The organism is Cupriavidus numazuensis (assembly GCF_905397435.1).
GTDB lineage: Bacteria > Pseudomonadota > Gammaproteobacteria > Burkholderiales > Burkholderiaceae > Cupriavidus > Cupriavidus numazuensis.
On the sequence record NZ_CAJPVI010000033.1, the window covers coordinates 56,358 to 103,464 of the forward strand.

At 60.6% G+C, this 47,107-nt stretch carries 45 protein-coding genes; 24 read left to right on the plus strand and 21 right to left on the minus strand.

The window, feature by feature from the left end:
• Positions 1-348 precede the first annotated feature (348 nt).
• On the plus strand, positions 349-777 hold the full coding sequence (locus tag KHO41_RS24415; protein ID WP_211955830.1) for a hypothetical protein: 429 nt from the start codon (positions 349-351) through the stop codon (positions 775-777).
• 503 nt (positions 778-1,280) lie between these two features.
• Positions 1,281-2,270: an IS630 family transposase gene (locus KHO41_RS24420; protein WP_376989743.1), complete on the plus strand. Its 990-nt coding sequence runs from the start codon at positions 1,281-1,283 to the stop codon at positions 2,268-2,270.
• Positions 2,271-2,946: 676 nt separating this feature from the next.
• On the opposite strand, the gene KHO41_RS24425 is transcribed toward KHO41_RS24420, so the two are convergent.
• Complete coding sequence (locus KHO41_RS24425; RefSeq protein ID WP_211955831.1) at positions 2,947-3,447, minus strand: hypothetical protein; 501 nt, start codon at positions 3,445-3,447, stop codon at positions 2,947-2,949.
• Between the two features lie 685 nt (positions 3,448-4,132).
• Between KHO41_RS24425 and KHO41_RS24430 the strand changes: the two genes are divergently transcribed.
• From KHO41_RS24430 to KHO41_RS24460, 7 genes are all read left to right on the plus strand, one after another.
• Positions 4,133-4,297: a hypothetical protein gene (locus KHO41_RS24430; protein ID WP_211955832.1), complete on the plus strand. Its 165-nt coding sequence runs from the start codon at positions 4,133-4,135 to the stop codon at positions 4,295-4,297.
• 456 nt (positions 4,298-4,753) lie between these two features.
• Positions 4,754-5,965 carry a ParA family protein gene (locus KHO41_RS24435; RefSeq protein WP_211955833.1) on the plus strand — a complete coding sequence of 404 codons (1,212 nt, stop codon included), beginning with the start codon at positions 4,754-4,756 and terminating at the stop codon, positions 5,963-5,965.
• Complete coding sequence (locus KHO41_RS24440) at positions 5,962-7,008, plus strand: ParB/RepB/Spo0J family partition protein (protein ID WP_244874008.1); 1,047 nt, start codon at positions 5,962-5,964, stop codon at positions 7,006-7,008. The genes KHO41_RS24435 and KHO41_RS24440 overlap by 4 nt, the downstream gene beginning before the upstream one ends.
• Before the next feature lie 239 nt (positions 7,009-7,247).
• Positions 7,248-8,435 carry a hypothetical protein gene (locus KHO41_RS24445; RefSeq protein WP_211955834.1) on the plus strand — a complete coding sequence of 396 codons (1,188 nt, stop codon included), beginning with the start codon at positions 7,248-7,250 and terminating at the stop codon, positions 8,433-8,435.
• A 1,390-nt stretch (positions 8,436-9,825) separates the two neighbouring features.
• Positions 9,826-10,251, plus strand: coding sequence for a DUF6088 family protein (locus KHO41_RS24450; RefSeq protein WP_211955835.1), 426 nt, complete (start codon positions 9,826-9,828; stop codon positions 10,249-10,251).
• Between the two features lie 24 nt (positions 10,252-10,275).
• Positions 10,276-10,566, plus strand: coding sequence for a nucleotidyltransferase family protein (locus KHO41_RS24455; RefSeq protein WP_211955836.1), 291 nt, complete (start codon positions 10,276-10,278; stop codon positions 10,564-10,566).
• Positions 10,563-10,910 carry a HepT-like ribonuclease domain-containing protein gene (locus KHO41_RS24460; RefSeq protein ID WP_211955837.1) on the plus strand — a complete coding sequence of 116 codons (348 nt, stop codon included), beginning with the start codon at positions 10,563-10,565 and terminating at the stop codon, positions 10,908-10,910. Before KHO41_RS24455 ends, KHO41_RS24460 begins: the two co-directional genes overlap by 4 nt.
• 718 nt (positions 10,911-11,628) lie before the next feature.
• Here KHO41_RS24460 and KHO41_RS24465 read toward each other — a convergent pair.
• The 17 genes from KHO41_RS24465 to KHO41_RS24545 form a co-directional block, all read right to left on the minus strand.
• A complete protein-coding gene (locus KHO41_RS24465) occupies positions 11,629-11,781 on the minus strand; it encodes a hypothetical protein (RefSeq protein WP_211955838.1) in 153 nt (50 codons plus the stop codon).
• A 91-nt stretch (positions 11,782-11,872) separates the two neighbouring features.
• Positions 11,873-13,051 carry a helix-turn-helix domain-containing protein gene (locus tag KHO41_RS24470; RefSeq protein WP_211955839.1) on the minus strand — a complete coding sequence of 393 codons (1,179 nt, stop codon included), beginning with the start codon at positions 13,049-13,051 and terminating at the stop codon, positions 11,873-11,875.
• 476 nt (positions 13,052-13,527) lie between these two features.
• The gene (locus KHO41_RS24475) at positions 13,528-13,863 is read right to left on the minus strand and encodes a DEAD/DEAH box helicase family protein (protein WP_211955840.1); all 336 of its coding nucleotides are present in this window, start codon (positions 13,861-13,863) and stop codon (positions 13,528-13,530) included.
• An 82-nt stretch (positions 13,864-13,945) separates the two neighbouring features.
• Positions 13,946-15,679: an ATP-dependent helicase gene (locus KHO41_RS24480; protein ID WP_211955841.1), complete on the minus strand. Its 1,734-nt coding sequence runs from the start codon at positions 15,677-15,679 to the stop codon at positions 13,946-13,948.
• A gap of 247 nt (positions 15,680-15,926) precedes the next feature.
• Positions 15,927-16,784: an ATPase gene (locus KHO41_RS24485; protein WP_211955842.1), complete on the minus strand. Its 858-nt coding sequence runs from the start codon at positions 16,782-16,784 to the stop codon at positions 15,927-15,929.
• A gap of 56 nt (positions 16,785-16,840) precedes the next feature.
• Complete coding sequence (locus KHO41_RS24490; RefSeq protein ID WP_211955843.1) at positions 16,841-17,458, minus strand: DUF4400 domain-containing protein; 618 nt, start codon at positions 17,456-17,458, stop codon at positions 16,841-16,843.
• A 1-nt stretch (position 17,459) separates the two neighbouring features.
• Entirely contained in the window at positions 17,460-17,756 is a 297-nt protein-coding gene (locus KHO41_RS24495; RefSeq protein ID WP_211955844.1) for a hypothetical protein, read from the minus strand.
• Positions 17,731-18,237: a hypothetical protein gene (locus tag KHO41_RS24500; protein ID WP_211955845.1), complete on the minus strand. Its 507-nt coding sequence runs from the start codon at positions 18,235-18,237 to the stop codon at positions 17,731-17,733. Before KHO41_RS24500 ends, KHO41_RS24495 begins: the two co-directional genes overlap by 26 nt.
• Positions 18,238-18,243: 6 nt before the next feature.
• Complete coding sequence (traD, locus tag KHO41_RS24505; RefSeq protein WP_211955846.1) at positions 18,244-20,100, minus strand: conjugative transfer system coupling protein TraD; 1,857 nt, start codon at positions 20,098-20,100, stop codon at positions 18,244-18,246.
• Positions 20,097-21,344, minus strand: coding sequence for a TraI domain-containing protein (locus KHO41_RS24510; protein ID WP_211955847.1), 1,248 nt, complete (start codon positions 21,342-21,344; stop codon positions 20,097-20,099). Before KHO41_RS24510 ends, traD begins: the two co-directional genes overlap by 4 nt.
• A complete protein-coding gene (locus KHO41_RS24515) occupies positions 21,341-22,396 on the minus strand; it encodes a type IV secretion system protein (RefSeq protein ID WP_211955848.1) in 1,056 nt (351 codons plus the stop codon). The genes KHO41_RS24510 and KHO41_RS24515 overlap by 4 nt, the downstream gene beginning before the upstream one ends.
• Positions 22,393-23,130: a conjugal transfer protein TrbJ gene (locus KHO41_RS24520; protein ID WP_211955849.1), complete on the minus strand. Its 738-nt coding sequence runs from the start codon at positions 23,128-23,130 to the stop codon at positions 22,393-22,395. Before KHO41_RS24520 ends, KHO41_RS24515 begins: the two co-directional genes overlap by 4 nt.
• Before the next feature lie 10 nt (positions 23,131-23,140).
• Entirely contained in the window at positions 23,141-25,600 is a 2,460-nt protein-coding gene (locus KHO41_RS24525) for a VirB4 family type IV secretion system protein (RefSeq protein ID WP_211955850.1), read from the minus strand.
• Entirely contained in the window at positions 25,594-25,923 is a 330-nt protein-coding gene (locus KHO41_RS24530) for a conjugal transfer protein (RefSeq protein WP_211955851.1), read from the minus strand. Before KHO41_RS24530 ends, KHO41_RS24525 begins: the two co-directional genes overlap by 7 nt.
• Before the next feature lies 1 nt (position 25,924).
• Positions 25,925-26,281, minus strand: coding sequence for a TrbC/VirB2 family protein (locus tag KHO41_RS24535; RefSeq protein ID WP_211955852.1), 357 nt, complete (start codon positions 26,279-26,281; stop codon positions 25,925-25,927).
• Positions 26,282-26,296: 15 nt separating this feature from the next.
• Positions 26,297-27,349, minus strand: coding sequence for a CpaF family protein (locus tag KHO41_RS24540; protein ID WP_211955853.1), 1,053 nt, complete (start codon positions 27,347-27,349; stop codon positions 26,297-26,299).
• 141 nt (positions 27,350-27,490) lie between these two features.
• Complete coding sequence (locus tag KHO41_RS24545; protein ID WP_211955854.1) at positions 27,491-27,724, minus strand: hypothetical protein; 234 nt, start codon at positions 27,722-27,724, stop codon at positions 27,491-27,493.
• A 45-nt stretch (positions 27,725-27,769) separates the two neighbouring features.
• Between KHO41_RS24545 and KHO41_RS24550 the strand changes: the two genes are divergently transcribed.
• The 15 genes from KHO41_RS24550 to pilV are packed head-to-tail and all read left to right on the plus strand — an operon-like array spanning position 27,770 to position 42,459.
• Positions 27,770-28,477, plus strand: a complete 708-nt coding sequence (locus KHO41_RS24550; RefSeq protein WP_211955855.1) for a VirB8/TrbF family protein — start codon at positions 27,770-27,772, stop codon at positions 28,475-28,477.
• Between the two features lie 16 nt (positions 28,478-28,493).
• Positions 28,494-29,396 carry a TrbG/VirB9 family P-type conjugative transfer protein gene (locus KHO41_RS24555; RefSeq protein WP_211955856.1) on the plus strand — a complete coding sequence of 301 codons (903 nt, stop codon included), beginning with the start codon at positions 28,494-28,496 and terminating at the stop codon, positions 29,394-29,396.
• Complete coding sequence (locus tag KHO41_RS24560) at positions 29,396-30,628, plus strand: TrbI/VirB10 family protein (RefSeq protein WP_211955857.1); 1,233 nt, start codon at positions 29,396-29,398, stop codon at positions 30,626-30,628. Before KHO41_RS24555 ends, KHO41_RS24560 begins: the two co-directional genes overlap by 1 nt.
• The gene (locus KHO41_RS24565; protein WP_211955858.1) at positions 30,621-31,424 is read left to right on the plus strand and encodes a transglycosylase SLT domain-containing protein; all 804 of its coding nucleotides are present in this window, start codon (positions 30,621-30,623) and stop codon (positions 31,422-31,424) included. The genes KHO41_RS24560 and KHO41_RS24565 overlap by 8 nt, the downstream gene beginning before the upstream one ends.
• The gene (locus KHO41_RS24570) at positions 31,421-32,698 is read left to right on the plus strand and encodes a pilus assembly protein PilL (RefSeq protein ID WP_211955859.1); all 1,278 of its coding nucleotides are present in this window, start codon (positions 31,421-31,423) and stop codon (positions 32,696-32,698) included. The genes KHO41_RS24565 and KHO41_RS24570 overlap by 4 nt, the downstream gene beginning before the upstream one ends.
• Before the next feature lie 23 nt (positions 32,699-32,721).
• Positions 32,722-33,132: a lytic transglycosylase domain-containing protein gene (locus tag KHO41_RS24575; protein WP_211955876.1), complete on the plus strand. Its 411-nt coding sequence runs from the start codon at positions 32,722-32,724 to the stop codon at positions 33,130-33,132.
• Positions 33,133-33,160: 28 nt separating this feature from the next.
• Positions 33,161-33,694 (plus strand): toxin co-regulated pilus biosynthesis Q family protein, encoded by a 534-nt coding sequence (locus KHO41_RS24580; protein WP_211955860.1) that lies wholly within the window; start codon positions 33,161-33,163, stop codon positions 33,692-33,694.
• The gene (locus KHO41_RS24585) at positions 33,691-35,370 is read left to right on the plus strand and encodes a type II secretion system protein GspD (RefSeq protein WP_211955861.1); all 1,680 of its coding nucleotides are present in this window, start codon (positions 33,691-33,693) and stop codon (positions 35,368-35,370) included. Before KHO41_RS24580 ends, KHO41_RS24585 begins: the two co-directional genes overlap by 4 nt.
• 16 nt (positions 35,371-35,386) lie before the next feature.
• Positions 35,387-36,070, plus strand: a complete 684-nt coding sequence (gene pilP / locus KHO41_RS24590) for a type IV pilus biogenesis protein PilP (RefSeq protein WP_211955862.1) — start codon at positions 35,387-35,389, stop codon at positions 36,068-36,070.
• Between the two features lie 3 nt (positions 36,071-36,073).
• A complete protein-coding gene (gene pilO2, locus KHO41_RS24595; protein ID WP_211955863.1) occupies positions 36,074-37,318 on the plus strand; it encodes a type 4b pilus protein PilO2 in 1,245 nt (414 codons plus the stop codon).
• On the plus strand, positions 37,315-39,117 hold the full coding sequence (locus tag KHO41_RS24600; protein WP_211955864.1) for a GspE/PulE family protein: 1,803 nt from the start codon (positions 37,315-37,317) through the stop codon (positions 39,115-39,117). The genes pilO2 and KHO41_RS24600 overlap by 4 nt, the downstream gene beginning before the upstream one ends.
• A complete protein-coding gene (locus KHO41_RS24605; protein WP_211955865.1) occupies positions 39,114-40,154 on the plus strand; it encodes a type II secretion system F family protein in 1,041 nt (346 codons plus the stop codon). Before KHO41_RS24600 ends, KHO41_RS24605 begins: the two co-directional genes overlap by 4 nt.
• A 33-nt stretch (positions 40,155-40,187) precedes the next feature.
• A complete protein-coding gene (locus tag KHO41_RS24610; protein WP_211955866.1) occupies positions 40,188-40,688 on the plus strand; it encodes a prepilin type IV pili in 501 nt (166 codons plus the stop codon).
• A gap of 36 nt (positions 40,689-40,724) precedes the next feature.
• The gene (locus tag KHO41_RS24615) at positions 40,725-41,204 is read left to right on the plus strand and encodes a hypothetical protein (protein ID WP_211955867.1); all 480 of its coding nucleotides are present in this window, start codon (positions 40,725-40,727) and stop codon (positions 41,202-41,204) included.
• Between the two features lie 7 nt (positions 41,205-41,211).
• Positions 41,212-42,459 (plus strand): shufflon system plasmid conjugative transfer pilus tip adhesin PilV, encoded by a 1,248-nt coding sequence (gene pilV / locus KHO41_RS24620; RefSeq protein WP_211955868.1) that lies wholly within the window; start codon positions 41,212-41,214, stop codon positions 42,457-42,459.
• A gap of 603 nt (positions 42,460-43,062) precedes the next feature.
• Here the strand turns inward: pilV and KHO41_RS24625 are convergent.
• The 3 genes from KHO41_RS24625 to KHO41_RS24635 form a co-directional block, all read right to left on the minus strand.
• Positions 43,063-44,085, minus strand: coding sequence for a CAP domain-containing protein (locus KHO41_RS24625; protein ID WP_211955869.1), 1,023 nt, complete (start codon positions 44,083-44,085; stop codon positions 43,063-43,065).
• Positions 44,086-44,347: 262 nt separating this feature from the next.
• On the minus strand, positions 44,348-45,163 hold the full coding sequence (locus tag KHO41_RS24630) for a CAP domain-containing protein (RefSeq protein WP_244874009.1): 816 nt from the start codon (positions 45,161-45,163) through the stop codon (positions 44,348-44,350).
• 543 nt (positions 45,164-45,706) lie between these two features.
• Complete coding sequence (locus tag KHO41_RS24635) at positions 45,707-46,930, minus strand: FlhC family transcriptional regulator (RefSeq protein WP_244874010.1); 1,224 nt, start codon at positions 46,928-46,930, stop codon at positions 45,707-45,709.
• Positions 46,931-47,107: the final 177 nt, after the last annotated feature.

Genomic DNA, 47,107 nt, shown 5'->3' on the forward strand with positions numbered 1-47,107 from the left:
ATAGCCATTCCGTCAAGTTCAAGGTAATGCCTTGACTAGCCACGGTAATCATCTCGGCGTTCTCACGGCATGCGCTTACGTCATAACATGCTGGGTTCAACGCAGCCTGCTGGCCAGTCCAACTCGCCCCAAAACGAACGGCCGGCACGATAACCGCCTGGTCCACGGGGCATTACGGATCTGCGCCATCGGAGCTTATTGCACCTCGACCCGCCACTCGCGGTGGTGCGACGATTACCATGTCGCTCGCGGGGCCAGCGCCGTTGGCACTATGACGGCCCACCGACGCGGCAGACGCGACTTGCTCGCACCTGGCCATCGTGACAGCCTTGATATACGTTAGAGTCCATGCACAAGAACGATTTGCTCCATTGCACCGCAAAGATATGCAGAATACTTGGCCTGCTCTGGATGACCGGCGCTCTCGCTTTTGGCCTGATTTCCATGCTGTGGGACCATCGTGAGTTGACACATGCGGAGCAGGTCCGACTCTATGAACGAGAAGTCGGGCATGGCATTGCTCAGGATATGCAAAAGCGGAGCACAACGTCGCGCGACGCCAAGCAGGCTGGCCGCGGAACGCCGAGGTGGGTCTACGTCGGCGAATACGAAAAGACCATGCACCAGGCCGAGATCCTGAAACGCTACTTCGGCGCATCACCGCCGACAAAGCTGAGGTTTGACTGGATCGCCGCACTGCGCCATCTGCTTGACGGTGCACTTGGACTGATAGTTGCTTGGACTGTGGCATGGCTGCTCGATGATTTCCGTGCGTAACATGATCAGCCTGCACTGATGATAAGACCGACGTATGTGGATCCCTTCGGTTAAGCTCGGGGCCTTTCTGGATGCAAAGTTGATATGACTCCGGACGAGCCACCGCTTGCGACGCCGCATCCACGGCGCGGACATTTTCCATGAGGGCGAGGCCCCAGAAAAATTTATCATCACCCCGATCACGTCGGCCATGGTTGGCAGCCAGAGCAGCGGGGCGCCGCAAATTTGCTCCAGCGCAGCAAGTCGAGGTTGTGGGCCTGACCTGGCCTGACCATGGGTCTGCCGCGTGACAATAGCCGCCGCCCGAAGCCGCCGCCGGTCGCTAGTGTAGCGTTCTGTTCATGGTGGCACTTAGGTGAGATTATTGTTCTACTGCGACACAGCGTGGAGAGAGCGAGTGCGAGTTGCCCCCGAGATCATGTTGAGCGACGAGGAGCGAACCAAGTTGACGCGGCTGGTTCAGTCGAAGCTCACGAGCGTGAGGCTGGCGCAGCGCGCGCATTGTGCTGCTGGCCGCCAACGGCATGCAGAACAAGGACATCGCCGAGCAGTTGAGAATCGGACGCGTGCAGGTCTCGCGTTGGCGTGAGCGGTATGTGCAATCGGGGCTGGCCGGGATCGAACGCGACTTGCCGCACGGTGCGCCGCCACTGAAGGTAGATACGGCGCGGCTGGTGGAGCTGCCCCCTCACAGCAAGCCCCTGGCGGCCACGCTGGAGCACGCGCAAGATGGCCGCCGAGTTGAGCGTGAGCGCCAGCACGTCATGCGCCGTTGGCACGCCCATGGATTGAAGCCGCACATCGTGCGCGGCTTCAAGGTGTCGCGCGATCCGAAGTTTGTCGAGAAGCTTGAAGATATCGTTGGCCTGTACATGTCACCGCCCGAGCACGCGCTGGTGCTGTGCTGTGATGAGACGAGCCAGGTGCAGGCGCTGGATCGCACACAGCCCGGGCTGCCGCTGAAGAAAGGATGCGCGGCCACCATGACGCACGACTACAACCGCAATGGCACGACCACGCTATTTGCCGCGCTCAACGTGCTCGATGGCCAGGTCATTGCCCAGTGCCAGCAGCGCCACCGCCATAGCGAGTGGCTGAAGTTCCTGCGCAAGATCGACCGCGAAACGCCCAAGGACAAGACGCTGCATCTGATCGCCGACAACTACGCGACGCACAAGCATCCTGCGGTGCAGGATTGGTTGGCCAAACATCCGCGCTTCAACATGCACTTCACGCCTACCTCGGCATCTTGGCTGAACATGATCGAGCGATTCTTTCGCGACATCACAACCGAGCGACTTCGCCGCGGCGTATTCACCAGCGTGCCGGAACTGGTCGACGCGATCAACGAATACATCGCTCACCACAGCACCACCCCCAAGCCGTTCATCTGGACCAAGAGCGCTCGCGACATCCTACAGAAGGTCATTCGCGCCAACCGCCGCTTAAGTTCCAAACAGAATGGAACACTACACTTCTATGATGAGAATTGAGTCAAGGTTTTTCGCTAAAAATGGGTGGCCTCGGCTCGCAAGATAGTTCTTGCGGAGATTGGATCAAGGCGCGAAGGGAGTAGGACAGGCTTTACGTGTTGTCGGCAGTCCTCTGGGTCCAAGGCTTCCTCTCCGGCATGAATGTTGGGAAGAAGGCGGATCAGGTCGTCAGCTTACCGGCAGGCAGCGTTATCGAGACGCTTCTCGACAGAGAGTGCGACAAGTCGCCTACACAGCCGTTGTTCATCCAATCATTGGTGGTGTACGGGAAACTTCGGATAGAGCAAGGTAAGAACGCCGGCCGGCAGAAGTAGCGGACCTGTCCCTACGATGGTGTCGAGGGGCGAAAAGGGGGTCCGTCCGCCTCGGCGGACCCCCTTTCCACAACGGACTAGATACTAAGCATCGCGCATGCACCCCGCATCACCGCAATGCCCTTTCCCTCTACGGGAAGCCCGTACGCTGCGACCCTGACTTCGCAACTTCATTCAGTTCCGACCATCTCATCACTGCGCAGGCTTGGTTGCCCGTCTACCCGGCCGGTCTTGAACACGGAGCGAATTTTGTCTGAGTCCCTACTTATCCAAAAGAGTAGATTTACTCAGACATCGGCAAGGCGTTTAGGCAGCCTCCCCTCTGTGTCGGCCGTGTGGCCGACCCTTATGCCGGCCACAGGTCAGGGACTGAATCGGAACGACAGCCCAGCCTTCCGTCCGTCCTTTGCCGTCTGCATCTCGCACGTCAGTTTCTTGCCGACCTTACTTTGGCGTATTTGGCACTGCCCGCTGGCCTCCAGAAAACTGACACCCTCTCCTCTACCCGCGTCAAGCCCGAACGTCTCCACATTGAAGCTTGAGAGTTCCGGGGAAACGACAACCTCAGGTCGGGTGGAAAACAATAGGGTCTGGCCACCACCGATCTCTACGCGCATTGCATTCCAGCCGTTTGGATATACCGTGCGGCGCAAATTCGCACCCCGCAGGGTCAGGTCCCGGCCGCTTACGACCAGCTTCTCGCAGACACCGGTTACCTGGAGCTCAGTGATTGTCGGCGTCTCGACCGTCGCGGTGTTTGTCTTCAGGGCCGGGCGTTCATAAGCCGGTGAGAGGGTGCTGCTGGCCGCAGCGGTCGTGGTCGTCGAACGCGGAGCTTCCGTGGAATAGCCCAGCGCGTACATGCAAGCCTTGAACGCGGAGCCCCTTGCCCCAGTGTTTGCGTCGTAAGTCACGGTTTGGGGGTGGTTGGACATACCCGCCGGTCGTCGTGCAATTGGTCGTCCCGTAGCTTCCAGAATTGATGCTCTGACAGGTCGTCAACATGGGCGTGGTGATCGCCTGTCCGATGGGCGTGCTGACATTCGAGACGGGGAACTGGCGGTAGGCGTCCGCGGTGCATTGCGCTTTGTCGTGCTCGAACTCGTTCTGCGTTGCGCCTTCTTTATACCAGGTCGTCGTACACCCCGCGACAAGGAGGGAGACCATCAAGATCAGTCGGCGCATATTGTTCTCCCCACTGATCTTCCAGTTTCTGCGCTCAAGTGTGGAACTGATTTCGCAGTGGGCTAGCAGACTGACTGCTAGCCAACCACGCGCCAGGGTTATGCAAATTCATAAAAAAAATAATTTACATTGATCTTGCCCCTGGATTTTCGACCTGATCAGATTCAGCTCCGGCAGAAATCGTTACTTCTCAAGCACTTACAGCTGCGTGTCCGTACGCGTGTATGGGACCGAACAGTGCTTGCTCGTCGGACGAGTCCGATAACCGCCCCGCACAGGGCATTTTTATTTGGGACTTAGAGGGTATGGGCCCCCGTACGCGTGGTCTCGCATCTCGACCACCCTCACCCAGGAGCGCGGACCATGACCACGGAGATTGACCAGGTAGCTCGGAACCGATTCGAAGATGCCCTGTTTATTCAGGCAGGGGCCAGCAACCCAAGCGGCGTAGCTCGGGCTTTGGTGCGAGCCATCAATGCCTGCCAGCCGAAAACGTCCAAGCCAGAAAAGACGCTGCTGTGCGGCTGATCACCCATCAACTCGCCTTCCTCTGCGGCGTGAGGGAGATGGACTCTGATCCCCCTCTACGGAAGACTGACCGAGGAGTGTGAGACAAAGAGTGCGGCGATCAAGTCTGCCGTATCCGAGACGACAGCGGGAGCGAACTGAACTCTCCCACACGGGCGCCGACTCGCCAGACACCCCTAACTCAGGGCCAGCGCCCCCCGGTTTACGTCCCCATCTCACGCGCGCGCCCCGCCGAAATTTAGGCGACGGCGTAGCACCGCGATTCACCGACACCCCATTTGAGTGCAGAAGAGGCGCTCGATGCCTTTCAGCGTGTGCGCAACGCTGCCTCTCACTCTTAAGAGTTTACTTGAAGTATACGCCGTTAACGAATATGCTCCGTCCGAAGCACATCACCCGTGCTTTTGATGTCTTCATCTCAATTGTGGGTGATGACCCAACAACCAGGGGAAATCAATGTCCGAAAGCGACGTCCTCATTTCGAAATCGCTCGCGAGCGGCGACACTCCGACATCGATCGCCGATCTCCTGGCGATCAAGAACCGCGCCCAGCGCGCTTTCAGCCAAAAGCGCGAGCTGATGCTGGAGCCCTACCCGCGGAAGAAAGCACCGACGTTCACGTCGAACGACATTATCTCACTATGCAACCTATCACGGGACCAGTTCAAATACCTGACCAGGAAGGGTGAACTCCCGGCTGGCCAGCAGCAAGAAAACAAGCGCGCCAAGGAATACTCCTTGGCGGACGCCATCGCTTGGGTTCGCGCCACTTCCAAGCGCCCCACCCGTCCAGAACAGGTTAGGGGCCGCATCATTGCCGTGGCAAATTTCAAGGGCGGCGTCGCCAAGACATCGACCGCCGTGGCGCTGGGGCAGGCGCTTTCGCTGATCGGCCGTCGCGTGCTGGTGATTGACTGTGACCCGCAAGGCTCCGCCACGCAGCTCTGCGGGTACGCGCCCGATGCTGAGATCGAAGAGCAGCACACCATCCTCCCGCTGATCTACCGCGACTTCGCCACGCTGGATTACGCCATCAAGGAGACGTATTGGCAGAATCTGGATCTGGTTCCGGCGTCGACCATGCTGTTCGATGCGGAATTCGAGATCCCCAAACAGATCGCCGAGAACCTGGAGAAGCGCGTTCATTTCAAGTGGTGGGACATTCTGCGCGCCGGTCTCGAGCCGGTCACGGCGAACTACGATGTGGTCATCATCGACACCCCGCCATCGTTGAGCTACATCACGCTGAACGCGCTGGTGTCCGCCGACGCGATCCTGATGCCCTGCCCTCCGGAAGGTCTGGATTTCGCCAGCTCGACCCAGTTCTGGGATCTGGCTGCGGAGACGCTTTCGGGGGTGCCCGGGTTCGAAGAATCGAAGCAGTACGACTTCGTCAACATCCTGCTCACGAAAGCACGGAACACGGATCTATCCCGGAAAGTCCGGGAATGGCTCACCGACGCCTACGGGGAGCGACTGCTCCCCTTCGTCATTCCGGAGTCTTCCGTTCAGGCCACCGTGGCGGCCGGGCTCTGCACCGTCTACGACACGACAAAAGCGGACTGGAACAGCACGACGTACGCACGTATTCGTGAGCCGCTGGATCAGCTGGCCGAGTTCGTCAACACGCATCTCGAACGCGCTTGGAAACGGGGGTCCGCACAATGAGCAGGTTCAAAAATCGGCTATTTGAAAAAATGACCGTGCCGGAGAACGATGCTGCAGCAGTCGCTAGCAATCCGCCTCCGACCGCTTCTGCTCCCGAAGAAAGGCGAACCTCCCCTGGCCGCGTGCTGGACGCACAGAACAGGATCTTGGAAGCCGAGAACCTGCGCGTCGAAGCGGAAACCAAGCTTCAAGGTGCGCTTGCCCGGATCCAAAGCCTAGAGGCTGGCGGCGCTGGGGGTACTGCGATTGAGCTCCCTACGGGCAAGCTCCACGAGGTCCCCGGGCGTCGGCGGTACATGCCGCCTGATAAGTACGCAGAACTCCGGGAGAACCTGCGACACAACCCGATGGTGAACCCTGTCGTCGTGCTGCCCCGTCCTGACGGTGAATGGGATATCTGGTCTGGCCACCACCGCTGGGACATTCATATCGAGTTGGGTCGGCCCACGATCAAGTGTTTGGTGGCCGCGGTCGAGTCAGAGACAGAAGCCACGGATGGCGCCTTCTTTGCCAACCTGATGCAGTCCGACCTGACGGATTTTGAAAAGTACGTCGGGATCAAGCGCTTCCACGCCGGTCATCCGGAGTTCACCCAAACGGAAGTCGCGGAGCGAAGCGGCCTCTCCAAGCAGCAGGTCAGCAAGCTCTATGCGTTCGACCGGCTGCCGGCCGAAGCGCTAGCCATGATCGAGGCGGATAAGTCGATCATCGGTAGCGATACGGTGGCGGAACTGGCGAAGCTTGCTGAGACCGGCAAGACCGCACGAGTCGTCGAAGCGGTCAAGTTGTTAGCCGAGAAGAGGCTGGATCAGTCCCAGGCGCTGAAGCATGCTCGCGCAGTGGAAGCGCCTAAGAAAGCTGCGGCAAAGCCTGAGGCGTTCAAGGTCAGGGCGGGCAAGAGCACCTGGTGCGATGTACGTCGCGTGAAGAACGTGATGCGCATCGAGTTCAGGACCGAAGAGCAAGCCAGCGCGGCCCAAGAGGCCATTCGCATGCACCTGGAGAAGATGGCGCAGGACAGTACTCAAAACGCCGATCACTAAGTGCTTGATTTTAAATGTGTCCCGATTCGAGACTCGGAGAGCCGAGATGATGTAACGACACCCTACAAAGACAAAAGCCTTCGGCTGGAACCGAAGGCTTTTGAATAAACAGGGCTTGGCTGGAACCTCGCCCGTCACACTCCCGGCTGGAACCGGAACGAGTAGGCAACTCGGAGTGTAGCGGAACGGAAAAGACAGTCAAGCGTTCGAGTCCATTTTTGAAAATGGAAAGCTTGATCATGTCTATCGCGCAACACTCAGTTGCTGGCGAGGCCGGCATTCGCCTCGACGCCGTCTCGACTGCTACTTTCTCCGATCCGACGAGCACTCCCCCGCTCTCATCGGACAACACCAACCTGCCCTGGATCATCCTCCGCGCCGTGCATCGTGCCTCGCGCGTCGACGGCCTTCCCACTCGTGCGCGCGCCGTGCTGGCCGCCCTCGCCCGTACGGTGGATGCCAAGCGTCCCTACGCAGAGATCTTTGCGCGCCGTACCCTGCTCTCAGAACGGGCAATGCAGTCCGAGCGTACGTTCTATCGCAGCCTGACCGATCTGGAGACCGCTGGGTTGATCGACCGACGTCCGCAGCGTCGTTACGTCGACCACGGTCTCTTTGGCCGTGCCTATCTGCATCTCACCGAGCGTGCAGCGGTGTTGTTGGGGCTGGTGGAGGACTCGGCAAAGGAGACGGCCCAAGCCCAAGCCCAGCCTTTGACCCAACCGACTGCCACCGTGGCAGACGGTGCTAATACTAAGGATCTATCCCCTTCTGTTTTTCAAAAGAGACAACCGGGCGGGTTCTCTGCTGCCAAACAACCCAACCAACTCCCCGCCGATCTCCAGCGCCTGCGTACGCTTGGCTTTGGAGATTTTCTGATTTTCCGTTTGATGCGAGAAGCACGGGAACGCAACCAGCGCCTGTCGGACGTCGTGGAGGTCTGCTGGACATCCCTGCGCAAGGCCGCTCATCCGATCAACTACCTGCGGGCGCTGCTGGGCAGCACGACCGATTTCAGCCACCAGCTGCGAGCACGGCTGGTCGAGCAACAGGCTGCGCAGGCCGCCGCGGAGGAACGCGCTAGCGCGGTCGGAATCGTGCGTGGCCTGGATGGTCAGCGGTTCGTAGACGCCTTGGGTGAGACCCAGTACGCCATAGCGGAGGGCGGCCAAACACTGACGGTCCACCACGCCCAGGAGAGCGCTGCGCGACAAGCGGCTGGGGATTGGGCAACGGGCTTTGTGCGGGCATTGCAAGCAGGTCAGATCGTCCCGGTTACCGAAACGGAGGTAAAACCATCCCTACCTACCCCTCGCAGCCATCGAGAGGTTCCTGTAAGCTCGCCGACCCCTCAGGCTCGCGTGCTCACCAAGCAGGCCGCAACGCACCTGACAATGCTCCGCGAACTCTTCCGCCGAGGCGCGTGACACTCACACTCGAATTAGAAATGAACCGACCCAGCACCGATCGGAGGCGACACCATGGCTGACGATCGCGACAGTGTCCTCGACACCGTCCGATTGCAATTCGATCGCACCCTGCATAGCGACTATCGTTCGATGGATGACCTGACGACTCGGGCCCCGGGTCTGATGAGCAGTACGGGCTTCAAACAACGCTAGACCTCATCGCTGAAGCACAAGCCACCCGTCGTCCGGCGGGGGGCAACGTCGTCCAGTGGCGGCGGCAAGGACCTTGTCCAAAGCACGGTCTACCGCACTTCCCCGGCTTCCTCTTGATAACTTCCCCACAACTCTCCAGACCGGGTCGTTCACGCTGCTTCTGGCGATGGTCGATCACGTGCGTCCTCGCGTCCAAGTCCCGGCTGCCCGCGAACGCCTGGCACAGTTCACCACCCACGCCCATTCCTTCGCGGAGAGAACCGACGATGATCGAGTCCGTTCAGACTCCCTCGACCCCGGGCCCGCAGCCCAACAATACACCAGGGGGTCGCGTTGTGGCGGACCTCTCGTTCAGTCAACTCGGTGGTGCATCATGGTCGAGTTGGCGCACACAAATCGATCTCAAAGTCAGTGTAGAAACCGGCCAAATCCTCGCGCAATACCAGACCCTCCTATAACGCCCCTCTTATAAAGCAAGGGTCAGTAACATCCGTCGAACGTCGAGGGTCCAAGCGGAGCTACAGTTTCCTTGGCTCTCGCCGATACAGTCGACGGGTAAGCGTATCCGAAGGTAATGCGTGACAAGCCTGTCTCGCGACAGACTCATTTCGTTCCAATCTAAGAAAAAGGCACAGCAATGAGGAAAGCAGCTCTCGCACCAATTATTTTTCTCGCCATGACGGCAGTTTCTGTCTCGCACGCGGCTGGTCAATCGAACTTTCGCAACACTCCTGAATACAAAGACGCGTATGCCTGCGGCGTAGAAGCTTAGAAGAGTGGCACCTCGGCCGATTTTGTCGCTTCCTATTGCGTTGGAAATTCGCACGATCCGTCCAAGGCCGAGACCATCTGCTCTAGTAGCGTTTGCAATGTAGACGCCGTAGCCAAAGGTGCAAGAGCACCACCGCGAGCACTGAGACAAGTCGCTCTACACTTAGGCCCTAGGGTTAACCCCAGGGCCTTTTTCATACCCGTCACACACGGAGTTACAAACGATGAACCACTCGAAATGGTTATCACTGCGTTCTTGACGATTTCGACGGTCCACGTTTAGCGCTACGCGCTTGTATGCTACCTCGACGCAGGATTGCCATCGTCTCGCGTGCTATACTGCGAAATGAGCGTCCCTTGATGTGTTTTTATCAATTAAATCAATCGGTTAGCTATCTGTGCCGCAACACACAAGGAGTCTCTCATGACTGTGCGAGAGAAAGTGAAGAGTGCGCTCCGCAAGCGTCGGTCCAAAGTCTTTTTGCGATCGGAGTTTGCTGATCTTGGCAGCCCTGCGCAGGTGGGCCGAGTCCTGAACGTCCTGGTCAAGGAGGGCGCAATGGTGAAGCTCGGAGTCGGCGTATACGCCAAGGCCAAGCCCAGCGTTCTCAGCGGAAAGCCAACCCCAGCGGAGTCTATGGCCGTTTTGGTTCCTAAAGCTTTAGTGAAGATGGGCGTCAAAGTCTATCCGAGCCGCCTGACCGCGGAATACAACGCAGGAAGAACAACTCAGATCCCAGCCGACACTATCGTTAATACAGGCAATCGACGTATTTCGCGCCGCCTCGGGTTCGGAAATAAAACCATCGAATATGAGAATAATTACACGTTACCAAAGCGGTGTAACTGATACTGCTACACGCAGGACGATGACATGAAACCCTCTGAAGCCCTCGCATCTAATCGCGCCGCGATCAGACATGTGGTTGAGTCCCACCGAGCCTGCAACGCCCGTGTGTTTGGCTCCGTCCTCCGCGGTCTGGACACTGACGACAGCGACCTCGATATTCTCATCGACACGACAGCAGAAACAACGCTAATGGACGTGGCTGCGATACAGGTGGAGCTACAGCGCCTGCTTGGCGTGTCCGTCGACGTGCTGACACCCCGCGCATTACCGGATGCGTTTCGCAGCCGTGTACTTATGGAAGCCGTGCCGGTATGAACAAAGCCCTGCGTGTCCGAGACTACCTCGGACACATTCTGAAGGCCATCGAACGTATAGAGCGATATACCGAAGACATGGACCTGGCGGTATTCTTGAACAACGAACTGGTTCAAGATGCCGTGATCCGGAATATCGAGATCATCGGGGAGGCATCTAACAACGTCCTCAAAGGGGATCCTGAATTCGCTGCGCGGCACTACGAAATCCCTTGGCTGGTCATATACACGATGCGCAATCGTGTCTCGCACGGCTATGACAAGGTCGACTTCGAGATCGTATGGAACATGATTCGGCGTGATCTGCCCGACCTTCGCCGGCGCATCGCCGGCCTGAGGCACTGATCGCAAAGTTTTAGTCTGACACCCGCGCTCCCCTCGAAAAAGGCTGCCTTCCGGCAGCCTTTTTGCATGTGCGCCCAGCATGGGCGCGATCTTGGAGGTGAAAGTCCTCCCGTGAGTTGACCACAGCGAACGAAGCAAAGCGCAACTGCGTGAGGGTGACCGAACGTGGGGAGGAAGCGTGGAGCGAAACCGCGAGCCGAGGGACACGAACCGCATCTGAGGCGAAGCCGGCCAGGGCGAGCAGGCATGTGACTGCAAAGCTCTCGTGGTCAAGGGTCAGGCGGCGTAAATGCGGCGGTTGTGCGGGGAAGGATCGCGTTCTTCCCTGGGGAGATCCCGCCTTGTGCCTGAAAGGGCGACGGCGAAGAGCCGGAGCGGGAAGTCAGCAGAGGCCGTAGTAGCCAGAGGACAGGCCGGTGAGGCTGGAGCTATTGGCGAAGGGCCGAACGAGAAGGACAGTTACGAGACATGTCGCTTGGCGAGGCAATGCATCAGAAGCCCGGTGGATCGGGGCGCACGGAGGCGAGGCACGGTGAAGCCGGGTCAGAATCCGTGCGAAGCGTCGCTGGCGCGACGTGAGCAGACGGACTGGGGGGGCCGGCGATTTGCTGGAGCAGGCGTTGGCCAGAGAGAACCTGACCCGAGCGTGGAAACGCGTGAAGGCCAACAAGGGTAGTGCTGGCGTCGATGGACGCACGGTGCTGGATACGGGCGAGTATCACTTCACTAGAGTGCCTGGTGTGAGATAGCGGTGAGGATCACGAACATTGCTCACGTCGATTTCGGCCCAGCCCATGGTGTAAGGCTCTTTAGCAACGCCGATCAGCGCCTCGACCGTGGGCCGCACGGCTTCTGCGGCGAAAGATTGCACCGAGTACTGGACTCTCTCAGAATCTTGTTAATTTATTAACGCCCAACCCGTTCCGCCGGGCGACCGGAGATCCCGAAACTCCGCCAGTCTCCTAGCCGACGGCCCCGGAGCTCAGTGAGTCTGGGCACGCGCCTTTTATACCCACCAACGCACGAAGATTTGAAAGGCTTGCAGCTGCGGCCAAGGTAAGGCGCCTTCCGAGCGCGGGGGCTGCGGGGTCGTGCGCGGAGCTGTGGGTTGCCATGGGGACAAACTCTCCTCGATCAAGACGAGTCGCGAATTCAGCAAGTGATGGGCCTACAAGTCGCAAAGTCGTCGCTGAACCATCTCGACGAACAAGTACAGATTTGGCATCGCTTTCAACCTCAAATTCGTTCCCTTTTCGATCGACAAACCGCTGTCGCGCACGTTCAGCCATCACGCGATCAACGAATTCACGCTGTCGAACGAGATCTTGCGCGGCGGCTGCCTCGGTTACTTTGGCGTTGCGAATCGCGGTGAAATCTGTGCGGGCGCGCAGCAACGCGAGCAGATAAGCTTTGGGCGAGTCGGCCTCCGAGAGGCTTTGCCATGCCACCTCGACGACATGCGAGAGGAAATGTCCTTGTTCCTTTGCCTTTCGCATCAGCCAGAAAATCAATTTTTTATCGATTCCCAGGGAGCGGAGGCGTTGCAAGTCATGAGGCAGCCGATCCTGCTGTCCTTTATGAAAAGGGTATGGGAGACGATCTACTGTAAACGGGCCTCTCATTTTGAGAGACGGTTGAGTCTCAAAAACACTCTCGTTAGTTGCTGTCTTGATGGGCGTTGCGTCGACCCCCTCCCCATCTTGAGATTCACTTTCAGATACCGAAGTAAGTCCGAGTAACTGGGTCGCGCGCTCTGTGAGATAGATGTATGCGCCTGCAAAGCGACCATAGCGCTTGCGGACTTGCGTATCGACCGTAATAAGTCCGCGGTCGAGCAATTCGCGCTGTGCCCGATACCAAGTCGCGGAAGACATACCGGTTTCGGTACAAAGCGTTTCACGATGCTTAAAGATGCGACCGTGAGGATCGTCGTTATTAGCGGTACGGGCTAGGGCGGCGAGGGCGTCCCGGGCGCTCCGGCCAAGCCCACCGATGCGGCTTGCGCGCTCGACAGCTTCAATGGTCTTGCGCTTGAGTCGTTTCGGCGCAGGTGCGGTTAGTGCCTCGATCAGGGCGGTGGGTTGGTTCATCTCGCAACGAGTGTCATCCTCGCCAGCAACGGAGCGTTGCGCGAAAGTCATATTGACCTTTCCATTCAATAGAAATGGTTGAAGTCGCTTGACTCAGATACGCGTTCCGCTAAACTCCGTCTAACGAATCCCCCGTCTAGTGGAGTTCGGTTTGTAGCGGACGCGTATCTGATCTGCTCTAGTTAGTTACAAAAGCCCACGGTTGCCGCCGCGGGCTTTTGTTTTTGGGGCTTCTAACCGGTTTTCATGTGGTGAAACTCCTGATTCGTAATACGAATCCCTTATAAGTCAGCGGCTTAGTTTTTAAACTGCCCTCCTTGCAAGGGACTCAAGATGCTCGCGAATGGCTGTTTGTACCGCTTGAGCCTCTTCTTCACTCCGGAATTCAATACGCATAACCTTTTTCGCAATCCGAACGTCACACCAAGTTGCCTTGCCGATCTTTACCTTAAAGCCCGCAGGTGGCTTCGTTGGAAGCCAGGTCGTAGAAATGCTGCTGTTGCGGGCGAGAGCCGTCTCCGGGATTTCTATGGGCAATACACCATGCTCGCTGAGTTCCCCTTCACTGACATTTGAGAATGCCGGTCCGAACCGACGGTCTCGTCTGAGCAGACACATAGGGACCCAAATTGCGCCGACGAATGCGCGGACCATTCCGCTGCGAATTGGTCGAGCAGCGAGATCGAAGGCACAAGCACCAACGTCAGCTCTGCATCGAGATCCTCAGCAATCCAGCGCGTGGTCAGCGTCTTTCCTGTTCCACAAGCCATGATGAGTTGCCCGCGCTCGTGGGACTGGAAGCCGGCCAGGACGTCGTCGATGGCTTCGCGCTGATGGGGGCGAGCTAGATGCTTCTTTGCCATTGAAACTTTGTGCGTGAAGTTGAGTTTTGACGGCAAACGACGCCGGATATTGAGTCCCGCTATTTCCGGAATCCAAGGACTTCTAAGCAAGTCCAGCCTCCACGACGAACCTCGAAGTCGGGTTCTTTTTCGCCGTAGAGATGCTGAGGCTGTCCTTAGCGCGGGTCATGCCGACGTAGCAGAGTCGCCTCTCTTCCGCTTCAGTGCTACCGTCATCTGGCAGCACAGTTTCCTCAACCCGAACCATACAGACGTGGTCGTACTCGCGACCCTTGCTCGCATGAAGAGTCGTCAATACCAGCGCATCATGCGAAGGCTCGTTGTTCTTCCTTCGAAGAAACTCAAGGCGATTTGTAAATGACCCATTCAAGCGGCTCAGCACATCGTACGTTGTGGTGATGGCTCGCTTTGCCTTGTCCGACTGAGCCCACTTCAGCATCCATTCTCGAACGCCATCCAGGACTAGCGCGTAGAACTCGCGACTGTAGAGCGATCGCCATTCCGCGAGCCGCTTGAGGAGGTCACGGTACTTGTCAGCAGAGACCTCGGAAAGGCCCAGCGCGACCAAGTCCTTCCTCTTGGCGATATCCGGATTCTTGGGCCCACCGGCTGCATGCAACAGTTCCAGCTCTGAGGACGCGATACCGGAATATCCCAGCAACGAATCCAAGCCCGTTTCCCTCGACATCTGAATCAACTCGATCAAGGTGCAAAGCAAGGCCGATTCCGGTTGGTCAAGGATGGAACGGCCCGCGGCGCGAAAGTACTTGACGCCCTGAGCGCGGGCCACTGCCTCGTAAGGGTCAAGAATTCGATTCGTGCGAGCCAAGACCGCTGCAGTCATCCCCTGACGAAGTTTGGGCGCGAGCGTCTCGATTGCCGCTATGGCTTCTTTGTACTCGTCATCATATCGATTAAACGCTACGGCGCCGCCCGGTCCCCGATGTGCTAGAAGCTGCTTGGGAATCCTGTCCTTGTTATTTGCGATAACTTTGTCCGAAACGGCAAGGATTTCGGCCCGCGATCGATAGTTCTTCCCCAAAACAATGGTCTGAGCGGCGAACTCGTTCACGAACGCTTGCATTCCTCGTGCTCCCATCGCGGCCCTGAATGCGTAGATGCTCTGGTCGTCGTCGCCTACCGCGCAGCAGATACAGGAGGTTTGCCTCACCGTCTCTGCGACGTACAGATACTGAAGCTCATCGCAGTCCTGGTACTCATCAAGCAGCAAATAGTCCACCTGATATGGCGTTATGGATCGATCTTGTAGACCCACTACTGCCAGTCGAATCATGTCCTGGAAATCCAGCATCCCGCTTCGCGCGAGTGCGCCCTGGTATCCATCAAAAATCTGTCGCTCAACCGTGCCGCCCGGCGGCGCGTCCAGATCCGTCTTCAGGCGTTCGATGAGCGAGACCGCATCTTCCACTTTCATCTCGATCGCTGCGTCGTGGAGGACTTGAGTGACCATGGCCAAGCGGCTGCCGTCCGTTGCGATGTCCGGTTTCTTTCCAAGCTTTTGTCCGAGTTGCTTGTAGGCAAGGGAGTGGAAGGTCCCTGCCAATAGTCGATTCTTGGCGCCCGCTCCGGCCAGCGCGATGATCCGATCCCGTAGCTCGATCGCCGCATCCCGACTGAACGTGACAGCGCCCACCGTGACGCCCGGCTCGGAAAGGAGAACGGCAGCCTTCGCGGCGATGGTTGCAGTCTTGCCCGCACCTGGCACAGCCACCGCCAGACAGTTTCGACGCGAGTCGACTACCTCGCGCTGGGCGGGGTTGAGGCCATTCAGCACATCGTCAAGGGAAGGCAGCATACAAATTGGATCGTGCCGTGTAGTGGCACATAGTCCCCGTTGGTGGCAGTTGGTGTTAGCAAGTGCCACATGGAGCTAGTGGCACATGGTGTTAGCTGGTGTTAGCAAGTGGCAGGGGGTGGCACTTGCTCCCCCGATCTGGCACTGGTGTCACCTCTGTGAGGGCCAGGAGGTGTGAGCAAGTGTCACAAGGTGACAGCATGTGCTACTTGCTGCCACCACGCCCCACGTGTTGGTCGACATCGACCTATACGCCGCGCACCGTGGTCATGAGCTTCAGGTGCGTCGTATAGCAGCGCAGGGCCAGCGGCTGGAACTTGCGCAGGAAGCGTGCGACTTCCTCGTTCACGTCGGTCTGGTCGCGAATGCCGTTCCAGACCATGAAGTCGAATTGATCCATGGTCTTGTCGAAGTTGACCAACACCTGGAGGGCACGAACGGCGAACCGGGAGTAGGCCTGCACATCCAGGTCCAGCGACGGACGTGTCACGGTCGGCTCGAACACGATGTCGTTTTTCGCCACCATTTCCTGCTGCCGCTGCTCACGGTAGGCGGTGGCCACCCGCAACTGCTCGTCGACATAGTCTTCGAGCTTGCTCAACTCACGTTCCAGAAAGCCTTCGATGGTGGACAGTTCGCTGCGGCTGAACGTGGCCTCGCCGAAGCGTTGCAGATTCAGGCTCATCCGGTTCATGTACGGCCACGACTGCTGGAAGAGAGGCCGCAGGCGCGTGTGGTTCAGTTTGACGTTGACCATCACAACCGCCGCGCCGGCGACTTCGCGGTCAAGCAACTGCATTCCCAGTTCGCGGCGGCGCTTCATGATCGTGGCGCGCTGCTCCGGCGGCAGCTCGCGGAAGCGCTTGCGACTCTGCTCGACTTCCGCCTTCTTCATTTCCGCCTGGTCCGACGAGATCAGCCCTTCCTTGCGCAGCGCGTCGGCAGACGCCTCCATCTGGACCAGTTCGGTCTCCACATCGTCAAGGGGGTCCTGGCCCATCGAGCCCGGCAACCCTCCGGGCACATCAGGTGCGGCGACGACACCGGAGGCGGTCTCGATCACGGGCGCCGGGTCGGCCTGGGTCTGTTCAACAATCGCGGTCATGTGGAATACTCCAAAATGAGGCCTGAGGCCAAATGCTCAGTAAATGTCGCGGCCGACTATCGGCCGACATGGAATGACGCGGCGAGCCGCCAGCTGAGAAGGCCGACGAAGCAAACGCCGGCTGTCCACCAGTACGCAAGCAGTGGTACCGGCAGGAGCAGGGCGGAAGCCCCGACGCCGAAGCTCACCAACAAGCCGTGCGCAGCAACGTGGAAGGAAACGGGATTGGCAAAGCCAGCGGCCGATGCCTTGATCCGCCGCGAGACCGATCCGTCGTTGAGCAGCGCGGCCAGTAGCACCACAGCGCCAAAGAGCCAGTAATGACCCACGGCGGCGCGGTACAGCATCCGGTACATCATTAGCCAGAAATGCGCCATCCACCGCCGGCCCATGTCGGAAGCACCGGCGTCCGAGATGGCCGCGCGCTCGGCAGACCCGGCGAACGACGCTTTGATAACGCCCGGCTGCACGAACCAGCGCGCGAAGTGTTCGTTGGCGGCCTGGGTGGCGGCATCCGCTTTTTTGTCACCGAGGAGACGGATCACAGATGTCTGTTCAGCCTCGCCTACCTCGAACGCGGCGTCGTCCGCAATGAGCGGGGCCAGCGCGCAGATCATGAGCGGCGCGGCCAGCAGCCAGAGCCTGACATGAGCCCCAAATCGACTGTTGGCCATGTCAGATCCTCCGTAGGACAGCGAGCACCGGCAAGCTGGCGAAGGCGACGAGCGCGCCCCAGAAGACGGCCGGCTTGACCACAGAAATCTTCACCAGCGCGAAGCACGCTGCGGCCGCGCCGGTCGTGAAGGCTGTTGGCAGCTCGCTGGCCCTCGCCGGTGGGGCGGTGAGCCATTCTTGCATGCCCAGCGCGAGCGCTGGCTCGACGCCGCATAGCCGTGCGGACAGTCGCGCCGGCACCTGGCGCATCAACAGGCAGAGCCGCTGAGCGTCAGCGTGCAAAGTTTGCAGCGACATCGTAGGCCTCGAAGTAACGGGTAAAGCAGTGACCAGTCAGCACGCGGGCCGCGAGCTGAAATGCGGCACAGCGCTGTGTCACGGTGCCAGGTACCGGTTCGTCAACCACCCGGCAGCTGTACCCGTCCGGCTGACGTTGCTCGAAAGCGGTAATCGACTCGAGATAGGGCGTCCAGACGTTGTACTTGTCGCCTTTGAACGCGGCATAGCGCTTTACGTATAAGTCATGAGCGCGCCCGAACAATCCCTTCATGAACGCGGCATTCGCGTCGCCGTGCTTGCGCGCCGCGCGCCATGCTGAAATCGCATCGGTGAGCATCTCCTTGACCAGCGGCTCCTCCCGCACGCGGAAATTGACTCCGATGTAGTCGATCACGCGGGTACAGACGTCATCGAGGTCCGGAGACACGGTGAAGATCGGCGAGAGTTTTGCCGAGAGTTTGTATTCCTTGATGACTTGTCGGAACAGAGGGCTGCGCATGGATCTTTAACCTTGAATAATGGGAATGCGGCCTTGGTAGACGGAACCGCCGGAGATCCGCAGGAAGTACTGCAGGTTCGGCAACTGGGTGATCAGCTCGGGCGGGATCAGTGCTGCCTTCTCGAGCTGCGTCGAGCGAGAGACGGACCCGCTGAATTCGCCCACGTGGGCTTCGGTACCGGTGCTGGTGCTGCTGGACACCACCACGTTGCGGATGGCCGTGGTGCCGGCCTTCTCGGAGAACCAGTTGGCCGTGTCAATGTCTTCCAGTCGCAGGACGATCTGGTTGTTGAGGTTACCGAGCACCTGCTGCATCTTGGCCACGTTTCCGAGCTTGGCGGTGAGGTCGGAACGGGTCTGGTACGCGACGAACGCGTTGAAACCGGCGCCCCTGCCCTTGTTGAGCACCTGGATGACCTGCTCATTGATCGCCTCGGCTACCTCGTCGATGATCAGCACCACCTTCGGAGGCTTCTCGTAGAAGTTATAGATGGCGCCCGCCACCGAGGCGATATCGGCGAGCAGCATCGACATGATGGCCTGGGCCACCAGTGAGTTCGAGAGCGAATCGGCGCCCACATACAGTACGGCCTTCTGCTTGATGACCTTGTCGATGTCCCAGATTTCGCGGTGGTCATCGAAGTCGTCCGCCTTCGGTGCCAGCATCAGGCCGGTCTCACCGGTAGCCAGCATCTGCAGCAGCGGCAGGGCGGACGCGATGATGCGGCCATAGTGGTCGCGGTCATGCTGGAATGTCGAGATCAGTCCGTCGATGGACTCATGGCCGCGATCCACATTCGCAAAGCGCTCCACATAAAGGCGAACCATGGCGTCGAGCTTCGTGCCTCCGGGACGCTGGCCTGCCTGCTGCAGGTATCCGTTGGCCTCTTCCTCCCAATCAGGCATGCCGGCTTCCGGAAAGAAGCGGTGAAGGGCTCGGTCGAGCAGCTTGTTGATGCCGTTCTGCGCGTACTGGAGGATGGAGCGCAGGTTCGGCTTGTCACCCACATAGAGTTCGCCCTTCACCGCCCGGTCGATGAACAGGAACGCAAACTGGCGGAAGGGGCCTTCCTCCATCAGCTGGGCGATGCGGCTGGGGATTTCGGAGGGTTGCGACCAGTTTTCGAGCGGGTTGAGCCGGATGGACTGCGACGGCGAAGCCTGCTTCCAGTACAGGAACTTGCGGCCGGCGCGCTCGCATTCCTTGCGCACACGTGCGACCCACTCGGCGTCGTTCTTGGGGTCGATGATGATCAACACGTCATCGGGCTGATGGATGACCTGTGTCGAGATGACCTCATACGTCCGGGTCTTGCCCGACCCGGTCGTCCCGCTCACCGAGGTATGGCCAGGCATCGCCTTATAGTGGAAAGGTACCTGCATCTTCCTCGGCTCCATCCCATGGATCCACGATTTGCCCTGAGGGGAGCGGTCGGCAATGCTATCGGCCGGGGCAAACACCTGCTCGACGCGCTTCACAACCCGCTTGGGCACCCAGCGGGGGAGGCCGGGAATTTCGCTCGAAGGCATGCGCAGGATGTCGTGGGCAATTTGACAATGCTTTTGCGTCCACTCGAAGCCCGCCCCGAGAAACATGGAGTCCTCGTCCTTGCGCATCTGGGTGCTGATCCCGAGCAGCATGTCGACCTGAATGACGGTCAGCCACTTGGTCGAAATTGCCATGCGGAACTTCAGCGCGCGCCACACCTGTGTGCTGCGCAGCGCCAGCATGCCCAGACAGAAGAGGGCAAAGTAGCCCGCTGCAGGCATCCCGCTGGTCAGGATCAACCGAAGCGCGAGTAGCCAACCGATGGTGGCCCGAAATTCGTAGATCGGCCGGAAATGATTGATGTATTGGTTCACGCCGTACCTTCCGTGGGTGCCGAGCGCTCGCAGATCAGCGAAGCGACCTTGTCGACGAGCAGAATGTCTTGCCCGACGACCTTGTAGAGCAGTTGGTACTTGCGCAGGTTTTCGATCAGCGTCTCGGAGGCAATACCGTAGTTGCCAATCGTGCGCTTGCTGACGGCCAGCTTGCCGTCGACCCATGTCACCTTGACCTTGTTGGCCACGACGTCCTGGGACAAGGCTCGGAAAAACTCGCGCATCAGATTCGAGGCACCTGCGAGGACATCGGCGAAGGGGTCCTTGGTCTGTTCCTTGCGTAGCGACCGCGAGCCATCAAGCTGCACGACATTGGGACTTCCTCCAGCGGATTGAGGCGCATCAGCAGGCGCGGCTGGGGAGGGCGTTTGCGCGGGCGCTGGGGCGGCACCTCGACTCGCCGAGCCATCGTCCCCGATGGGTGCGGGCGCTTGCGGTGCCGGTGGTGCGGATGCGGTCGCGGCCGCGGAATGATTCACCGGCTCCGCAGCCGCGGCCAACGCCTTGGCATCGGGTGGTGCTTTCGTGTCTGGGGCGAACGCGGCACGGCGGGCCTTCACTTCGAACTGGCTCAGCGTGTCGATGGCCTGGCGCAGCACCTTGTGCAGCAGTGTCTCAGGGCCTGACGGACGCGGCTCGGGATTGATCGCACCGAACAGTTCGGCGAGCACCACGCCATCGAACTGGGCCAGGCGCTCGGCACCGAGAATCTCTCTGGCGAGCAGGGCAGTGCGCATGCGTTCCACGGGCAAAGCCGCTTCACGACGCGTCACCGTGTAGCAGCATTCTCCCAACCACGGCCCGAAAGGCCCATGGGCTGCCGGCATCCATTCGGCACCGTCGCTTTCGCGATGGAAGCGGAAGTGCCGGCAGGGCTCGTCCAGGCACGAGCAACACGCGGCCAGAAACAACGCATAGAGATACTGAGGTTCGAGCTGCCGACGACGCTCCGAAGGCTGGTCAGCGGCGAATTTTTGCGCGCCCGACAGGCGCATCGCAAAGTAAGCCGCCTCGACCGTTGCGCGGAAAGCGCCACCCGGTTCGGCGTGTTCCTCAGGACGCAAGGGCATGGATGAAAACCACGCCGCGCAGCGCTCCAGTAGAGCGAACCACTTGGTCTCAAACTCGTTCGCGGTCGCCTCGTTCGCATACTGTTTGATCAAATCGACGCGAGAAGTGTGCGCGCGCAGCAGGCTTGCGGAATCCATAGGCTGATGGGTCATTTGCCGCCACCTGCAAGATTCTGCCCAAGATTCCAAGCGCCGCGACCCAGCCCCTTGAGTCCGCTGGCCCCACTGACACCGCCCCCAGTACCGAAGATGGATCCGGCAACCTTTGGAATCTCCAGCGCGATGAACACCAGCATGATCGCCGTGGAAGTCGCGTAGCCGGCCGCGACGAACGTATCAGTTCCGACATTACCCACGTCAGTAACAATACTTAGCAAGCTAGCGCTGACCAGCTGCGAGATGGTCGCTGCGATCACCATATAGAGCGATCCGGTCACCATGTAGTCCAGCCACGCCGTGAAATACCGTCGTGTCATATCGAACATGCCAAGGGCAACGGCCAGCGGACCCACCACGATGCCGATAGCAACCTGCAGGTGTCCCAGTAGAATGAACCAGAAGTAGATCAACGCCGAAACAAGCACGGCTATGAACGCGATGAAGAAGAGAAGGGCGGAAGCAATCGCCTCAATCCACTTTAGGGGGTTCGTGGCGTTGGAGATCACTATTCGACAGACAGAGTCAAAAAAGCTCCCTGCTGTTTTAGAAATCGAGATGGGTACGTTGTAAATATCGTCACCGCCATTGATGCTTTCGGCGATGCCGGCGAACCAAGTGAAGATGGCGGGTCCGAAGGTTGTGTAATTGACATATATCGCCGAAAAAATCCCGACCACCAGCAAAGTTTCAAACAATTCGGTCCATGCTTTCACAGCATCGCCTGCCGCACCAAAGCGCAGTCCAGCGAGCACCAGCGCAATGACACCGAGACCGAAGGCGATCTTGTCGGCGTTCCCACGTGTGCGATCGCTCAGGGAAACTGCGCCCTGAATAAGACCACTCCGCAATCCGTTCATCTTGTCGAGTGCTTTCTTGATCCCTGCGCTTACGTCGCCGGGCTTGCCGGCACTAACCGGCTTCGTTGTCTCACTCGTACCGGTGTCCTGCGCTACGGCAAGAGTGGGAATGAGAAAGGACAAAGCAATCGCGACAGCCACCATCAGCATGAGCACGCGAGGGGAAAAGCGGAGCGCAAAGCTCATCATTTCATGTCCATGATTGTCTGGCGCTGCTGATCGCGATCCGCCTGGAGTTGACGAGCGGCATTCAGGACCTCGGCTTCGACGGCTACCACCTTCTGATCCCTATCCGCATCGGACTGTGCTCGTGCGCTCATCAACTGAAGCACGTCTGAGTTTTGCGATGCAAGCACGTCAAGCATCTGGTTGGTGGTCTGGGCCGTTGCCTGCGCGGTGGGCGTCAGGTTCATCTGGTCCTGAATCTTCTGGCGCCGCTTGGCGGCGGCCTGGGTGTTCTTGAAGACTGTTGCGCCCAGATTGAAAAGATTCTTTGCGGTCTTATCTCCGCCGTTTAAAAGGGCGCGCTGATCGTCGAACCATTGTGCCGGCGTCTTGCCCGAGGAAATCATCATGCTTTGCACGCGCTTCAGATAATCTCCGTTGTCTGACACCGCGCCGTAGACGTCCTTGAGCGAGGCGCCGTACACCTCGTACTGACCAATATCGCCTTTGATCGCGTTGAGCTGTTCGGTCAGCTGGGACGCGTCCAGGCCGGTCGCCTGGAGGAGCTGGTTGGCCATCATCTTGTACTGATAGACGACGTTGGTGTTCTGGTACACCTCGTCTTTCAGGGACTGCATGGCCGACATCGTGGTCTGGACGAGATTGGCCACGTCGATGACGGGCAGACCGGTGGCATTGGCTGCCGAGGACAGAACAAGGGTGGCCGCTGCCGCGGCCTTGAGGCACCATTTCTTCAAGGTAAGCTCCTTAAGCGGCTCGCGCGAGCATCTCGCGCACGTAGTTGTCTTGCCAGTCGGGGGCGCCCGACGCGTAGTGGCGGTCGCAGATCCCTTGCGCCACGCCATCCGAACGCAGCATGGCCACCATCTCGTCGGAGAAGGTGCTCTGCAGCATCCGGGTCTGATTGCGGGTAATGAGGAGGTAATCGCGGTTCGGCACCGCGTCACTGATCATCTGGATCTGGTCATCGGTCAAGCCGAAGGTGTCCTTGTAGAGGTACTTGGTCGTCTTGGCCTGGCTGTTCGGCAGGTAGATGAAGTTGCCGATGTTCTCTTTGAGGATTTCGAAGTCGGCCACGCGCGCGAGCTGCTTGAGCGACTGGGTCGCGCCCCATAGCGCCGCGTTGAGCTTCCGGATGGTGACGATCCACATCTCGAAGCGCTCGTAGAATCGCTTGCTGCTGAAGAAGAAGCCGATCTCCTCCACCTCGATGATCGTGTAACGCGTGCCCAGCGTCTGACTGATTCGGTAGAACGCGTAGTCCATGAACAGCGCCCCGGCACGCGGGAAGTTCAGCAGCAGGTCGCCCATCTCGATGGACAGGTTGTCGCTGACCTCGAACGCATCTTCGGTGTGATCGAAGAAGTGGCCGTACTGGCCACCCTGCAGCCAGATCTGCAGCCGCTCGCGCAGGCTGTCATGCAGCAGCGTGGCGAGACGGCCTAGTGTCCAGCTATCGCGTTCGTATCCCGCGAGGATCTTCACCGCTTCGAAGATGTCCTGGCGTTGCTGCGGCGAGATCGAGTAGTCTTCGTCTTCAATCGCCAGCGCGACCCATTCCGTCACATACGCAAAATTGGCTGGATCCGACAGCAGCGACAGTGGGTTCGTGCGTGTGGCGGCCTGGAACTTCCCGGTCGCGTCGACGAACTTTCCCCCGCTCAGAAGCGTGGTGATGCGCGTCGAGCGGTCCTTGTCGAACCGGATGCGGCGCGCGTCATGGCGGCCGGCCTGAGAGACGAGAAAGTTCAGCAGTACCGACTTGCCCGCCCCGATCGGCCCGATGACGAGCAAGTGAGCATTACCTCCGGGCTGGTGTAGGTCCACGCGCTGCGCGGTGCGATGACGGGTGGGCAGGCAGGTCAACGGCGGAACTTCCTTCCCCACCTTCTCGGAGAGCCAGTCGTTGCGCGTCGGGCCCGGCATCACCGAACGTACCGGTGCTATGTCTGACACCGCGGGCGTTTCCACGAACTGCAACCTTCGTTGCTTGTCCCAGCGGCCGGGGAGGGTGCTGTTCCAGGCCGGCATCAGGTTTGCCTTCTCCCGGATCGCGCCGAATCCGGCGTTGGTCAGCGCACCGACGACGTCACTGACTGCGTCCTCGCATTGCGTCTCGCTGTCGGCGTAGATGACGATGGAGATATTCGCGAAGCCATGCTGCGTGCTGTCGGCGGTCAAGCGCTTGAGCGCCTTGCCTGCCTCCTTGGCCAGTTCCTCGCGACCTTCGTCGTTCTCCGCTTCTTCCTTGGCGAGGTATTGCTTGAGGATGGCGCGGACATTGAGCGAGGCCATCTTGTAGAAACGGCGAACCTTTTCGATGTAAGCGGCTGCCCGCGCGGTATCGAGGAAGCGGTACATGATGCAGATATCCAGCTCGGCATCGATCTGCATCAGGCTGTCGAGTGCGGCTTCTTGGAAGCTCATCCACTCCTTCACCGCGACGATGGCCACATGGCGTTTCCCATGGGCAGATTCGAAGAGCAGCCGTTCGGCGCCGACGACGACTTCCGACTCGGTCAGATGCGTGTCCAGAAGCGTCACGGGGTAGCGCACGCGACGAGGTGGGACGCTGGGGTTCGCGGTCTGGTGAAGCGCGGCAAACGCGTCCTGCATGACCAGGCGGCGCGGCTTCAGGCGCGGCACACCACCGGTGAAGGCGTCGAGTATGCTTTCGAAGCGGCGGGCGTCCGCATTGACCTTTTCCAGGTCGAAGGCGAACGCACTGCGCGCAAACAGCGTGTCCTTCATTGCCTCGTAGAGGGAGGCGTAGACGGACCTGCCGCCCACCGTCATGTGATGGCCCACCTTGTCGAAGAACCTGGCGATACCGGTTTCCGGGGTATAGGCCAGCGCCAGGGAGTGGGTATTGTGGAAATATGCTCCCGTCGTCATGTGGGCGCGATTGAGCGCATCCAGGCGCGCGTCCGCCGGGCTGTCGAATTCGCCCTCCACGTACCCCCTCGCACGCCGGTGCCGCAAGCGCCACCACGCGGTGATGCGGTGGTCGAACGACCGGCAGGCCTGGTCGAGTTGATTGCGCGCCGATTCGATGTCGCTGCTGTCCGGGCTGTCAGCATCGACGCCTTGAAACTCGTACGTCGCGAGCAACGACCCATCCTTGTTCAGGACGAGTTCAGGCGTGATGGACGTCAGCCACGGCGCAAGTTCGGCGAGTGGACGGCGTTTGAGTTTGAGCTTCAGCATGGGAGGTCGCTGTCAAAGCCGTAAGGGCGGCGAAAGAGCGCGTGCAGCTTGCCGTGCCAGGGGCGGGACTCGTAGAGGTCGCCGTAGTGGTTGTAGACGTTCAGAATCTGGTTCCACCACGGATCGCGGTCGGTCAGCCAGCGCAAGAGGGCGTGTATAGCCATGCCCGACACGATCACGGCAGCCGGGATCTTCCAGCCGCTGCGGAAGGTGATATAGACCAGCAACGCCACGACCGTGCCGTTGGCGATGGCGAACCCCCGCACCGCGCCACCGATCAGGCGGGGCTTGGAGAGACCGACGCTGACGTGATGTTCACGCATGTCAGAGGATTCCGGTGCACGCCGACGCCACCCCCAGCGCCTTCATGATGGATGGTGCGGAAGCTGCAATGCCTACCCCGATGCAGATGACTGAGACAAACTTCATGATGGTTGACTCGGAGTTGGCGATACCAATGGCACCGAGCACGATCAGAATCAGGCCAGCGACAAACAGATACTTGGTGTTGATGAACGTGGCGATGCCGCAGATGAAATTGCCCAGGTTGTCGAGGAAAGCCGGGCCTGCCGTCTGTGCGTGTGCCGGCCCGGCGGCGCTGGCCATCGCGGCAAGAAGAAGCGCAGAAGTGAATGTCTCGCGTAACTTCACAGCCCCGGATCGTGACGACGGGAGTTGCATGTGTTGCTCCATTAGTTAGAAAACTCGGTTGAACGCGTAGTCGCCGTCGCGAAACCCCTGGATCTCAATGATCTCGGAGACGTGACGCATTTCGCCGGTGCGGCGCATGTGAACGACATAGTTGAAGCACTCGGCGATCAGCTTGCGCATGTCCTCAAGCTCCCAGCGGGAGCCGTGCGGAATCCCGAGCATCGCGAGGCTTTCGAGGCGGGAAAGCGCGGCCCGCGCATTGTTGGCGTGCAGCGATGCCATGCCGCCGTCGTGGCCGGTGTTGAGGGCCTGAAGCAGGTCAAACGCTTCACCGCCGCGGACTTCGCCCACCAGGATGCGGTCCGGTCGGAACCGCAAGCTCAACGCGACAAGTTGCTGGGTCGTGACGCCTTTATCGGTGTTGGAGAGCAGGCGTACCTTGTTGGGCACGCTGGGTTTCAACTCCTCGGTGTCCTCGATGGTCAGCACTCGCTCGGTTTCCGGAATCTCGGTGACTAGAGCATTCAGAAAGGTTGTCTTGCCGGAGGACGTGCCGCCGGCGACGAGGATGTTCTTGCGCTGCCGAACGACCTCGCGTAGCGCGTTGGCCAGTTGATCGTCTTCGACTTTCCCGTCAAAGATGGGCCGGTCGGTGGCCATGCTCCTGGCGTGACGTGACGAGAAGGCGCCGGCGCGTGCGTAGTCCGAGAGCGCGAGGATGGTCTCGCGATGTCGCCGGATGCTCAGTGCGTGACCGTCGATCGCGGTGGGCTTCATGACCGCAGCGATACGCAGACCCTTATGGCCCGCATTGATGATGCCCTGCGCCGTGCCGCGGACTGCGGATTTCTGGACGGATGACGCAAGAGAACGCACAGCGCCTTCGAGCTTGAGTGGCTCGACTTGCTCGTTGATGCGGATCATCTCTCCGCGCCGCTCGACCCAGATGTTGTCATGACGGTTCACCATGACCTCGGCCACGTCCTTCGCTTCGATGTAAGAACGAATGGGCGCCAGCGACTCGAAGAACATCGCCACGGCGCTGTCTTCGAGTTGCGTGAGCTGCAGATCGGGATGATGGGAAGCGGAGGAATCCATGCCCGATATTGTCATCGGGCTTTTAGGTCGAATTGACGGTGAAAGCTCTACCATTTTGGCGAGCTTTCAGCGGCCGACCCCGGAAATATGGATTTTTTGCGATCAGAATGGTGCCGCTCTCTGTAGAACGGGGCCGGACCCTCAATTTTTGGCGCCAGACGCCAAAAGATCATGATATTGAGTTGCCGGCGGAAAGGCGCTGTCAAACACGGTAGCTTTCGCGGAATATTCGGCGTATGGCGATGCAACTTCCTGGCCGATGGTCAGAGGCTTCGATTGACTGTCGCTAACGCGGATTTTCTCGAAAATCGTAAAAAATACCGGGTGCCAGTTGAAAGCTCGCCAAAATCGTAGAGCTTTCGACGAATATTCCACCCTATTTTGCTGGTTCAATAAGCGGCATCCCACAGGACCGCCGCAATGCCGCTATTTAGTAGAAAGTCCGATCAAGCCAAAGCCCTTGCCGTAGCGCCCGGCGCGTATGGCAACGAAAGCCCCGAGCAAGTGATCTTCGATCGCACCACGCGCCTTAACGTGGAGCGCAACCACTGGAAGATTGCTACGCTTGGCATCGGCTGCATCGCGCTGGCGGCAATCATGACGCGTGAGCCCGCGCCGTCTGTCGTCAAGGCCGTTGGCGTCTCGGCGGATGCGACGGGCAAGCCCATCGTGCGGGAACTGGAGGCATTCCAGCCACAAGCGATTCAGCTGCAGTGGGCCTTCAAGGATCTCGTTACGCGCTGGTTCACCATTGAGCCGATCCTCACGCCGAAGGTCGAAGACTCGCGCATGGCGAAGACGATTCGCTCGGTCCGCGACCAGATGCTCGGCTCATCGCGCAAGCAGTTCGAAGACTGGATGGACGACGACAAGCCGTTCGCACAGGTCGGGGCTTCGCCCACCCTGGTGCGTGAGGTGAAGGTGGTCAACGTCGCGGCGCTGCCCGATAGCACGGTCGCGGTCGAATTCATCGCCTCCACCAGCGAGGACGGGTTCAAGCCGCGTAAGCAGCGCTACGCGGTCACGTTCCGCTATCAGGTCAAGCCGCCGACCAGCGACGGGGTGCTCGGCACCAATCCGTTTGGCATCTACCCCGTCTTTTTCAGCATTCAAAAATCCGCGGCCTGACGCCGCCCACCTGCCCATGAAAGCTCGTACGTCCTGCCGGCTCATGCCGGCCGTCTTCGCCGCCGCATTGGCGTTGCTGCTGCCCGCCACCCACGGCCACGCCGCCGACAAGCCCGGCAAGAAGAGCGCCGCCTCGCTGGCTGGCTTTGGCATCGGCGACCTCAGCGATGCGATGAATCCAGCCAACCCGTTCAACGGTGGCGTGGAACCGATGGCGCTGCCGGGCGACTCGCGCCTGGTGGTGTTCACCTACAACCGCGATCAGATCTTCCGCGTGCTGTCGGCGCCCCTCAAGATGACCACGATCGAGTTTCCGGAAGACGAACAGATTGTTGGCGATCCAGCGTGGGGGGAGAGCATCCGGTGGGACTTCGACACCGACGGCGCGAACCACCTGTACCTCAAGCCGCAGGCGGCGGGCCTCGTGAATACGTTGTCGGTGAACACGAACAAGCGTAGCTACGAGTTCACGCTTGTGTCATCGCCGCTGGGCGGCATCTTCTATCAGAAAATCCGCTTCCGCATTCCGGCCTCGGTATCGGCAAAGGTTCGGGCGCGTAGCGAAGGGCGGGGCGACCACGCCGATCAGGCTGCGGGCGCGGAGTCCGGCTCCAAGAGCCCTGACGCGGTGGCGGTTTCCCCGGAGCAGTTGAACTTCGACTACTCGGTTTCGGGCAGCGCAAGCTTCCGGCCGGAGACGGCCTTCGACGATGGCAAGGCGCTGTGGCTGCGCATTCCCAAGGGCGCGGATTGGCCGGTTGCGCTCATCAAAGACGGTAGCGATTTCGTGGTGGTGAACAGCATCCGCCGCGGTGAATACCTGGTGGTCCAGCGCCTGGCCGATGTCGTGGCACTGCGCTCGGGCAACGATGAGGTCAAGATCGAGCCCGGTCGCCGGCGCATCCTGGGGCTGTTCTGATGCGGGGTGCCAAACAGAACAAGGACGTCTCCGACGTGACCGACGCGCAGCAGCGCACGGTCAAGGGGAAGCTGCCACGCAACATCGTTGTCGCGCTCGGCGGCGTGGCGGCGGTGCTCGTCGGCGGACTGGGCTACTACTTCCAGTCGATCAGCGAGCAGCAGAGCGACCGCCGATCGGAGGACGCCCGCGCGGAGCAGTTGAAGCAGCGTACCGGCAGTGCCGATGGCGGCCCGTCGCTCGAGCAAATGATTCGGGAGCAGGCCGACAAGGCGCGCGAGGAGGCGGCACGGCAGAAGGCGCAGAGCAGCCAGCCGGATATGAGCAAGGCGCCAGTCATGAAAGCGGCCGACCTTACCGGCAGCGAAGCGGCCAAGACGTCGACTCCCGACGCCGCCAGGAACAAGCTCGACGAGCTCTATACGGCCCCGGTCTTCAAGGGCACGCGCAAATCGCAGGTCAACGCAAGCAAGCCGCTCGCGGGTCTCGTCGACGTCACCGATCCGGCGCAAATGCGCGCGCTGCAGCAGGCGGCCGTCGCTCGGGCCAACGGCAACGCTGCGGGCCAGGATATCGCGGCGCCGGCTAGCTCCTCGGACAAACAGTTCCTGCGCGATGCCAGTGCCACGAATACCGTGCGCACCGGGTTCGACGGCAAGCTGCCGAAATGCACCCTCAGTCGCGGCTTTGTCATCCCGGCTACGTTCGTCGGCGGCCTGAATTCAGACAAGCCGGGCGAGTTCCGCGCAACCGTGTCCCAGGACGTCTACGACACGGTCAACGGCAAGTGCAAGATGATCCCGGCGGGCAGCACGCTGGTGGGCACGTACAGCGCCGACGTCGCGATCGGACAGGAGCGCATTCTCACGGCGTTCGTGCGCATGCAGCTCCCCAACGGCAAGACCGTGCCGCTCATGGGTATGCAGGGCGCGGACGCGAATGGCTACTCGGGGATCAGCGGCGATGTGAACAACCATTTCTGGAAGATCTTCGGTAGCGCCCTGGTCATCGGTGCCCTTGAACTCGCCTTCAACGACTCGAACACGGCCTCCACGGTAGGCCCGGCCGGATTGACCACCTACGGCAACGCTGCGGGGCAGGTCGCCACGCAGACCGCGTCGACGATCCTGAGCCGCAATCAGAACATCCGGCCGACCATCACGACAGAACCGGGGCAGAAGATGATCGTGCAGGTCAAGCACGACATCGTGCTGGAGCCCTACCGTGACTAAGCGCGCCATTGGCTTCCTGGCCGTTTATGCCTGGCTCGCGGCAGGCGCTGCGCAGGCCGCGACGATCGAGGCTGTGGTCAGTCCGACCGCAGTGGTGGTGCGCGCGGACGGGCGGGTGCGTGTGCACCTTCTGGCCGGCAAGCCGGTTCTGTACTGCGGTGTGGATGCGTTCGTGGGCTGGTCGGCACGGCTGCTGGGTGCGCCAATCGATGCGGGCGGGGACGAAGGGCCGGTCGTGACGCTGGACGGAAAAGCCACGCCGATTGCGACGTTGTTCGTGCGGCAGGGATGGCTTCGGCCGCCGGTGCTGAATGATTTCGCGCAGGCGGCCATGGCCGAGCGCCGCGGTGGCTGGGCATGTGCGCCGAAGACCGAGGCGTTCTCGCAGATGAGCGAGCGCGTCGACCCCAAGATCCTGGCCGGCATTGCCATGAACGAGTCGGCGTATCGAGGTCGGCCCTGGCCGTGGACGCTGAATGTAGCCGGACGGGGCATGTTCTTTGCGACCCGCGAGGACGCCCATGCTGCGATTCAGGGGCTTCTTGCCGCACAGCGCTGTGACTTCGACGTCGGCCTGATGCAGGTGAACTGGTGCTACCACAGGCAGCGTTTTGCCTCTCCGTGGGACGCACTTGCGCCGGCCACCAATATCCGCGTGGCGGAATCCATCCTGACGGAAAACCTGCAGCGCAGCGGTTCGGCGATGAAGGCCGTGGCCTGGTACCACAGCGCCGATCCAGCGCGCGGCGGCCCGTATCTCTCCCGCTTCATGAACCACCTCTCCCATTTCCAATGACGAAGCCGCTCTTCCTCTCCGCACTGCTCTTGATGGCGAGCGGGCAAGCCATCGCGGCGGACACCGATCCGCTTGACTTCGACTACCAGGTGGTGGCGCGGGCGAGCGATCGCCCGGCGCTGATCTTCAATGACGGCGTGTCAACGTATGTGCAGCCACGGGCTGGCCAGGCGGTATCGGCTGATGGCGCGCAGCAGAATGGACCGTATTGGGTCATCGAGGGCGTGCCGGATGTTGTGCGCTACAGTGTGAACGGCCAGCCGGTCGTGGCGCGACTGAAGCGCGCAAATGGGTTCACGTCTGAGCCGCAGACTGTGGCGAGCGACTCTGGCAGCCGCGCTGCCATCTCGGGGCGAATTGCCTTGATGGGCAGCTATACGACGTTGCCACTGGTCCGCGCAGGACGCTGGTCCCTGCCTTTGGCGCAAACGGTCAAGACCATCGCACCTGGCGGCTGGACTGGCACCGCGCAGAAGGACGTTCCACTCACCGATGAGGTCTCGCTTGAGCTGCATAGCGGCGAGAACTGGCTCCAGGCGCTCTCGCGGCTTCTGAAGCGGCGCAATCTCTACGCAGAGGTCGACTTCGCTCGCCGCAACATCGGCTTGCGCGCCTCGCCGCCTAAGGGATTCGCGGTAGCCGGCGAAGCGCCTGGTGAAGTAGGTCCGGGCAGGACGCTGCAAGCTGCCGCCGCCGGCCAGGCCACAGGCGCTCCGGCGCCCGTCGAAACCTCGCCTGCACCGGCTGCCGTCACGGCCAGTCCGGTGCCCGAAGGACCGACGCTGGGCTCTGCTTTCGGCGCGGTGGCAATTCGCGACAACAAGCAGGGCCGCATCGAAATCCGCTTCGACCGTGAGCCTACGGACCTGGTCGTGCGCGATGCGTCCGACAGCAAGATCTGGACGAAGTGGGACGAAACTCAACGCGTGTTGTCGTTTGCCACGGTGGACCGCTTTACAGCGACCGCGGAGGGCAAGTCCGTGGAGGTGACGCGCTCGCCCGAGATTGATTACGAGTTCCCGCGCGAGAACACCGCTGGCCTAGACATGATCTTTGAGAAGGATGGGGCAACCTACCTGAGCTTCGCGAAATCGTTGGTCAGCGTGTCCGTCTTCGGCGATGACCACCAGCGCAACGGCGAACAGAAGGACCGCTACTACAAGTTCAACGGAATCGCAGCGCGCTTGACGATCATCGCGGACGGCAGTGTGGTCTACGTGGACCGGGTGCCGCAGGTGCGATTCAAGGAACGGCCGGGGAAGGTGGCCTTGTGAAGCACAGCTCGATCGCGTCCGTCATGGCCTTGAGCCTGCTGGCTGGTGCTGCCAATGCAGATTGCCTGGACGATGCCGCAGTGTTTCATGGCATCAGTCCGCCCTTGCTGCGCAGCATCGCCATGCAGGAGTCTGGCATGCGGTCATGGGTCACCAACCGCAATGGCAACGGTTCGGAAGATATTGGGCTCATGCAGATCAACTCGATCCATCTGCCGAGGCTCGCCCAGTATGGTCTCACGCGGGATCACCTCTTCAATGGGTGCGTCAACGCCTATGTCGGTGCGTGGATTCTTCGCGAAAACATCCAACGCTATGGACCGACATGGAGGGCGGTGGGTGCCTACAACGCGTCATCACCCGATAAGCAGTTGCGGTACGCCAATCAGATTCATGCGCGGTGGCAGGCGCTACAAAGCGCCGCCTTGCGGTAGTTCCAACCGTTCACTCGAAAGCATCGTTATGTGCCATTCCACACGAACCATCCGCATTGCCGCCGCAGCGGCGTCACTTCTGAGCGGAGTCGTCGTTGCACCGGCAGTACACGCCGCGCAGCTGTCGACCGACGGCTGGCAGTCGTTGCAGCCGGCGCGAGCCAGCAAGGCAGCCATCGACACTACGCTGCTGGCCGCTAATCACCCGACGCTCGGCGCGTCGAGCCAGCCCACAGTGCAGTCAGCCGTTAATACTGCCCCGGCGGTTCCTCCTGCAGTCGCCCCAGCTATCGCCCCGGTCGTTGGCGATGTCTACCGCCTTGTGAAAGGCGAGCCGCTGCAACGGCAGTTGCAGAAGTGGGCCACGCGTGCCGGATGGACGGTGGCATGGAATGTCCCGGATGGCTGGATCGTGCCGGGCGACAAGGACTATGGCAGCGACTTCGAGCGGGCGGTCCAGCGCGTGGTCGAGGAGCTGGCCAGCAACGGCGCCGATCTGGTCGGCGACAGTTGGCGGGGCAACCGCACGGTGATCATCAGCCAAAATGGAGCGGCGCAATGAACAAGAATAACCAGCGCTTTACCGCCGCCGCTGTTGCGGCAGCCACCTTGTTGTCGGGTTGCGGCGTGACGCAGACGCGCGATGTGCAAAACGCGATCGCAGCGGACGCTCAGGCGCGCTATGCCGATGCGCCGCGTAGCCGCCCCGTGTTCCGCGTCCATGAAGGTGCGTGGTTGCTCGGCGAGAAGATCCGTGCGAGCAAGGCACAGCCCGATATCTATGGCAAGCATGTGGTGTTCAAGGGCACCATTGGCTCGCTGAACGAGGCGGCCAACTGGATCGTGCAGAGCGTCGGCGTGAGGGCGACCGTGGAGGCATCGGCCCTCGCCGCCCCAACTGGCACCTCCGGCATCGCCCAGGCGGCTGCGCTTCCGGCTGGTTCCGCCCGGCCAATCGGTCCGATCCCGACTGGCGGAATGCCGCGCGTGGACCTGGCCGCGCCGCTGGCCGCGCCGCTGGCCGGGACGCCCGTGTCGGGCGCCGGTGTCGCGGCGGTATTGCCACTGACGCTGCGCTACGAAGGCAGCTTCAAGGGCTTTCTGGATGCCGTCGAGGCGCATTTTGGCGTCTGGTCGCGTTACAACGACGGCACGGTGACGTTCTTTAAGACGGAGACCCGTACCTTCATGCTGCCGAGCCTTGCCGATACGTCGTCGATGGACGGATCGATCACCACCTCTGACAGCGGCTCAGGCGGTACCGCTGGCGCAGCAGGTAATGCAAGCAGCGCTGGAGGGAGCACCGGCCGGGGCGGTCAGACGATGAAGTCGTTCATCGAGGTAAAGCCCTGGGAGACCCTCCAGGTCACTGCGAAAGCCGTCGCTGGCGCGAGCGCTGAAGTGGTCGTCGACAAGAATCTGGGCACGCTGACGGTCACGGGTGATCCGGTGCAGTGCGATCGCATTGAACAGTTCGTGAAGAGCCTGGCGGCCATGTATGGCAAGCAGGTCGCCATCGACGTTCAGGTCTACGAAGTGCGCGTGACACGCGAGGACAACTATGGACTGAACCTCTCGCTCGCCTACCAGAGCTCCAGCGGCCAGCCGGGCGTCTCTTTCAGTTCGGCCAGCACGCCGACGGTTTCGGGCGGTGCTTCGCCTGCGACGCTGGGCGCAACGATCATGAGTGGCCCGTTTGCTGGCAGCAAAGCCGTGGTTCAGGCGCTTTCGTCGCTGGGCAATGTGTCGCAGGTGGTCTCTCGTTCAGGTGTCACCCAGAACGGCAAGGTGCTGGCCCTGCAGACCGCGACGCTGCAGGACTACGTTGCCCAGGCCCAGACGACGCTGGCCGCCAACGTGGGGTCGACCAGCTCGATCCAAACCGGGACGGTCACTTACGGCTTTACCAGCAACTTCCTGCCGAAGGTAGTCGACGGTCGAATCTTGATGAACTTCGACATGACGCTGTCGGACCTGCTGCCACTGCAGCCGTTCAAGTCCGGCGGTGAGGCGAATCAGAGCACCGTGCAGCTTCGCACGATGCCGACCAATCGGTTCACGCAATCGATCACGCTGAAGCCCGGCGAATCGTTAGTCCTGACGGGTCTGCGCAATCAGAAGGCAACCACGTCCAACAATGGGATCGGCGAGCCGTGGATGGCCGCGCTCGGCGGTGGGGTTGGCGCCACGAGGGGCGACACGGTCATCGCCATCATGATCTCGGCCCGCTTGCTGTAACACAGAGACAATTTCCATGCAGAATCGCGCATTCATTCATCGTTGGGCGCCGGTCGCTCTGGCGGCAGCCATCGGGTGTCAGGCAGCAGCGTTCTCGGCCAATGCCGCGGCGGCAACGTCCAATCTGGCCGCGGCGGCGATCGCGGCGGCCGCAGCGAACCCGGTGACGACACAACCGGCTTCGACGGCGGCGGCACAGCCGTCCCTGCCAAGTGCTGCGCCGCAGGGCGCGAGCCATCTTCCCGCGGCGACCAGTGCCGGATCGGCCGGCGAGGCCGTTCAGGCTCCGCGCCCCACCGACGCGCCCGAGTTGGCAGCGCTACAGGCTCAGATCGCCTTGTGGAAGGCGCGCGCGGAGATCGCCAAGTACAAGGCGGAGGTCAAGCGCGCCGAGGATTCGCTGACGGCGACTCCCGCAGGCGGAGCGCCTTCCGTTGGCGCCCCCGGCATCTCGTTAGCTGCGCCGATGCCGGTGGGCGGTGCCATTGGCGATCGCGCTAAGGGCCTGTCGACGGAAACGCTCCGTCTCGTGTCGCTGCGCGCGTTTGATGGGCATTTCAACGCCATCGTGGATGTCAACGGGCGCACGGTCCCGGTTCAGCCCGGCGACGCACTCGACGGCGGCTGGAAGGTGGTGAGCATCGACGAAGTTGGCGTAAAGCTTGCCAACGGCAAGCGCGTGCGCACGTTGAGGCCGTAAGCCATGGCCGAAGTCCTGTCATTCCCCGGGCTGAAGGGCAGCTTTGCGATCGGGCTGTCCTGGCAGCACGAGGAAGATCATCCAAGCAAAGGCGCGCTGCGCGCGCGCGCGTTGGAACTCGGACGCAATATCCGTTGGTGCGCGGTGCACGAAAGCGCAGACGGCGCGATCCAGAGCGGATATTGCGAAGCTATCTCGGGCGCCAAACCGGCTGGCCTAAAACCTCTCGCTGCGATTGTGGCAGGCCAGCATCGGCAGCCATGGATGGGTCTGTTCCACCTTCGGGACAATCTCTACTGGTATGTCGCTGTCCGCCAGGGGCATGCCGTCATCGCGGGCGGTGACCGGGTCGGCACGCTGGAGGAAATCCATCCGATTCGCGAGCGTCATCGGGCCCTCGGCGAGTGGACGGAGATCGAGGGCACCATGCGTGATCTCACGGCCATGGCACGCGCGTCGAAAGGGGTGGCTGTCATGCGTGACGCACTGACAGGACCTTTGAAGTCGAAGTCCTACACGGTCGCCGCAATCGCCGTGGTGATGGCCATGACCGCAGGCGGCTGGTATTGGTTTGACCAGCAGCAAGAGGCCGAGCGTGAGGCGCAGTTGATGCGACAGCGTGCGGTCACCGCAGCACAGCTCGCCAACGAGGTGGCCCGCCAGCGGGCAGCGCCCTGGGTCGAAGATCCCGCGCCGCTCGACTTCATCCGAGCGTGCCGGCGCGCTTGGGACCGACAGCGCCTCTCAGAAACCGGCTGGGCGTTGTCCGGGTGGCGATGCAAGCCGACCACCTCGACAGCACTGACGGTCGAGACCACATGGATGCGGGCAGGCGGCGTGGCGGACAACGCGCCAGGTGCTCTGTCTGCAGACGGAAACTTGGCCACCGAGGCGGCGAGCGCGCCAGCAGCCTTCCTGCCGTCCTCACGTGCCCTGATCTCGTCGGTGGATGCGCAGCGTGCGATGTGGACGTATGTCCAGGTGAACGGCATGAGCATGCAGCTAACGATGCCGCCGGCGTTGCTGCCAACGGATGGAAAGACGCCGGTGGATCCGTGGCTGGTGATGCGCGCCGATATTGGCTTCGGTGCGCCGCCGTGGCTGGGTCCGGGCGATGGGATCGGGGCCGTGGACGGCCTTCGCCTGACTGAGATCAGCTACGAGGCGGCCAACCAGACATGGAAAGGGAGCGCGAAGCTCTACGCAATGCGTAATAGTGCGCCGGCGCCTTCAAGGAGTGAACGATGATCGAGGCAATCACGCGTCTTTGGGGCGGTCCCCGAAAAGTATCGAGGTACGAGATTGCAAATTCCGACCGTGCCGAGCCTTCGGTGAACGCGGATCTTCTGGCCTTGGTGCAGCCTCCTGAAGTTCTGGAGCCTCACATCATCTACCCGCGGAACTTGCATGCGACGTTTGATCGCGTTGCCTTCAATCTCAACTATCTGACGGCTGAGCAGGCCTCGACCCTTCGTCAACGGACCGAGGATAGCGGGCTCTATGTCGAGGACGTCGCCAGGGAGCTGGGCCTGTCCGAGGAGAATGTTCAGCAGGTACTGGCGGTCCACGGTTGCGATATCTACGTGGATGCACGGCATTTTGGCACGCCTCGCCTGCTGACCTGGGAGTCTAAGCTGCGACGCAGCGGCGCCGCTCCGCAGATGCGTAAGGTCTCGGCGCAAGAACTGGCAGTGCTGCGGCAGCAGCGCGTCTCCGGCCGACAGTTGGATACGGACCTGCAGACGTTGACCTTGGCCCGCCGGCTGATCGCGGATTGTGCCGCCCTAATCGCGTCGGACATTCACATCCTTGTCCGTGACGACCACACGGAGATTCAGGTGCGCATCAAAGGCGATCTGCGCACGGTATCGGCGCTGTCGATGCGTCGGGAGGAGGGCGAGCGTCTGATCCGCGCTATCTACACCGGCCTAGCAACGGTGAAGGCGGCGACATACAACCCGCTCGACGTGCAGGACGCACAGATCGCGGGAGACGCTCTACCGGGGACGGGGCTTTCGAGCGTGCGGATCGTGCGAGGCCCTGCCTATCCGGTGGAAGCCGGCGGCGGCTTCCTTGTCGCCCGATTGCAATACCGGGAGCATCATGAGGGCGCGCTGAAAGCTGACGCCGTAGAAGCCGGTAGAAGGCTGGATTTGCGCACGCCAACGGCGCCGAGTGGTGAATTCAAGCTCGGTGAAATGGGCTATACGCCGCTTCAGGTCGAGCTGGTCTCGCAGCTGCTGCGGCGGCCCATGGGCGTGATTGTGGTCACCGGTCCGACCGGCAGCGGCAAGACGACGACCCTGTTCGAGTGCACCCGCCACCAGGCACGCCTCTTTCCAGAAAAGCGACTCATCACCATCGAGAACCCAACCGAGTACCCGATGGACTGGGCTGTTCAGCTCACCACGGAAAGCGAACGATTTCCGGAGATGTTGCGTATGACGTTGCGAATGGATCCCGACGCTGTACTGCTGGGGGAAATTCGTGGTGTTGAAGAGGCCATTGCGACGCTGCAGGCTGCGGCGACGGGCCATCTGGTGCTGACGACGCTACACGTCACGGACCCATTCGAGACTTTCTCCCGATTGATGATGCTGGACCATGTCCGTCTTGCCATGGGGGTAATTGCTAATCACAACCAGATTATTGGCCTGATTGCGCAGCGAATCGTTCCACTGCTTTGTCCTGAGTGCTCGGTGCCGCTGGAACGCGCCACGCCGGCGTTGCCTGAGTACATGCTCCGAGCGCTCAACTCCTGGGGGGACCTGTCTGGAGTCCGTGTGCGCGGGGTCGGGTGCGACCACTGCCACGGCGAAGCAGTCATCGGCCAGCAGGCTGTCGCCGAGGTGGTCGTGGCCAGCGAAGCGCTGATGCAGGACTGTATTAAGGAAGGGGTGTTGGTGGCACGCCGCAAGCATCGCGCGCGCGCCGGCTCGGACAAGCCAATGATCGCCCATGCGATGGATCTTGTGCTCGAAGGCCGCTTGAGCCCAGTCGACGCCGAGCGAAATGTGGATGCAATTCCAATGCGGGAGGTTCTATGAGCGGACTGGCGTGGTCAATGCGCCGACGCCTGTACCAGCAGGCATCAAGCCAACTGGAGAACGGGCTGACCCTGGCACAGGTCATTGAGGACTTTCGCGAGCGGCAAGCACGTCGCGGCCGTAAGAGCGCGGCGGAGGCGGCGCACGAAGTCGTTCGTCAGGTGCGGGACGGCAAGACGCTGATGGCGGCTATGGGGGATGGAATCAGCGATCTTGAACGGAGCGTGCTTGATGCTGGCGAGCAGGCTGGCCAGTTGCCAGACGCCATGCGCCTGGTGCTGGAGGTCCGAGAACTGACAACGCGCCTGCGTCAGAAGCTGCAAGCCAGCTTCTTTGCACCGGCCATCTACTCCGTCACGTTCTATGCGGTCTTGCTCCTCATCGGCAGCTACATCGTTCCGCAGTTTCTGAACGTCCTTCCGATCGAGCGGTGGACGGACTGGGCCTACGCAATGTACTGGATGGGCGAACTCGCGGTGGGCTGGCCGGCGCCATTGCTCTTCGGCGGGCTGGGCTCCTTTGCCGTCTGGAGTTGGTGGGCGCTTCCGAAATGGACGGGGCCCAGCAGGCGGGTGTTCGACCAGAATGTCTTCCCGTTCACGGTGTACCGGGAGATCACTGGCTTCACTTGGCTGCTGTCCTTCGTGGCGTTGCTGCGCGCGGGGGTGCCAGATATCGCCGCGTTGGAGAGCCAGATTGCCTCGGCATCGCCGTGGCTGGCTTCGCGGTTGCGGCCGATCCGGCTGGGCCTGGCCGATGGCCTCGATCTCGCTGAAGCAATGCGTCAAGCGGGGAACGGGTTCCCATCCCTGGATCTGATTGACGAGATCGGTGCTTACGCGGGCTTTGACGACTTTACGGAAAAGATCACTGTGGCTGTGCGCCAGAACGCTGAGGTAATCGAGCGACAGTTGCTTGCAAAAGGTATGGCGATGTCTGGAATCTTCACGGGCCTGATGTTCCTTGCTTTCGTTGTTCTTCAGCTTGGTGCGAACTCGCTCTCATCGATTCTCACGTCATCGATGGGTCAGCTTTAACGTCGACGTGCTCAAACCGGATAGGAGTATCAAATGGATGGAATTCTTGGGCGCGTCGTCGCTACTGTTCTGGGTCTGCTTGCGCTGGTCGGCATCGCCTACGCCAGCTACAACGGCTTCCAGAATCACAAAGCCAGTGTGGTGGCAACCAACGTCACGCAGATCATCACGAATGCGCGCGGCGGGTTTTCTCAGGGGAACAACGGCTATACGAACTTCACCACAGCCAACGTGCCGGCCATGATCACCGGCGGGATGTTCCCCACTGATATGGTGCGCGGCACTGCTTTGGTCGATACATGGGGTAACGCGATGACTCTGTCGTCGGTCAACAACGGCTCGCAAGGCGTCATTACGTTCGGCGGCGGCAACGCGCAGACAGCAAAGCAATGCGTCAGCGCTGCGCTGAGCCTGAAGGACTACGTCTCCCTGGTCGTTGGCACCACGACGTTCACGCAGACGACGCTGCCCGATCAGGCCACCGCAGGCGCCGCTTGCAGTGCGACGGCCACCTTCACGCTCACGTTCCAGTGAGACAACGACTGGGTGCGATGACCTAAAGGATAAAGCATGGGATATCTCGTGTTGCCAATCGCCGCGGCTCTTTTCTGTGCAGGAATCATGGCGCAGGGCTGGCAGCTCGCCCAGGCTGTGCCCGGGGCCGGCGTCCCCGGCCGTATGGAGGCAGTCGCGACGGTCACCGCCCAGCAAGCGCAGACTTACGGCGCGGCGTGCATGACGACTGTCGGCGCCACGCCGGGGTTGGTTGGCGCGAGTGTAGTGCCAGTGCTGCCGTCCGGGATGGCCGTGCCGGCCGGGGCAGGCTGCATGGCAGTCGCCAATCCCTCGGGCGGAAGAGACGTGTATGGATACGTGCGCGTCTCTTCAGGAGCCGGCGCTGCGCTCCTTGAAAGCACGCAGGGCAGCCTTGCCTGGTTTCGGGTTCGAAGCCAGGGCACGGCCATCAACATCTCCACTGGCAACGCTTACAGCGTGCCTGCGACTATTCCCGTAGGGGTGCTTGTCCAGTGGGTTCAGTTGAATTCGTGAGAATGGCATGGAATCGATTGTTGGATATCTCATCGCGCTGATGCTGTCGATGCTCAGCTTCGCTGGCTTTGCAACCTGGGCAAAGGCGGGGGTGACGAACGTGCAGACGTCCGCCGCGTCCAGTCAGATGCTGGTCTTTGACAAGGCCGCGCTGCAGTTCGTGCAAGACGAAGCTGCAACACTGGTGGGGCAGGCGACTGCCACCGTACCTGTCTCGGTCACGCCAGCGATGCTCGTTAGCGGCGGCTACTTGCCCGCCGGCTTCTCGGCGACGAACGTCTTCGGTCAGACCTGGTTGCTTCAGGTCCTGCAGCCGACGCCCAACAGTTTGCAGGCGATCGTGACTTCGCAGGGTGGCCGTGCAATCACCGACACGCGTCAGCTCGTGCAAATCGCTGCACAGGCCGGCGCACAAGGTGGCTTTGTGCCATACGCGGGGCAAAACGGCGATCCGACGATGGCGCCGACCAGCGCCTACGGTGCCTACGGCGCGTGGCAGGTACCACTAGCCAACTTCACGAATCCGGGTAGTGGTCGCCTCGCGTCGTTGCTGGCCTTTACGGGCGCACAAGCCAACAACGGCTATCTGTACCGAGTACAGGTTCCAGGACACCCGGAACTGAACAAGATGCAGACCTCGATCGACATGGGGGGAAACGACCTCAATACCGCGGGCCGAGTGACGGCAAACAGCGCATTGACGAGCGGGGGAGAGACCTATCTGACAAACACAGGTGCGCCTGGCACCGCGTGCGGCGTCGAAACGTCGACTCGAAGAAGTACCACGGGAACCGGATTCGTGATTTGCTGGGGGGGGATTTGGCAGCCGATCGGCACGGCGGTTGCCAACGTTACCGACGGTATGTGGTGTGGGAACAATGGACAATTCGCGACGAACGGCTCCAACGTTGGCTACATCTGCAAAGGAAACCGCTATGTCTCGCTGAATAATGCGCTTGGAAACCTCGTGGTAACGCGAAAGATCGACAACGTGACCGATCAGATGACCTTCGCCAAGGACAATTGTCCGGGTGGGTCGCCGTGGGCGCTGTACACATCGAAGCAGCAGATGATGAACATCACTGGAAGCGTGATGCCGCCCATTGAGGGCACGTACTTTGCGATGGTTGACGGGGGATGGTACTGGGCCGCGCAGGCCAGCGCTATCTCTCCCTCAACTTGGTATAGCGGCAACGATGTTGGAGCTATCGGCGGACAGTTGGTGGGAACAGTTACAACCGGCTGCATTTACTGAAGATTACTGAAGGAATTGACGAAATATGAGCCGGTTTGTATTGGCGTGGTGTCTGGCCCTTCCAGCGTGGGCGGCCCAAGCGCAACTGATAACGCTCCCTGCGCCTCCAATGACTGTGGCCAACTGTCCGGGGGGGAAGGTCTGGATCATGAAGAACGGGCTCCCGACGTGTGACTACCCGGCACCGCCGCCACCGCCTCCTCCACCGCCTCCTCCACGGCCGCCGACCTGCCCCGATCCCGCTTCAACGGGCTCATTTCTGGAACTCCTGATGAATCGGGACGCCAGTGATAACCTGTGGTGGGAATCCAATCTCTACTGGTATGGATCCAATCGGTATCACGGGGGAGACTCACCCGACACCGACCCGAACTGGCTGATCGACAAGATTATTTCGATGAATGGCTTCGTGCGTGGGGCGACTTTTGTGAGTTTCTCCGGCGTCCAATACCGCGTTGCGCTATGCCAATAGCGCGGCGCCTGGCATGAATGTGCCATAGATCGATGGTGACGATGCCGTGATGGCATCAAAAAGGAAAAGGCCGCGAGGGCCTTTTCCTTTTGTCGGATGCCGCTGTAGTCAGCGGCAGCAAGTGCGGGCGCTTAGAACGCGCTGAAGCTCCACGACTTGCTGATCATCGTACCATTACGGGCGCCGCTGAACGTTGCGGTGTAGGTGCCGGCTGTGAGCGCTTGCGTCGGCAACATGAACACCACGCCCGCGTACACATTGGTATCCAGCAAGGCAGCCGACATAGAGCCCGCTTTGGCGTTGCTTGGCACCAGGACTCGAACTGGAACGGAGGCGCCACCGGGGCCAGTAAGCGTGAAACTAGATACAGTCAGCACATCACCAGATTGTGGCGCCGGAACACGAAACATCACCGGGTGGCCAGCGGTGGGGAGATCCGGAGCAGGGCTCGGCTGCTCGCCGGTAGCCGTAAAAATGCCTGGCACGCGTTCATTGTCGACGGGAGAGTACGCAACGTTGCCACCTTGCAGCTGTTGGCCGCCCCATTGCGGAAGGCCATAGCCACTACCGTTCGCACCTGTGACGACGCCGAAGTTCAGGACGCAATAGGTGTCCCGGACCGAGATCCCTACCGTTTCCTGATTGCTTGTGATTGCTTGAAGGTGATAGACCGTGTTCTTGAAGACGCTAATACAATCGGTCGAGCCACTGGCCGCTTGGCTAATCCACTGGTTCTTCGAGGCTCCCGCTGCAACGCCCTGATCATAGGGGTTAGCGCCAGTAAACCCCGGTCGGCCGGCTGCTTCTTCGTGAGCAATGACAGCGTTTGCCTTCATGTACCCAAGGTGATTGTCTGCGGCAAGATCGAGGGCAATATCCTGCTTTAGGGCTCCCACTCCCATGCTGACGCGATAGTCGTTGAGCGCATTGAAGGTGGAAAGCCGCGCGTCGCCCGCTGCATACGTCGGAGCCGCAACGTTGGTTGCCGGGGGCACCGAAGTGGGCGCTTCCGTGACAGGGGGCGTAGTGGGCGCAGTCGGCGTCTGCTTCGAGCCGCCTTCATCACCGCCGCCTCCGCCGCAAGCCGCGAGAAGGAAGGCGGTTGCCGCAGCAAACGCATTAAGGAGAGTCTTGTTCTTGGTGTTGGTATTCATCTTGATTCCTTTTACCGGAACGCTGCGGCTCGCCATTCGAACCACTTGCTTCCAGCTTACAGAAGCCACGGCGAAGTCAAGTCGCGCTGGCATCCCGACGAAAGGTGGCCGATGTGGCGACCGCCTTTTTCACAGGTCGGCAGGAAATTGATGCGATGCAGCCCTACGTTAGAGGGGCAGGAAAGCAAAAGCCCGCTGCGGGGCGGGCTTCGAAGGAAAACAAAGGCCGCATCATGCGGTCTTGGAGTTTTCTAGCGCCGCGTTAGTATGCCGAAAAGCTCCACGACTTCGCGATAGGCACGCCATTGCGGGCGCCGATGAACGAGGCGGTGTACGTACCTGCAGGGACCGGCTTCGTTGGCAGCAGGAACGCCACACCTCTGAAGATCCGTGCGTCCTCGGTGGCCACGACAGCCGAGCCAGGCTTTGAGTCGCTGGACACGAGAATGCGTGCCGGCACTGGCTCATCGCGGCGGTCTCTCAGCTCGAAGGTCTCCACGGTCAAAACATCTGCAGCCGTCTCGACGTTGACGCGAAACATGATCGGCGGCCCGGCAGTTTCGAGGTCCGGTGCCGGATTTGGGATCTCGTTGCCAGGAACGAAGGTGCCAGGGACGACCGCGCTATCACTCGGAAAGTACGCGCTCGCGCTCGTGGCCAGCTGCTGGCCTCCCCACTGTGCCAGCCCATATCCGCCATCGGTGATGGCAGTCACCACTGCAAAGTTCGCGACGCAGTAGTCATCGCGCATTGCGATGCCGACAGTCTCCTGGTTGCCCGTGATTCCTTGCAAATGGTAGATTGAGTTCGCCAGTGATCGAAGGCACGCACCCATTTCTCCGCGATAGGCCATCTGCCCGACCCACTGCTTGTTTGATCCGCCGGCGGCGATCACCTGTTGGTAAGGATCGTCGTGGGTGTAACCTTTCGCGCCCCGGACTTCGGTATGGGCCACAATGCCGTTGGCCTGCATGTAGCCAAGATGGTTTTCCGCAGCGGCATCAAGTGTCGGATCTTGCCGGAGCGCGCCGACTCCCATCGTCCTACGGATCGCGTTGAGGTCGTTGAAGAACGACAAGCGTGGATCAGTGCGTCCGTAGGTCGGGGCGGGAACGCTGGCGACCGGAGCGCGGGACGCCTGTTGTGGCGCATCGACCGCGGTGCTCAACGCCGCCGGCGCTGTGGCGGCGGGACGCGGACCAGCACATGCAGCGAGGAGCGCGGTCGCTCCTGAAATAATGGATAAGGTTCTCACGGTGCTACGGTAGTCTGAACGTATGCGATCCGATGTGGCGAACCGCGTAAATTCAGCCTACCGATGCCCCATCGAAATCAAGCCTGTGCGCCACGGCTCAATTACTGCTGTGAGACGGGGCGTTTGGAGATTCGTCGGCGCGGTGGGCGCAAACTGTAGCCCCACGCTAGAAGGGGGGCAATGAGAAGCTCGCTTGCGCGATCGGAATGTTAGACAGCAACGGCTCCAGACACCCAAACTCTCGACGATGGGGCGCCCCCAAAAAAAACGACGACCCAAGGGGTCGCCGTGAAGCGGACGTCGAGAAGGGTCTTCTCGTGGGGGCCATTGTCAGGCTGCCGGTCGCAAGCGCCTATCCCAACTTGCTTAGGGATTGACGCGCGGGCGGCCCCGTTTCCTTCGACGCAACGGCGAGTTCGGAGATGAGAGCGCGCCCGAGCAGCACGGGCACTGAAATGACTGTGACAGCTCAATCTTCGCTGCAGTATTGGAGGCTAGATATGGGGTTGCGCAGCTCCTGCAGGCCCTGATGGCAAGATCTTCGTCCGTCGAGAGCGAGCGTGCCAGGTGGAATGCTCTCTCAGATGGCATGAAGTTATCGCTAAAGAAGCGACGGCTGATGTCCATGGCAGAGATGAAGGCCTCAGGAATCGTTGCCTGTTCAGCCAGAGCGCTGCGGAACAACCAAATCAACGTCGTAGATTGGACGCGTCGCGAGGCCGATTCCAGATACCAGGCGGGAGATCCAGGCGGTTGCCCTGATGGAGATGACTCGCCGTGAATGCGAACGTAAAGGTCCCGCATCTTGTCGACTGTTACGTTGAACAGTGCCGCGACACCCTTCGCGCGACAGCGCAAGCGGATAAAGCCTTCGCAGAATGCTTGATTGACGTAGCGGGGCAACCGAAAATTACCCCATGCGCCAGAGTGTGGGAGGCGATCCGCGCGAATCGGTGCACTGTCCATAATGTAGTGCGCTACGACATCGGGCGTTAAGCGGCCTGCGTTGACCTCGAACCAGAAGAGGCGACTTGGCAAACGCCACTTGAACAGTGGGATACGCCGTTCGGCGATAGCGAGATCAATCTGATGCTGTGGAATTGACCTTAAGTAGTCGGCCAGCTCGATCGACATCCCAAGCAGTGGTGCCGCCAACAATGACATGTTGAGCACGTCATAGATGGCGTTGATATATGCCCGATTGGCCTGCTCTAGTTGCATGGATTGGACCAGCGACAGCTCTGGCGTCATTTGGGAAAGCAGGCTGACGCTCGATGTCGGAGTGCGACCCTCGATGTAGCTCCTCCAATCGTCGGGCGAGGTTAGGGTCGGGAGATAGGCGAGGAATGGTGTAGCGAATACCACCGACATCGACTTTTGATCATCCCGCAACCGCTCAATGTCGGCATGCTCGACTTCATATATTGAGGAGAGCCCTTTCGTGACCGCAAGCGCATTTACCGTGTATGTCGTCAGCCGAAAGTTTGCAGACAGAATTCGATCCAGAACCCAATATGGAATCATGAACTGGTCGGAGAGATCTTTTGTGTGACGTCGCTTCATTGTTATATTATTGTGAATCGGTTGCATGATTAAGTAGCTCGTGAAAGTCCTGGACCGTGTCCCTTAGGCTACCGATTATCGCCCGGTGTTGTGCCCATAGCGTTATACACATCTCAGCGCCCACCGCGGCCCCCAATGAAGCGTTTACCTTCAGTGATTCGCGAGCATCGCTTGTAAACTTCGTCGAGATCGCGTTTACTTTGG

Bases quoted from the DNA above. Each gene is read 5' to 3' on its own strand.
- KHO41_RS24415 (WP_211955830.1), top strand. From the start codon at position 349: ATGCACAAGAACGATTTGCTCCATTGCACCGCAAAGATATGCAGAATA.
- KHO41_RS24425 (WP_211955831.1), bottom strand. From the start codon at position 3,447: ATGTACGCGCTGGGCTATTCCACGGAAGCTCCGCGTTCGACGACCACG.
- KHO41_RS24430 (WP_211955832.1), top strand. From the start codon at position 4,133: ATGACCACGGAGATTGACCAGGTAGCTCGGAACCGATTCGAAGATGCC.
- KHO41_RS24435 (WP_211955833.1), top strand. From the start codon at position 4,754: ATGTCCGAAAGCGACGTCCTCATTTCGAAATCGCTCGCGAGCGGCGAC.
- KHO41_RS24440 (WP_244874008.1), top strand. From the start codon at position 5,962: ATGAGCAGGTTCAAAAATCGGCTATTTGAAAAAATGACCGTGCCGGAG.
- KHO41_RS24445 (WP_211955834.1), top strand. From the start codon at position 7,248: ATGTCTATCGCGCAACACTCAGTTGCTGGCGAGGCCGGCATTCGCCTC.
- KHO41_RS24450 (WP_211955835.1), top strand. From the start codon at position 9,826: ATGACTGTGCGAGAGAAAGTGAAGAGTGCGCTCCGCAAGCGTCGGTCC.
- KHO41_RS24455 (WP_211955836.1), top strand. From the start codon at position 10,276: ATGAAACCCTCTGAAGCCCTCGCATCTAATCGCGCCGCGATCAGACAT.
- KHO41_RS24460 (WP_211955837.1), top strand. From the start codon at position 10,563: ATGAACAAAGCCCTGCGTGTCCGAGACTACCTCGGACACATTCTGAAG.
- KHO41_RS24470 (WP_211955839.1), bottom strand. From the start codon at position 13,051: ATGACTTTCGCGCAACGCTCCGTTGCTGGCGAGGATGACACTCGTTGC.
- KHO41_RS24475 (WP_211955840.1), bottom strand. From the start codon at position 13,863: ATGGCAAAGAAGCATCTAGCTCGCCCCCATCAGCGCGAAGCCATCGAC.
- KHO41_RS24480 (WP_211955841.1), bottom strand. From the start codon at position 15,679: ATGCTGCCTTCCCTTGACGATGTGCTGAATGGCCTCAACCCCGCCCAG.
- KHO41_RS24485 (WP_211955842.1), bottom strand. From the start codon at position 16,784: ATGACCGCGATTGTTGAACAGACCCAGGCCGACCCGGCGCCCGTGATC.
- KHO41_RS24490 (WP_211955843.1), bottom strand. From the start codon at position 17,458: ATGGCCAACAGTCGATTTGGGGCTCATGTCAGGCTCTGGCTGCTGGCC.
- KHO41_RS24495 (WP_211955844.1), bottom strand. From the start codon at position 17,756: ATGTCGCTGCAAACTTTGCACGCTGACGCTCAGCGGCTCTGCCTGTTG.
- KHO41_RS24500 (WP_211955845.1), bottom strand. From the start codon at position 18,237: ATGCGCAGCCCTCTGTTCCGACAAGTCATCAAGGAATACAAACTCTCG.
- KHO41_RS24510 (WP_211955847.1), bottom strand. From the start codon at position 21,344: ATGACCCATCAGCCTATGGATTCCGCAAGCCTGCTGCGCGCGCACACT.
- KHO41_RS24515 (WP_211955848.1), bottom strand. From the start codon at position 22,396: ATGATGAGCTTTGCGCTCCGCTTTTCCCCTCGCGTGCTCATGCTGATG.
- KHO41_RS24525 (WP_211955850.1), bottom strand. From the start codon at position 25,600: ATGCTGAAGCTCAAACTCAAACGCCGTCCACTCGCCGAACTTGCGCCG.
- KHO41_RS24530 (WP_211955851.1), bottom strand. From the start codon at position 25,923: ATGCGTGAACATCACGTCAGCGTCGGTCTCTCCAAGCCCCGCCTGATC.
- KHO41_RS24535 (WP_211955852.1), bottom strand. From the start codon at position 26,281: ATGCAACTCCCGTCGTCACGATCCGGGGCTGTGAAGTTACGCGAGACA.
- KHO41_RS24540 (WP_211955853.1), bottom strand. From the start codon at position 27,349: ATGGATTCCTCCGCTTCCCATCATCCCGATCTGCAGCTCACGCAACTC.
- KHO41_RS24550 (WP_211955855.1), top strand. From the start codon at position 27,770: ATGCCGCTATTTAGTAGAAAGTCCGATCAAGCCAAAGCCCTTGCCGTA.
- KHO41_RS24555 (WP_211955856.1), top strand. From the start codon at position 28,494: ATGAAAGCTCGTACGTCCTGCCGGCTCATGCCGGCCGTCTTCGCCGCC.
- KHO41_RS24560 (WP_211955857.1), top strand. From the start codon at position 29,396: ATGCGGGGTGCCAAACAGAACAAGGACGTCTCCGACGTGACCGACGCG.
- KHO41_RS24570 (WP_211955859.1), top strand. From the start codon at position 31,421: ATGACGAAGCCGCTCTTCCTCTCCGCACTGCTCTTGATGGCGAGCGGG.
- KHO41_RS24575 (WP_211955876.1), top strand. From the start codon at position 32,722: ATGGCCTTGAGCCTGCTGGCTGGTGCTGCCAATGCAGATTGCCTGGAC.
- KHO41_RS24580 (WP_211955860.1), top strand. From the start codon at position 33,161: ATGTGCCATTCCACACGAACCATCCGCATTGCCGCCGCAGCGGCGTCA.
- KHO41_RS24585 (WP_211955861.1), top strand. From the start codon at position 33,691: ATGAACAAGAATAACCAGCGCTTTACCGCCGCCGCTGTTGCGGCAGCC.
- pilP (WP_211955862.1), top strand. From the start codon at position 35,387: ATGCAGAATCGCGCATTCATTCATCGTTGGGCGCCGGTCGCTCTGGCG.
- pilO2 (WP_211955863.1), top strand. From the start codon at position 36,074: ATGGCCGAAGTCCTGTCATTCCCCGGGCTGAAGGGCAGCTTTGCGATC.
- KHO41_RS24600 (WP_211955864.1), top strand. From the start codon at position 37,315: ATGATCGAGGCAATCACGCGTCTTTGGGGCGGTCCCCGAAAAGTATCG.
- KHO41_RS24605 (WP_211955865.1), top strand. From the start codon at position 39,114: ATGAGCGGACTGGCGTGGTCAATGCGCCGACGCCTGTACCAGCAGGCA.
- KHO41_RS24610 (WP_211955866.1), top strand. From the start codon at position 40,188: ATGGATGGAATTCTTGGGCGCGTCGTCGCTACTGTTCTGGGTCTGCTT.
- KHO41_RS24615 (WP_211955867.1), top strand. From the start codon at position 40,725: ATGGGATATCTCGTGTTGCCAATCGCCGCGGCTCTTTTCTGTGCAGGA.
- pilV (WP_211955868.1), top strand. From the start codon at position 41,212: ATGGAATCGATTGTTGGATATCTCATCGCGCTGATGCTGTCGATGCTC.
- KHO41_RS24625 (WP_211955869.1), bottom strand. From the start codon at position 44,085: ATGAATACCAACACCAAGAACAAGACTCTCCTTAATGCGTTTGCTGCG.
- KHO41_RS24635 (WP_244874010.1), bottom strand. From the start codon at position 46,930: ATGCAACCGATTCACAATAATATAACAATGAAGCGACGTCACACAAAA.